Source organism: Alteromonas genovensis (assembly GCF_010500895.1).
Lineage (GTDB): Bacteria > Pseudomonadota > Gammaproteobacteria > Enterobacterales > Alteromonadaceae > Alteromonas > Alteromonas genovensis.
On sequence record NZ_JAAAWO010000008.1, the window covers coordinates 115,343 to 173,013 of the forward strand.

General features: G+C 42.3%; 50 protein-coding genes (2 of these 50 running past the window's edge). 49 read left to right on the top strand and 1 reads right to left on the bottom strand.

The genetic code is table 11. From position 1 onward, the window contains the following. A protein-coding gene (locus GTQ48_RS11810; protein ID WP_163106885.1) for a TonB-dependent receptor crosses the window boundary here: on the top strand, positions 1–964 show its end. It extends 1,400 nt beyond the left edge of the window; 964 of the gene's 2,364 nt are visible here — the last part of the coding sequence; the start codon falls outside the window, past its left edge; its stop codon occupies positions 962–964. Positions 965–1,084: 120 nt separating this feature from the next. On the opposite strand, the gene GTQ48_RS11815 is transcribed toward GTQ48_RS11810, so the two are convergent. Continuing rightward, positions 1,085–2,761, bottom strand: a complete 1,677-nt coding sequence (locus GTQ48_RS11815; RefSeq protein WP_163106886.1) for an alkaline phosphatase D family protein — start codon at positions 2,759–2,761, stop codon at positions 1,085–1,087. A gap of 827 nt (positions 2,762–3,588) precedes the next feature. Between GTQ48_RS11815 and rnr the strand changes: the two genes are divergently transcribed. The 48 genes from rnr to GTQ48_RS12055 all read left to right on the top strand — a co-directional run. Further along, entirely contained in the window at positions 3,589–5,970 is a 2,382-nt protein-coding gene (rnr, locus tag GTQ48_RS11820; protein ID WP_163106887.1) for a ribonuclease R, read from the top strand. Next, on the top strand, positions 5,971–6,711 hold the full coding sequence (gene rlmB, locus GTQ48_RS11825; RefSeq protein ID WP_163106888.1) for a 23S rRNA (guanosine(2251)-2'-O)-methyltransferase RlmB: 741 nt from the start codon (positions 5,971–5,973) through the stop codon (positions 6,709–6,711). 273 nt (positions 6,712–6,984) lie between these two features. Further along, the gene (locus GTQ48_RS11830) at positions 6,985–7,962 is read left to right on the top strand and encodes a transposase (protein ID WP_163106929.1); all 978 of its coding nucleotides are present in this window, start codon (positions 6,985–6,987) and stop codon (positions 7,960–7,962) included. Positions 7,963–8,803: 841 nt separating this feature from the next. Beyond that, positions 8,804–10,474 (top strand): S8 family serine peptidase, encoded by a 1,671-nt coding sequence (locus GTQ48_RS11835; RefSeq protein WP_203565207.1) that lies wholly within the window; start codon positions 8,804–8,806, stop codon positions 10,472–10,474. A gap of 350 nt (positions 10,475–10,824) precedes the next feature. Next, positions 10,825–12,285 carry a DUF4397 domain-containing protein gene (locus tag GTQ48_RS11840; protein ID WP_239060095.1) on the top strand — a complete coding sequence of 487 codons (1,461 nt, stop codon included), beginning with the start codon at positions 10,825–10,827 and terminating at the stop codon, positions 12,283–12,285. A 464-nt stretch (positions 12,286–12,749) separates the two neighbouring features. After that, entirely contained in the window at positions 12,750–13,118 is a 369-nt protein-coding gene (gene rplN, locus GTQ48_RS11845; protein WP_032094895.1) for a 50S ribosomal protein L14, read from the top strand. Positions 13,119–13,130: 12 nt separating this feature from the next. After that, positions 13,131–13,445 carry a 50S ribosomal protein L24 gene (rplX, locus tag GTQ48_RS11850; protein ID WP_032094894.1) on the top strand — a complete coding sequence of 105 codons (315 nt, stop codon included), beginning with the start codon at positions 13,131–13,133 and terminating at the stop codon, positions 13,443–13,445. Positions 13,446–13,462: 17 nt separating this feature from the next. Then, positions 13,463–14,002 carry a 50S ribosomal protein L5 gene (rplE, locus tag GTQ48_RS11855; protein WP_163106890.1) on the top strand — a complete coding sequence of 180 codons (540 nt, stop codon included), beginning with the start codon at positions 13,463–13,465 and terminating at the stop codon, positions 14,000–14,002. Positions 14,003–14,014: 12 nt separating this feature from the next. Beyond that, entirely contained in the window at positions 14,015–14,320 is a 306-nt protein-coding gene (gene rpsN, locus GTQ48_RS11860; protein WP_032094892.1) for a 30S ribosomal protein S14, read from the top strand. 13 nt (positions 14,321–14,333) lie between these two features. After that, positions 14,334–14,726: a 30S ribosomal protein S8 gene (rpsH, locus tag GTQ48_RS11865; RefSeq protein WP_032094891.1), complete on the top strand. Its 393-nt coding sequence runs from the start codon at positions 14,334–14,336 to the stop codon at positions 14,724–14,726. Positions 14,727–14,739: 13 nt separating this feature from the next. After that, positions 14,740–15,273 (top strand): 50S ribosomal protein L6, encoded by a 534-nt coding sequence (gene rplF / locus GTQ48_RS11870; protein ID WP_163106891.1) that lies wholly within the window; start codon positions 14,740–14,742, stop codon positions 15,271–15,273. Positions 15,274–15,285: 12 nt separating this feature from the next. Then, on the top strand, positions 15,286–15,639 hold the full coding sequence (rplR, locus tag GTQ48_RS11875) for a 50S ribosomal protein L18 (RefSeq protein ID WP_032094986.1): 354 nt from the start codon (positions 15,286–15,288) through the stop codon (positions 15,637–15,639). 9 nt (positions 15,640–15,648) lie between these two features. Next, positions 15,649–16,149 carry a 30S ribosomal protein S5 gene (rpsE, locus tag GTQ48_RS11880; RefSeq protein WP_032094889.1) on the top strand — a complete coding sequence of 167 codons (501 nt, stop codon included), beginning with the start codon at positions 15,649–15,651 and terminating at the stop codon, positions 16,147–16,149. Between the two features lie 6 nt (positions 16,150–16,155). Further along, on the top strand, positions 16,156–16,335 hold the full coding sequence (gene rpmD, locus GTQ48_RS11885) for a 50S ribosomal protein L30 (protein ID WP_032094888.1): 180 nt from the start codon (positions 16,156–16,158) through the stop codon (positions 16,333–16,335). Positions 16,336–16,339: 4 nt separating this feature from the next. Further along, on the top strand, positions 16,340–16,774 hold the full coding sequence (gene rplO / locus GTQ48_RS11890) for a 50S ribosomal protein L15 (protein WP_032094887.1): 435 nt from the start codon (positions 16,340–16,342) through the stop codon (positions 16,772–16,774). Between the two features lie 5 nt (positions 16,775–16,779). Then, positions 16,780–18,099 (top strand): preprotein translocase subunit SecY, encoded by a 1,320-nt coding sequence (gene secY / locus GTQ48_RS11895; RefSeq protein WP_032094886.1) that lies wholly within the window; start codon positions 16,780–16,782, stop codon positions 18,097–18,099. A 37-nt stretch (positions 18,100–18,136) separates the two neighbouring features. Beyond that, complete coding sequence (gene rpmJ, locus GTQ48_RS11900) at positions 18,137–18,250, top strand: 50S ribosomal protein L36 (protein ID WP_013786217.1); 114 nt, start codon at positions 18,137–18,139, stop codon at positions 18,248–18,250. A gap of 174 nt (positions 18,251–18,424) precedes the next feature. Next, positions 18,425–18,781: a 30S ribosomal protein S13 gene (gene rpsM, locus GTQ48_RS11905; RefSeq protein ID WP_032094885.1), complete on the top strand. Its 357-nt coding sequence runs from the start codon at positions 18,425–18,427 to the stop codon at positions 18,779–18,781. Between the two features lie 14 nt (positions 18,782–18,795). Continuing rightward, positions 18,796–19,188 carry a 30S ribosomal protein S11 gene (rpsK, locus tag GTQ48_RS11910; RefSeq protein ID WP_013786215.1) on the top strand — a complete coding sequence of 131 codons (393 nt, stop codon included), beginning with the start codon at positions 18,796–18,798 and terminating at the stop codon, positions 19,186–19,188. A 24-nt stretch (positions 19,189–19,212) separates the two neighbouring features. Continuing rightward, positions 19,213–19,833: a 30S ribosomal protein S4 gene (gene rpsD, locus GTQ48_RS11915; protein ID WP_032094884.1), complete on the top strand. Its 621-nt coding sequence runs from the start codon at positions 19,213–19,215 to the stop codon at positions 19,831–19,833. A gap of 19 nt (positions 19,834–19,852) precedes the next feature. Further along, positions 19,853–20,842, top strand: coding sequence for a DNA-directed RNA polymerase subunit alpha (locus tag GTQ48_RS11920; protein ID WP_032094883.1), 990 nt, complete (start codon positions 19,853–19,855; stop codon positions 20,840–20,842). Positions 20,843–20,883: 41 nt separating this feature from the next. Beyond that, a complete protein-coding gene (rplQ, locus tag GTQ48_RS11925) occupies positions 20,884–21,285 on the top strand; it encodes a 50S ribosomal protein L17 (RefSeq protein ID WP_032094882.1) in 402 nt (133 codons plus the stop codon). 378 nt (positions 21,286–21,663) lie between these two features. Next, on the top strand, positions 21,664–23,028 hold the full coding sequence (locus GTQ48_RS11930; RefSeq protein WP_163106892.1) for a flagellin N-terminal helical domain-containing protein: 1,365 nt from the start codon (positions 21,664–21,666) through the stop codon (positions 23,026–23,028). 182 nt (positions 23,029–23,210) lie between these two features. Then, a complete protein-coding gene (locus GTQ48_RS11935; protein ID WP_163106893.1) occupies positions 23,211–24,671 on the top strand; it encodes a phosphohexomutase domain-containing protein in 1,461 nt (486 codons plus the stop codon). Positions 24,672–24,864: 193 nt separating this feature from the next. Next, the gene (locus tag GTQ48_RS11940) at positions 24,865–26,268 is read left to right on the top strand and encodes a mannose-1-phosphate guanylyltransferase/mannose-6-phosphate isomerase (RefSeq protein ID WP_163106894.1); all 1,404 of its coding nucleotides are present in this window, start codon (positions 24,865–24,867) and stop codon (positions 26,266–26,268) included. 253 nt (positions 26,269–26,521) lie between these two features. After that, complete coding sequence (locus tag GTQ48_RS11945) at positions 26,522–28,195, top strand: coiled-coil domain-containing protein (protein WP_163106895.1); 1,674 nt, start codon at positions 26,522–26,524, stop codon at positions 28,193–28,195. Between the two features lie 3 nt (positions 28,196–28,198). Next, entirely contained in the window at positions 28,199–29,851 is a 1,653-nt protein-coding gene (locus GTQ48_RS11950) for a hypothetical protein (protein ID WP_163106896.1), read from the top strand. Positions 29,852–29,964: 113 nt separating this feature from the next. Beyond that, on the top strand, positions 29,965–31,911 hold the full coding sequence (locus GTQ48_RS11955) for a glycosyltransferase family 2 protein (protein ID WP_163106897.1): 1,947 nt from the start codon (positions 29,965–29,967) through the stop codon (positions 31,909–31,911). Continuing rightward, positions 31,904–32,971 (top strand): O-fucosyltransferase family protein, encoded by a 1,068-nt coding sequence (locus GTQ48_RS17910; RefSeq protein ID WP_163106898.1) that lies wholly within the window; start codon positions 31,904–31,906, stop codon positions 32,969–32,971. The genes GTQ48_RS11955 and GTQ48_RS17910 overlap by 8 nt, the downstream gene beginning before the upstream one ends. Before the next feature lie 4 nt (positions 32,972–32,975). After that, positions 32,976–34,025: a glycosyltransferase family 10 domain-containing protein gene (locus GTQ48_RS11965; protein WP_163106899.1), complete on the top strand. Its 1,050-nt coding sequence runs from the start codon at positions 32,976–32,978 to the stop codon at positions 34,023–34,025. After that, positions 34,022–35,137 carry a GDP-mannose 4,6-dehydratase gene (gene gmd / locus GTQ48_RS11970; protein ID WP_163106900.1) on the top strand — a complete coding sequence of 372 codons (1,116 nt, stop codon included), beginning with the start codon at positions 34,022–34,024 and terminating at the stop codon, positions 35,135–35,137. Before GTQ48_RS11965 ends, gmd begins: the two co-directional genes overlap by 4 nt. Further along, positions 35,138–36,055 (top strand): GDP-L-fucose synthase family protein, encoded by a 918-nt coding sequence (locus GTQ48_RS11975; RefSeq protein ID WP_163106901.1) that lies wholly within the window; start codon positions 35,138–35,140, stop codon positions 36,053–36,055. After that, on the top strand, positions 36,055–37,224 hold the full coding sequence (locus GTQ48_RS11980) for a DegT/DnrJ/EryC1/StrS family aminotransferase (RefSeq protein ID WP_163106902.1): 1,170 nt from the start codon (positions 36,055–36,057) through the stop codon (positions 37,222–37,224). The genes GTQ48_RS11975 and GTQ48_RS11980 overlap by 1 nt, the downstream gene beginning before the upstream one ends. Positions 37,225–37,296: 72 nt before the next feature. Then, positions 37,297–37,752, top strand: a complete 456-nt coding sequence (locus tag GTQ48_RS11985) for a GDP-mannose mannosyl hydrolase (RefSeq protein ID WP_163106903.1) — start codon at positions 37,297–37,299, stop codon at positions 37,750–37,752. A gap of 266 nt (positions 37,753–38,018) precedes the next feature. Further along, on the top strand, positions 38,019–38,660 hold the full coding sequence (locus tag GTQ48_RS11990; protein ID WP_239060096.1) for a glycosyl transferase family 1: 642 nt from the start codon (positions 38,019–38,021) through the stop codon (positions 38,658–38,660). A 60-nt stretch (positions 38,661–38,720) separates the two neighbouring features. Further along, positions 38,721–41,084, top strand: a complete 2,364-nt coding sequence (locus tag GTQ48_RS11995) for a glycosyltransferase (RefSeq protein WP_163106905.1) — start codon at positions 38,721–38,723, stop codon at positions 41,082–41,084. Positions 41,085–41,121: 37 nt separating this feature from the next. Beyond that, on the top strand, positions 41,122–42,966 hold the full coding sequence (locus GTQ48_RS12000) for a DUF6492 family protein (RefSeq protein ID WP_163106906.1): 1,845 nt from the start codon (positions 41,122–41,124) through the stop codon (positions 42,964–42,966). Then, entirely contained in the window at positions 42,875–44,992 is a 2,118-nt protein-coding gene (locus GTQ48_RS12005; RefSeq protein ID WP_239060097.1) for a glycosyltransferase family 2 protein, read from the top strand. Before GTQ48_RS12000 ends, GTQ48_RS12005 begins: the two co-directional genes overlap by 92 nt. A 3-nt stretch (positions 44,993–44,995) precedes the next feature. After that, positions 44,996–47,800, top strand: coding sequence for a glycosyltransferase (locus GTQ48_RS12010; protein ID WP_163106907.1), 2,805 nt, complete (start codon positions 44,996–44,998; stop codon positions 47,798–47,800). A gap of 112 nt (positions 47,801–47,912) precedes the next feature. Beyond that, on the top strand, positions 47,913–48,632 hold the full coding sequence (locus GTQ48_RS12015) for a hypothetical protein (protein ID WP_239060098.1): 720 nt from the start codon (positions 47,913–47,915) through the stop codon (positions 48,630–48,632). Positions 48,633–48,653: 21 nt separating this feature from the next. Then, positions 48,654–49,973 (top strand): alginate O-acetyltransferase AlgX-related protein, encoded by a 1,320-nt coding sequence (locus GTQ48_RS12020; protein ID WP_163106908.1) that lies wholly within the window; start codon positions 48,654–48,656, stop codon positions 49,971–49,973. Between the two features lie 234 nt (positions 49,974–50,207). Beyond that, positions 50,208–52,040 carry a glutamine--fructose-6-phosphate transaminase (isomerizing) gene (gene glmS / locus GTQ48_RS12025; protein WP_163106909.1) on the top strand — a complete coding sequence of 611 codons (1,833 nt, stop codon included), beginning with the start codon at positions 50,208–50,210 and terminating at the stop codon, positions 52,038–52,040. A 69-nt stretch (positions 52,041–52,109) separates the two neighbouring features. Further along, a complete protein-coding gene (glmM, locus tag GTQ48_RS12030; RefSeq protein WP_163106910.1) occupies positions 52,110–53,450 on the top strand; it encodes a phosphoglucosamine mutase in 1,341 nt (446 codons plus the stop codon). A 14-nt stretch (positions 53,451–53,464) separates the two neighbouring features. Next, positions 53,465–54,349, top strand: coding sequence for a glucose-1-phosphate thymidylyltransferase RfbA (gene rfbA / locus GTQ48_RS12035; protein ID WP_163106911.1), 885 nt, complete (start codon positions 53,465–53,467; stop codon positions 54,347–54,349). 30 nt (positions 54,350–54,379) lie between these two features. Further along, the gene (gene rfbC / locus GTQ48_RS12040) at positions 54,380–54,934 is read left to right on the top strand and encodes a dTDP-4-dehydrorhamnose 3,5-epimerase (protein ID WP_163106912.1); all 555 of its coding nucleotides are present in this window, start codon (positions 54,380–54,382) and stop codon (positions 54,932–54,934) included. A 29-nt stretch (positions 54,935–54,963) separates the two neighbouring features. Then, complete coding sequence (gene rfbD, locus GTQ48_RS12045) at positions 54,964–55,827, top strand: dTDP-4-dehydrorhamnose reductase (RefSeq protein ID WP_163106913.1); 864 nt, start codon at positions 54,964–54,966, stop codon at positions 55,825–55,827. A 59-nt stretch (positions 55,828–55,886) separates the two neighbouring features. Then, positions 55,887–56,969, top strand: coding sequence for a dTDP-glucose 4,6-dehydratase (gene rfbB, locus GTQ48_RS12050; RefSeq protein WP_163106914.1), 1,083 nt, complete (start codon positions 55,887–55,889; stop codon positions 56,967–56,969). A gap of 87 nt (positions 56,970–57,056) precedes the next feature. Then, positions 57,057–57,671: the 5' end (the start) of a glycosyltransferase family 2 protein gene (locus tag GTQ48_RS12055; protein WP_163106915.1), read on the top strand. The gene runs 1,059 nt beyond the window's last position; 615 of the gene's 1,674 nt are visible here — the first part of the coding sequence; the start codon lies at positions 57,057–57,059; its stop codon lies beyond the right edge, outside the window.

The window sequence follows — 57,671 nt, forward strand, 5'->3', positions numbered from 1 at the left end:
ACCTTCTACTGTTATTCAGGGGCCGTTTGTTTTCGAGGCTGAATTAGATATTAAGTCGTACGTTGCTGAGTTTTCTTACTTTGTTACCGACGAATTAAATGTTACAGCGGGTATGCGTTACATTGATGAAACTCGCTTCACGCGCAATACCTTTGCCACTGCGAATGGGCCATTTACGTTTGAAGGCGAGGGCGATTTTAGCGATACCCTTCCTCGTTTTGCAGTAAGTTACGATATTCAAAACAACTGGAATGTGTACGCAAGTTACGCGCGAGGCCGACGCTCACCTGTAGTAGATGCTAATGCTGGTGGGGTAAATATTACTGACGCTGAGATAGTGGATAGTTTTGATGTTGGTTTGAAATATCAAAGCGCTAACTTTATGTTTACCGGTGCTATGTTTACCTATGAATACAGCAACTATCAGCAAAGTTTTACCGACCCTGAAACGTTGCAATCGATCACCGTGACTGTGGGTGACTCGTCTATGTCAGGTATCGAGGGAATGGCGGTTTATAATCACAGCGACACCTTAACCCTTACAGGCAGCTTAGGTTTTCTTGATGCCGAGTTCGCTAATGACACGGCAGATGGCTCACCCTTTGAGTACGGTGGTAACAAATTCCGCTTAGCGCCAGAGGTAAGCGGTGCGTTTAACATTAATAAACTGTTTTACGTAGATGCCTGGACCGTTGATGTGAACTGGTTAACGAGCTTTCAGTCTACTGTGTTTTTTGAAAGCAGTAATTATCCTGGCTCATCGCAAGATACGTATTCACTCACCGATGTCTCTTTTAAGTTGAATAAAAATGACAGCCAGTTTGCATACGAGCTCTACATAAATAACCTGTTCGATAAAGAGTATTTGATTGATGCAGGTAACACCGGTGGTGGCCTTGGTATTCCTACCAATGTCCGCGGCATGCCCAGAATAGCCGGCGTACGCGTATACTACGAGTTCTAAAACAATAAATGGGGTCAGATCCCAATTAAATACACGTCACAAAAGTAACATCAAAAAAGGGGCAGAGTTTTCACTTTGCCCCTTTTTTATTTTTACGCCTAAGACTACAAAGCCTTACCGCTAAGCTTTAAGAATTATGGAATGGGTTTGGCTTACTTTTCCGTCTTTAGTCAAAATGGCATCGACAAAATGCCATGTCGCATTTGCTTCTTCATTGGTGACGTTTAGTGTTAGAAATCCGCGCTGATGAAGGTTGCAGTATTGAAGGTCGTCAATAAGCATGGGTAAATCCTTCGCCATTGCCTCGGCTGCTTTATTATCCATAGATAAATAGTTATCCATCCCTGGCGAGGAAACTCCTGGAGTCGCAAGCTCAACGGCGACTTTTGTTCCATCGGCGAGAGTGAGGGTATTATGCCACGCGTTGTGAGTGTCTCCAGCTAGGGCTATGACTGGCTTGTTAAGCTGTTTTAGTTGCGTTAGTAAACGCTCCCGCTCAACAGGGTAGCCATCCCACGCATCAAGATTGTATGGCATGACCGAGGCCACTAGCTGTAACTCTTTCTCGCTAAGCGTTTCTCCGCGCTGCTGTTTACGCTTTATCTCGGCAAGATAGCTAACGTGAGCCGGAATTTGCTCCCGCGGCACGCCATTAAATATAGACACCGGAAACAGCATGCGACCCATTAAAAGCTGTTGGCCTAACACCTGCCATTTTGCACTGCTGTTTTTCATTGCCTCGTTCAACCATTTACGCTGCGCGTCGCCAAGCAGACCTCGCTGCGGGTTACTTATATCTTTAGTAAACGCCGTTTGGTTGAACGCCATGGTATCTTTGTCACGGTAATGAGCATATTCAAGCTGCTTATCGCGAGCGAGTACCCGCGTGTCTAACATGTACAGGTCGAGCAGTTTTCCGAATGTAAATTGTCGATAAATTTCCATACGCGCCTCACCAAAGGTGGGTCTTATTGGCAGCCACTCGTAGTAGGCTTGTATCGCTGCTGCGCGGCGGTTGAAAAAGTCGCCTTCATCGTCCTGATGATTTTGAGCGCCATCTTTGTAAGTATCGTTTGATACTTCATGGTCGTCCCATACTACAATAAAGGGTTTATTTTGATGCAGCGCGAGCAACCCTTCATCTGTTCGATAAAGCGCATAGCGACGGCGATAATCGGCAAGGGTAAAGAGCTCGGTGTCGTTGTCAGGTTCAAACGTACGGCCAATTTGTTTTGCGTTTTCTGTGGCGTATCCTTCGCCGTCATATTCATAGATGTAGTCGCCCAAGTGAAGCACGTAGTCTATGTTTGAATTCTTGGCAGCCTCCATGTAAGGCGTGAAAAAGCCTGCTGGATAGTTAGAGCAAGAAAATACTCCAAAAGTCACTTCACTGATGTCATTGGAAGGTAGGGTCCGTGTTTCACCGATAGCACTCACGCTGTCAGCGCTTCGAAAGCGATAATAATATTGACTGTCAGGGGATAGGCCTTTTACGTCAACTTTAACGGTATAGTCTTGAGATGCTATGGCGGATACTATGTCGCTGGCCACAATACTTTTGAACGTTTTGTCGCTGGCTACCTCCCAAATAATGTCGGCTTTAGCGGCATTACCCGCTGGAACTGCCCGCGTCCAGATAATAACAGCGCTTTGTAACGGATCGCCACTGGCCACGCCATGTGTAAAAGCAGCATTGCTTGATGGGCGAGCGTTCGAAACGCATCCTGCTAGTCCACTTGATATTGCCATGCTCACGCCAGCAACTGATGATAATGCAATAAATTTTCTTCTATCCATGGTGCCTGGTTTTCCAAAAAGAGTAAGTGATATATCGATGCTGCGTTTATATTTCGGAAATAACGTTAGGTTTCAACCTTATAAAGTGCCAATGCCCTAGAGCACAGTCGCTTCTAAGCACAAATTCCTCAAAGCGTTAACGCCCCCCAAAACACAAATCTCGACATGCTAACGCTTATTTTTATACAGGGGCTATATGACATGAAGGTGTCACTTTTTTATCAATATTTTGCACTACTAAAGCCAAGCTTGTGTATTCATCATAAAAAAATACTATTAAGACAGTCATAAAATACTATTGAGACAGTCATAACAATTAGCCAACGCTACTAATGAGACAGGCATAACAATTAGCCAGCCTACTATTGAGACAGTCATAACAATTAGCCAACGCTACTAATGAGACAGGCATAACAATTAGCCAGCCTACTAATGAGACAGTCATAACAATTAACCAACGCAACCAATTAGACAGGCATGATAAATAGCGCTTTTGTGATACGAACGAGCCATCTATTAACAATGAGCTAATCAAACGAAGCGAGTTACCGCTCATTATTTTGCTAGAAAAATGAAGAGTCGAGTCTTCTTAGGCGCTTGCGCTGTATCGTGCTGTCACTTGAGCGCAATATTTTTGTGATAAATACTGTTATACTGTGCATCAAACAACCAGATGGCGAAGCGATTGCAGTGGTGCCGTAACAGCTAAGTAGTTTCGGGAATGAAATTACACACTATGCAATCGCGCAAAGCCAATTGAAATATCCGCTTTTTAGAAATGATATTGAAAAACAAAATCAAATAAACAAAAGGTAATTTACAAATACATGAGTGAAGACCCGCATTATCAGCGCGAGAAAGAAAAGTACGAAAACCCGGTAGCTAGCCGAGAACATTTGATGAGCATATTGAAAGAGTATGACAAACCCTTGTCATTTCTTGATATTTGCGCCGAAGTAAATGCTGAAAACGAAGATGCCCGCATTGGTATTCAACGACGACTTCGTGCCATGGAGCGCGAGGGGCAGGTACAGTTTACGCGTCAGAAAAAGTACATTCTTCAAAACCGTGATGAAATATTTAAAGGCCGACTTATTGGCCACCGCGACGGTTTTGGTTTCTTGCGCCCTGAAGATAAAAGTGGCGATTTATTCGTAAGTGCAGGACAAATGAGCATGTTCCTGCATGATGATATTGTAGAAGCCAGAGTGAGCGGCACCGACCGCAGAGGCCGCAAAGAAGCATTTATCACCCAAGTGATAGAGCCAAGAGAAGAGCCCATTGTCGGGCGCTACTTTGTAGAGCAAGGCTTTGGCATGGTAGTGCCAGACGACAGCCGCCTTCAACACGAAATTGTTATTCCACCGGAAAGCACCAACGGTGCTCGAATGGGGCAAGTTGTGGTTGTGGAGCTTTCTCAGCGACCGCGCAGAAAAATGAGCCCAGTAGGTAAAGTTGTTGAAGTACTTGGAGAGCATATGGCGCCAGGTATGGAAATTGAGATGGCCCTGCGCACATTTGATATTCCACACCAGTGGCCGAAGGGCGTGACTAAACAAGTATCACACCTTACCGATCAAGTGCCAGATGATGCTAAAGCTGGACGGGTAGATTTACGTCAATTGCCGTTGGTAACTATTGATGGTGAAGATGCCAGAGACTTCGACGACGCAGTATATTGTGAGCCGCTAGACGATGGCGGCTGGCAGCTATGGGTAGCCATTGCCGATGTGAGCCATTATGTTAAAACAGGCTCGGCACTTGATGATGAAGCGCAACAGCGTGGAAATTCGGTGTACTTCCCTGACCAAGTTATTCCAATGCTGCCTGAAGTACTATCAAACGGCTTGTGCTCGCTGAATCCTGAGGTAGATCGTTTGTGCATGGTGTGTGAAATGACCATCAGTGCGCAAGGCATTCTTGAAGAGTTCCAATTTTACGAAGCCGTAATGAATTCTCATGCTCGCCTTACCTATAACAAGGTTTGGAAAATTCTGCAGGGCGACAAAGAAATGCATCAGCGCTACGAAGCGCATGTGCCTCATTTGCGTAACTTACACGACTTGTATCGGGGCCTTAAAAAGTCTCGCGCCAAACGCGGTGCTATTGAGTTTGAAACGCAAGAAGTAAAATTTGTGTTTAACGCACAGCGCAAGATAGAAAACATTGTTCCTCTTGTGAGAAATGACGCGCATAAGCTTATTGAAGAGTGCATGATCATGGCGAACGTGAGCGCTGCACTTATGCTTGAAAAGCATGAGGCACCGGCGTTATATCGCATACACGATAAGCCTGACGCTGACAGGCTTACTGCATTTACGAGTTACCTCAGCGAGATAGGGATTACTCATCGCATTGTTGATGATGCAGAGCCTTCTGCGTTTACCGATGTGGTGCTTAAAACCAAAGGTCGGGTGGATGAAGAGCTAATACAAACCATGTTGCTTCGCTCAATGAAGCAAGCGGTGTATGACGGCGACAACGTAGGCCATTTCGGATTGGCGCTAGAAGCTTACGCGCATTTTACCTCTCCAATTCGTCGCTACCCCGATTTGGTGGTTCACCGAGCGCTGAAAAGCATTATTGCAAAGCAGCAGGGCAAAAAGTCGGTAAGCGGTAGTAAGAGTTATACGGTTGACGAAATAGAGCAATTAGGTGAACAGTGCTCTATGAAAGAGCGCAGAGCCGATGATGCGACTCGCGACGTTGCCGATTGGTTGAAGTGTGAATTTATGCTCGACCACGTTGGCGATACCTTTGAAGGTGTGGTGAGCTCGGTCACTAATTTCGGCTTGTTTATCCGCCTTACCGAATATCATATTGACGGGCTTGTTCACATTACTTCATTAGATGACGACTATTATCAGTTTGATGATGTGAAAATGGCGTTAGTTGGCGAGTCTGGTCACAATCAGTTTAGATTGGGCGACACCGTTTTGGTTCAAGTTGCTGCTGTTAATTTAGATGAAAGAAAGATTGATTTATTGTTCGATAAGTCTATGCTGCGCAGCCCTGGTGGCAAGAAGGGAAAAGCGAAATCTTCTAAAAAAGCCGCTGGAAAAGGAAAGCGAGGCCCTAAACCTGCATCAAATAAAGGTGGTGGCACTGGGCAAGAAAAAGGACCAGCGAAGACGCCAGCCAAGGGTGGGGCAAAAAGCCCTGCCAAAGCGGGTAAATCAGATAAAACGAGCAGAAGAGGAAAGCGTTAAATGGCGCAGCAAGAATGGTTATACGGATTACATGCTATGCAGTCGGTATTAGAAAACGAGCCTGAGCGTGTTGTTGAAGTTATGGTGCTTAAAGGTAGAACCGACGAGCGTTTAGTCAACATTGTGAACCAAGCCCGCCGTTTTGGCATTTCTGTACAGTTTTGTCAGCGCAAAACCTTAGATGACAAAGTTAACGGCGAGCAACACCAAGGCGTAGTTGCTAGAGCAAAAGCCGCACGAGTGCTTGATGAAGCCGATCTTGACCGCATTTTAGAAAAAGAGTCGCAACCTTTTTTATTGGTGCTAGACGGAATTACCGACCCGCATAATTTAGGCGCGTGTTTACGGACTGCTGATGGCGCTGGTGTACATGCCGTTGTGGTACCGAAAGACAAATCAGCTAGCTTAAATGGCACTGTACGTAAAGTGGCGTGTGGTGCGGCAGAAGTGATACCGCTTATTCAAGTAACCAATTTGGCTAGAAGCTTAAAGCACATGCAAGACAAAGGGATTTGGATTGTAGGTACAGCAGGTGAAACTGATAAAACCCTTTATGATGTTAATCTAAAAGGCCCTACAGCATTGGTGATGGGCGCTGAAGGAAAGGGAATGCGAAGGCTCACGAGAGAAAACTGCGACGAGTTAGTGAAGCTACCTATGGCTGGCAGTGTGTCTAGCTTAAACGTATCAGTTGCTACTGGCGTGTGCTTATATGAAATTGTAAGGCAACGACTAAGCTAGCATCGCTAACACCACTGTGCATGAAATAAGTGCATTTACGAGGGGCAATTGTATTGCCCCTTTTTTGTACCTACGCACTATTGAAGCAACTAATGAGACAGGCATAAAACTATTGTACCAAGTAACCAACAACTAGTGAGACAGGCATAAAACACTAGAAGCAACTAATAAGACAGCCATAAAACAGTAATAAAACTGTACCTCGATACACTTTCTTTAAGCTCGATGGATACTCAAACTATTGATAATACAACTCACAGTGTGACAGCTTGGATGCCTAAAGCCAGAAAATCGCAAATTAGTCTTTTCGATACACCCTATTATCACTGTATTTCACGCTGTGTTCGACGTGCATTTTTGTGCGGGGAAGAAAATGGAAAAAGCTTTGAACATCGCCGTCAATGGGTAGAAGACCGCATACATGTGTTGAGTGAAGTTTTCACAATCGGTGTATGTGCTTATGCGGTCATGAGTAATCATACCCACTTGGTGTTACATATAGACAAGGAAAAAGCGCAGTCACTTTCCCTCGAGGCAGTACTTCAGCGTTGGCATACACTGTATAAAGGAACCTTGTTGACACAGCAGTATCTGACGCCGTCGACTCGAGAAGAGCTAAGTGAAGCGCAGATTAAAACCATTGAGTGTACGGCAGAAGTGTGGCGAAAGCGGCTATACGATATCAGCTGGTTTATGCGAGCACTGAATGAATATATCGCCCGAGCTGCTAACAAAGAAGATGAGTGCACAGGGCATTTCTGGGAGGGGCGATTTAAATCGCAAGCGCTATTAGATGAATCGGCTCTTGCGGCCTGTATGGCTTATGTAGATTTAAACCCAGTGCGTGCAAATATGGCAAAAACGCCAGAAAGTTCCAACCACACGAGTATACAGTATCGTATTCGCGCAGCTAGGGCAGGGAAGACCCCAAAACGACTCATGCCCTTTTCAAGTAAATCAAAAAGAGGTTTATCAACCGGTTTGCCCTTTACTCTCATTGAATATCTTCAGGCCGTTGATGCAACCAGTCGGCACATCTACCTTGCCAAACAAGGGAAAGTAGACAACAACGAATTACACATTTTAGAAAGGCTCAACATAGAAAGCGACAAATGGTTAACGCTAACCACGCAATTCGAAACCCTGTTTAAGCATGCAGCAGGAAAAGTTCAGCATCTAGAGCAGTACGCGCATAATCAAAATCAACATTGGGTACATGGGCAAGCAAATGCCAGACGTTTACTTGGATGATTTTAACCTAAGTTAACTGATATCATACCAAGACAGTCAATGTTGCTGCCCATTTCTTTTTCGACAGCGAAAATCATTTGCTCGGCAGCTTCTAATTTTCAACAAGAAGAATTAACAAAAATTTATTCAAGCCCGTCTTATGCTGAGCAAATAGACTAAGGGAAAATTTTTCTCATTTTAAACTATGCCTGTCACAATTTTCGTCTTTAACTATGCCTGTATTAACTAGTGTTCTCTAATATGCCTGTCTCAATAATTCCTGGTCTCTTTGAATACTCTCGCGTATCTATCAAACTGCCTGTCTAAATTTAATAAACCCAACAATTCCACCACCTAATTCACCAAACCAAGTGCCCATGCGCCTTTCAAGCGACCTCAAGTAATTGCCAATCATTCTCAGAAAGACGCAACTCACATTTTGTTACATTTGCGGTTGTAAAATAATTGTTAATTATAAAAATATATTCCTAATATGAATCCGTCCATAGGGCAGAGCTGACGGGGCATTGTGTTTTTTTACTCCGTTTAATGCCTGTCTAATAGGTATGAAAAAAACTCATCAGGACTGAGGTTGTATACTCAACATGCTGATTTGCCTATTAATATGGATTTTGTAGATGAAGTGTAGATACGTTTTATTTACGCCAACTGACACGCGGGTAGGTCGTTGCAACGCAGTTGCGTTGAAAGTCATGGATAGGCGTTTCGTATAAGGTAATGGTTGAACCTGTATGTCAAAACATAACAAAAGTTTCTAAAGCACGAGAGTAAAAGTGTTGAAACAACAAGACAGATAAACAGGAAATAAATTTTGAATTTAAAAAATAAGAAACACACATGTATGACTGCTGCTGCCATCGCAGTTTCTTTAGCCTTCGCTGGTCAAAGTGCAATAGCTGAAGAAAATGCTCCGGTAAAAGTAGAAGAAAAGAAAAAATCTTTCTCCTCAAAATTGAACAAAAGCTTAAACAAGCGCCTAGATAAACGATTCAAAAAAGTCGGTTTTGGCTCACTTGAAGAGCCTGGCGATCGCTACATTGTAAAATTCAAAGATGAAATGACCTCTGAAGTTCTTATGGGAACCGACGATGTGTCGTTAAGAGGAAAAGGAGCGCTAAAATTCGGTAAACAGAAAAAAGCGTTCAATATCCAAGCTGCAAAAAATGATGTTACCCGTGCTGGGGGCTTAGTAAAAAAAGAATTGAAAAAACATCGCATGATGGCAGCGAAGCTCGATCGTAAAGCGTTAAATGAACTGCGTAAAAATCCAAACGTTGAAAGCATCGAAATAGATGCGAAGCGCAAGCCTATGGCACAAACCACACCATACGGTTACACCATGGTTCAGGCTAACCAGTTTGGCCAAGCCGATACCACAGCGCGTAAAGTATGTGTTATCGATACAGGGTACAACTTGGGCCACCCCGACTTACCTGATACCAATAACGGTGTAACAGGTAATGCAAATAATGCTGCAGTAGGTAACTGGTATAACGACGGAAACGGTCACGGAACCCACGTCGCTGGTACTATTGCGGCTTATGACAACAACGAAGGTGTTGTAGGTGTGTATCCTGGCGTCGACCTTCACATTGTGAAAATATTCAATGACAACGGTCAGTGGACGTACGCTTCAGATCTTATCGACGCTATTACTCAGTGTCAAAATGCAGGTTCAAACGTTGTTAATATGAGTTTAGGTGGCGGCAGTGCTTCAGCAACAGAGCGTGATGCTATGCAAAGCTTCACCGATGCAGGCATGCTGTTAGTGGCCGCTGCGGGTAACGATGGTAATAGTGGCAAGTCTTATCCGGCGTCTTACGATGCGGTTATGTCAGTTGCTGCGGTAGACTCAAATGAAAACCGTGCTAGCTACAGCCAATACAACGACCAAGTAGAGATTGCTGCGCCTGGTAGTGCGGTACAGTCTACTTACCCAACTAACACCTATGCAGCCCTTAGCGGTACATCAATGGCAACACCTCACGTAGCAGGTGGTGCGGCATTGGTATGGAGCTATTTCCCTCAGTGTACAAATAACCAGATTCGAAATGCGTTGAATGTAACTGCGCAGGATAAAGGCAGTGCGGGTCGAGATAACTTCTACGGTTTTGGTTTGATGAAATTGGCTGATGCTTACAACCAACTTAATACCAACGGTTGTGATGGAAACGGCGGAGGAACTGACAATGGTGGTAGCCCTACCGTTGAGCCAGTGTCTGGCCAAGTACCCGGCTTATCTGCGTCTCGTAACGACTGGAACCGCTACACGTGGACTATTCCGGAAGGCGTAAGCCAAATGACAGTAAGTATTGCAGGTGGTTCTGGCGATGCAGACCTATATATGAAGTTCGGCTCTCAACCTGAGACGAGTGACTTCGATTGCCGTCCTTATCGCAATGGTAACAATGAAGAATGTACCTTCGACGCGCCAGCGGCAGGTACTTGGCATATCGGTATACGTGCATACTCTAGATACAGCAACGTAACCCTGTCTTACTCTTACGAGTAATCTTTAGCGAATAACCGTAAATAAGATTGATAGTCAAAAGCCTGCAGCTCTGCAGGCTTTTTTTACCTTTTTATCCGACAATGAAATAAATGCTTAGCATTAATAGCCCAGTAAGCTTGTCCTTTCGAACCTAGCTCCTCAAAAAAAAGACAGCTCCTTAAACAAGACAGTCTAAAAATTATATAAATTCACCGTCATTTTCTTCAATGAATTGTCAGCTTTGTAAAGACCGCGTAAAGCTATGAACCTACCCCAAAACTTTGTGCCATAACGGCGTTCGGCGCAGGTTTTCCCGTCTGTGTTGTTATCCAATTAATCTATTTAAAACAAATTTAAAGGAAACACCGTTTATGCAAGCACTCTCCTCCCTTTTTCGTGCCTGTCACATTAGTAACTCTTATGATGCCTGTCACATTAGTGGCCTTCGTCTGTCTTGGGTTCGTGCCTGTCACTTTAGTAGAACAGTTGCGGTAGGTCTGGTTGCGCTATTTGCCCTTGCCGCATGTGGAGGTTCAGACAGTAGCGATTCTGATTATGAATTTGCATACCTTCAGTTTTATAACGCATCGCCTAATGGTGCCAATGTAGAAATGCGTGAAGTGGATGGAGATAGTTTTGGCTCTGCGCAATTCGGTGATGCGACTTCTATGTACTCAATGGAAAGCGGTGAGCTTGTTTTGGAGTTCATTCGCACAGACTCTGACGATCAAGAAGTCTACATAGACGAAATAACGGTGAACCTAAAAGAAGGTGAGAAAACCATGATTGTTATGAGTGGCGACTTCAATAGCCCCTCATTCAACGAATACAGCTATGAACGAGAAACCTTAGAGGACCACTTCAGACTGCTGGCCATTTCAGTCACTATGGATGGTGAATCTTTTGATTTCTACATGAGTGATGCGGGCGACCCTTTTGAAGCAGCAAACTTTCTTGGCACCATTACGCCAAATGACTTAGGAGAGCTAATTTACTGGGACGGTGATGACGATAGCGACGACTTTGACGAAGGCGAATACACTGTTTACTTTACTGCGCCTGGCAGCACTGATGTCATCTTTGAATCTCAAACGTTAGATTTCATCTATGAAACTGAATATGTAATGGCTCTTCGCGATGTAAGTGGCGCTATTCAAGAAGGTCTTGTCGTAGACACCATATTAAATTCCTCTACTGTGTCTGGTTTAACCGATGTAGAAGCTGATGCACAATACCGTATCTATAATTCTACTAATTTAGACACACCGGTAACAGTTACCTTCGGTGGTAACACAGATGAAGAAGACATTGAATTTACGCTAGCTGCCGATGAGCTTTCCGACTTTACTGCAATTCGCTACGGTGACTACCGCGTATCGGTAGAAGACACTTCTGGTTCTATCACCAATCTTAGCAATAAACTAATTACCCTAAATCAGGGTGAGAGTAAGGCGATACTTATCTATGAAAAAGACGGCAAACTAGGGGCATCGACATTCGAAGAAAGTGGTTTACCACAGGCCTACGACAAAACCGTTAACTTTATTAACCTTGTTAGCGATTATGACGACGTTGAAATTTTTCTGGTACGTCACGATGAAACTATCGATACCGCAGAATACAGAGTGAATAACTTAGAGTTTGGTGAAACCAGCACCGAAGTCCTGCCTTCTGATTTTTACGAAGTTATCGCAGTGTATGAAGACGACAACGACGAACAAGTGTTGTTAGACCGTACGGCGCTATTTGGCTTCACAGAAGAAGAAAACTACATTGTGACCGTTGAGCCGGCTGATACAGCAACGGGTTACGAAATAAACATATTGTTTTAGTCGCGATACGCTTATCTACACATCAGCGCTAATAGTAGCATGTTAGCGCTGTTTCGCGTTTTAGAATAGAAAATGCGGTAGGAGGAACAGTTGAAGCGTCTCTATTTTTATACCAAAGTGTATTTTTGTACAAAATGATTAGGCTAAAAACTGTCATATTCCCCAATATCTATTATCTTTATTAGTACGCGCAGTGTTATGAAAGTAAATTCACACTGCGCAGCTCTTATAGTTCCTGCTTGATGACCTCCTCTGTGGTTATCATCACCCCAGTTTTTAAGCTGGGGTTTTTTTATCCACCCAGTCTAAAATTAATTCAATTTACCGCTATCGCTTAGGCAATAATTCTGTTATAGTTTCGCGCCCTTTTTATGGGGGTATGTACATAAAAGCAACGATATCCAGTTGTTTTTAGCAGCACAATAACGACTCGGGAGAGTCTTAATTTAGAGCGGAGCACTAACATGATCCAAATGCAAACTAACCTGGACGTTGCAGATAACAGCGGCGCTCGCAGGGTTCAGTGTATTAAGGTTCTTGGTGGCTCGCATCGCCGTTATGCAGGTATCGGTGACATCATCAAAGTTACTGTCAAGGAAGCAATTCCTCGCGGTAAAGTTAAAAAAGGTGACGTACTGAATGCAGTGGTGGTGCGTACTAGAAAAGGCGTTCGTCGTCCTGATGGGTCATCCATTCGTTTTGACGGTAACGCGGCTGTTTTGCTTAATGCAAACAAGCAACCAATTGGTACGCGTATCTTTGGCCCGGTAACCCGTGAGTTGAGAAGTTCAAACTTCATGAAAATCATCTCATTGGCCCCAGAGGTACTATAAGGAGTCACGATAATGGCTAATAAAATTCGTCGTGATGATGAAGTAGTCGTATTAGCGGGTAAAGACAAAGGCAAACAAGGCAAAGTCCTTAAAGTGCTTATGGCTGATGACCGTTTAATTATAGAAGGCGTTAATCTCGTCAAGAAACACACTAAGCCTAACCCTCAATTGGGTGTTGCTGGTGGTATTGTTGAGAAAGAAGCTTCTATTCACGTTTCTAATGTTGCGATTGTTAACCCAGCAACGGGTAAAGCAGATCGCGTTGGTTTCCGTTTCGAAGATGAGAAGAAAGTACGTTTCTTCAAATCTAACGGCGAACTTGTTTAATTATATTGGAGAGTACGATGGCGAAACTGCATGATTTCTATAAAGAAACAGTAGTAGCTGAACTTGCTAAGCAGTTCGGGTACAAAAGCGTCATGCAAGTCCCTCGGATTGAAAAAATCACTCTAAACATGGGTTTAGGTGAAGCAGTTGCTGACAAGAAGGTGCTTGAGAATGCTCAAGCTGACATGACGGCTATCGCCGGTCAGAAGCCTGTTGTCACAGTTGCTAGAAAATCAGTAGCGGGCTTTAAAATCCGTGAAGGTTATCCGATTGGCTGTAAAGTAACCCTACGTGGCGAGCGTATGTGGGAATTCCTAGAGCGTTTGATTTCAATCGCTATTCCGCGTATTCGCGACTTCCGTGGTTTGAACCCAAAATCATTCGACGGGCGTGGTAACTACAGCATGGGCGTGCGTGAGCAAATCATTTTCCCTGAAATCGATTTCGATAAAGTGGATAAGGTTCGCGGTATGGATATTACTATCACTACCAGTGCGAATTCTAATGACGAAGCACGTGCTCTGCTGGACGCGTTTAACTTCCCATTCAAAAAGTAGGGGTGTAGGGTTATGGCAAAAGAATCAATGAAAGCACGCGAAGCGAAGCGTACTAAGCTAGTAGCTAAGTATGCTGAAAAGCGCGCGGCACTTAAAGCGATTATCAGCGATGTTAACGCTTCTGAAGAAGAGCGTTGGGACGCTGTTCTGAAGCTGCAACAATTACCACGTGACTCTAGTTCTTCACGTCAACGTAACCGTTGTCGCGTAACTGGCCGTCCACATGGTTACCTACGCAAATTCGGCCTTAGCCGTATTAAGCTTCGCGAAGCAGCGATGCGCGGTGAAGTCCCTGGCCTTAAGAAAGCCAGTTGGTAAGGAGTAGCTGATAATGAGTATGCAAGATCCTATCGCGGATATGTTCACACGCATCCGTAACGGCCAGATGGCTCAGAAAGTTTCTGTAACTATGCCTTCTTCAAAAGTTCGCGTTTCTATATGCGAAGTGTTGAAGTCAGAAGGTTATATCACAGACTTTGCTGCATCAGGTGACGTTAAGCCTGTTTTAGAAGTTACGCTTAAGTACTTCGAAGGCAAGCAAGTAATTGACACTATCGAGCGCGTAAGTCGCCCCGGTCTGCGCATCTATAAGAAAAAAGATGAGCTTCCAAAGGTTATGGGTGGCTTGGGTATCGCTATCGTGTCGACTTCAAAAGGTGTGATGACTGACCGTGCAGCGCGTAACGCTGGCATGGGCGGTGAGATCATCGGTTATGTAGCATAACGGAGGAGTTGAAATGTCACGTATAGCAAAAGCCCCAGTAGACTTGGTTTCAGGCGTAGAAATATCTATCTCTGGTCAAGAAGTTACTGTAAAAGGTAGTAAAGGCACATTGAGCCGCGTTTTTAACGACGCTGTTGAAGTTGTACAAGAAGAGAACCAATTGAAAGCACTTCCTCGTGAAGGTTTCGCTAACAATTGGGCACAGGCTGGTACTGTTCGCTCACTTCTTAACGCAATGGTTCAAGGTGTTTCACAAGGTTTTGAGAAAAAGCTTCAGCTAAATGGTGTTGGTTACCGTGCGCAAGCACAAGGTAGCAAGCTTAACCTAACGCTAGGTTTCTCTCATCCTGTAGTATACGAAATGCCTCAGGGCATTACCGTTGAAACTCCTAGCCAAACTGAAATCGTCGTCAAAGGCGCCGATAAGCAGATGGTAGGACAGGTTGCGGCGAACATTCGTGGTTACCGTCCACCAGAGCCTTACAAAGGCAAAGGTGTACGTTACGCTGACGAACATGTACGTCGTAAAGAAGCTAAGAAAAAGTAGGTGGGTGATACGATGGATAAGAAAACAGCTCGCATTCGTCGCGCAACTCGCGCACGAGCAAAAATTCGTGAACTGGCCGCGCATCGCTTGGTTATTAACCGCACACCTCGCCACATATACGCTCAGCTTATCGCCCCGTGCGGTTCTGAAGTATTAGCGGCGGCTTCAACTGTTGAAAAAGATCTTGCAAAGGATCTTAAATCTACAGGTAACGCTGAAGCAGCGACGGTAGTCGGAAAAGCAATCGCAGAGCGCGCTATTGAGAAAGGCATTAAAGCAGTGGCTTTCGATCGTAGTGGCTTCCAATACCACGGTCGCGTTAAAGCATTAGCTGATGCAGCTCGCGAAGCTGGTCTTCAGTTCTAGGAGTTTATAATGGCTAAACAAGACGTTCAGAACGGTGAACTGTTAGAGAAATTGATTGCCGTTAACCGCGTATCTAAAGTGGTTAAAGGTGGTCGTATCTTTAGTTTCACTGCATTGACAGTAGTGGGTGACGGTAACGGTCGCGTAGGTTTCGGTTATGGTAAGGCACGTGAAGTTCCTGCTGCAATCCAGAAAGCTATGGAAAAGGCACGTCGCAACATGGTTGACGTTGACCTAAATGGCAATACGTTACAGCACCCGATTAAAGGTCGTCACTCTGGCTCTAAAGTTTACATGCAGCCTGCATCAGAAGGTACCGGTATCATCGCCGGCGGTGCAATGCGTGCAGTACTTGAAGTAGCTGGCGTACAAAACGTACTTTCAAAATGTTACGGCTCTACAAACCCAATCAACGTTGTTCGTGCAACAATCAACGCGCTGACAGAGATGAATTCTCCAGCGAAAGTTGCTGCGAAACGTGGATTGTCTGTAGATGAAATTTTGGGGTAATCAGACATGGCAACGATTAAAGTAAAGCAAACTAAAAGTGCTATCGGCAGACTGCCTAAGCACAAAGCTACGCTTAAAGGCTTAGGTCTTCGTAAGATCAACCATGTTCGTGAACTGGAAGATACCCCAGCCGTACGTGGCATGGTCCACCGTGTTCATTACATGGTCGAGATAGTGGAGGAGTAAGAACATGCGTTTAAATACTATTGCTCCTGCACCAGGGGCTCATAAATCTGGTAAGCGTACTGGTCGAGGCATCGGCTCAGGTCTTGGTAAAACGAGTGGCGTAGGCCACAAAGGTCAAAAAAGCCGTTCAGGTGGCCGCGTTAAGCCAGGATTCGAAGGTGGTCAGATGCCTTTACAGCGTCGTCTTCCGAAATTCGGTTTCACTTCACGCAAGAGCTTTGTTACTGATCAAGTAACACTTGCAGAAATCGCAAAAGTAGACGGTGATACAGTTTCTCTTGAAACTTTGAAAGCAGCAGGTCTTGTTAAGAAAGAAATGTTGTTTGTAAAAGTAGTTAAGAGCGGTGAGTTATCACGTGCTGTTACAGTAAGCGGTTTAAAGGTTACTAAAGGCGCTAAAGAAGCGATTGAAGCTGCTGGCGGTAAAGTAGAGGAATAAGCTAGATGGCTAAACCAGGATTGGATTCAGGCGCTAAAAGCGGCTTGAGTGAGCTTAAAGCAAGATTGTTGTTCGTACTTGGTGCGATTGTTGTTTTCAGATTGGGTTCTTATGTTCCTATTCCGGGCATCGATCCAGCTGTACTTGCTGACTTGTTCGAGCAACAGAAAGGCACCATTGTAGAAATGTTTAACATGTTCTCTGGTGGTGCGCTTGAGCGTGCATCCGTTCTGGCTTTGGGCATTATGCCATACATTACTGCATCCATTATTATGCAGTTGCTCTCGGTGGTTCACCCACCGATGGTAGAGCTTAAAAAAGAAGGCGAAGCAGGCCGTCGTAAAATCAGTCAGTACACACGTTATTTAACGCTTGTACTTGCGATTTTCCAGTCGATAGGAATATCGACTGGCCTGCCAAACCTAATTAATGGATTGGTATTGAACCCTGGCTTCGGATTCTACTTTACAGCGGTAGTGAGCTTGGTCACAGGGACTATGTTCCTTATGTGGTTGGGTGAGCAAATTACTGAACGAGGTATCGGCAACGGTATTTCTATCTTGATTTTTGCTGGTATTGTTGCAGGTTTACCTACAGCAATCGGTCAAACGGCAGAGCAAGCAAGGCAGGGCGACATTAACTTGTTGTTCCTCCTGTTGATTGCTGTGATTGTTATTGCGCTTACATACCTTGTGGTATTTGTTGAGCGCGGACAACGCAGAATTGTGGTAAACTACGCGAAACGTCAGCAAGGCCGTCAGGTTTTTGCAGCGCAGAGCACGCATTTACCGCTGAAGGTCAACATTGCTGGTGTAATTCCACCAATCTTTGCTTCCAGCATTATTCTGTTCCCAGGAACTATCGCAGGATGGTTCGGTCAGAATGAATCAACAGCATGGTTGCAGGACGTAGCGTTAATGCTATCTCCAGGTCAACCGCTGTACGTAATGTTATATGCAGCAGCTATTATCTTTTTCTGCTTCTTCTACACGGCGTTGGTCTTCAACCCGCGTGATACAGCAGATAATTTGAAGAAGTCTGGTGCGTTTATCCCTGGCATCCGCCCGGGTGAACAAACATCGCGTTATATTGATAAGGTAATGACTCGCCTCACACTGGCTGGCGCACTATACATAACCTTTATTTGTTTGGTGCCTGAATTCATGCTAATTGCCTGGAATGTTCCGTTCTACTTCGGTGGTACGTCGCTTCTAATCATAGTAGTGGTTATCATGGACTTTATGGCACAGGTGCAGACGCATTTGATGAGTAGTCAATATGAGTCTGTTCTGAAGAAAGCTAATCTTAAAGGCTACGGCCGTTAAGTTAGCCCCTTAATATTAAAGATAGGGGAGTGATGTAATGAAAGTTCGTGCATCAGTTAAAAAGATTTGCCGTAACTGTAAAGTTATCAAGCGCAACGGCGTTGTGCGTGTAATTTGTACAGAGCCAAAGCATAAGCAAAGGCAAGGTTAATCTAAGCGGTACAGAATACTTGCAAAGCTACTAAGCAGAATCCGAAGCATACTTATCGGGTTCTGCTAGTTTTGTTTATAGGTGTTTTGAACCTTTATTTGCAATTTGGTCGACGGATGAGTATCCTATCGGGCTTTTTAGGTCGTCGACAAATAAACAAGAGGAGTGCTGTTAATGGCCCGTATCGCTGGCATTAACATTCCTGAGCACAAGCATGCTGTAGTCGCTATCCAAGCGATTTATGGTGTAGGCCTCACACGTGCGAAAAGCATTTGTGCAGGTGCTGGTGTTGCAGAAGATACAAAAATCAAAGAGCTAGACGAAGCGACTATCGATAAGCTTCGTGACGAAGTGGCGAAATTTACTGTTGAAGGTGATTTACGTCGTGAAGTCTCTATGAGCATCAAACGTTTGATGGACCTGGGTTGCTTCCGTGGTATACGCCACCGTCGTAGCTTGCCTCTACGTGGTCAGCGCACTAAAACTAATGCGCGTACCCGTAAAGGTCCTCGTAAGCCAATTAAGAAGTAAGCGGGGAGTAAGTTATGGCAAAAGCACCAGCTCGTAGTACGCGTAAGCGCGCTAAACGTCAGGTTGCAGACGGTATGGCTCATATCCATGCGTCTTTCAACAACACAATTGTGACTATTACAGACCGTCAAGGCAATGCACTAGCATGGGCGACATCTGGTGGTTCAGGTTTCCGTGGTTCACGTAAATCTACCCCATTTGCTGCGCAGGTAGCTGCTGAGCGTGCAGGTGTAGCTGCACAAGAATACGGTCTTAAGAACCTAGAAGTGTTCGTAAAAGGTCCAGGTCCAGGCCGTGAGTCTGCGATCCGTGCTCTTAACGCTACTGGTTATAAGATCACAAATATTACCGATGTGACACCTATTCCTCACAACGGTTGTCGTCCACCGAAAAAACGTCGCGTTTAATCGACGGACAGTTGGAGAAAGATCATGGCAAGATATTTGGGTCCAAAACTCAAACTTAGCCGTCGCGAAGGAACTGACTTGTTCCTTAAAAGCGGCGTTCGCGCAATCGATTCTAAATGTAAGATCGATACAGCGCCTGGTCAGCATGGTGCCCGTCGTGGCCGTTTGTCTGACTACGGTGTTCAGCTGCGTGAGAAACAAAAAGTTCGTCGTATGTTCGGCGTACTGGAAAAGCAATTCCGCAACTACTATAAAGAAGCTGCGCGTCTAAAAGGCAACACAGGTGAAAACTTGCTACAGCTTTTAGAGCAGCGTCTAGACAACGTGGTTTATCGTATGGGATTTGCTAGTACACGTGCTGAAGCACGTCAGCTAGTAAGCCACAAGGCGATCATGGTAAATGGTCAAGTTGTGAACATTCCATCGTTTAACGTTTCTGCCGAAGACGTGGTTTCTGTTCGTGAGAAAGCGAAAAAGCAAGCGCGTATCGTTGCTGCTTTAGAACTGGCTGACCAACGTGAGAAGCCAACCTGGATTGAAGTAGACAGCACTAAAATGGAAGGCACTTTCAAGCGCGTTCCAGAAAGAACTGATTTGTCTGCTGAAATTAACGAACAGTTGATCGTCGAACTTTACTCTAAGTAAAGCCAACTAAAGAGGAAGCATTGTGGGTTCTGTGACTGAATTCCTAAAACCGAGATTAGTAGAGATCGAAAACGTTTCTCCTACTCGTGCCAAAGTAACTTTGGAACCACTAGAGCGCGGCTTTGGCCATACTCTAGGTAACGCCCTACGTCGTATATTACTGTCATCTATGCCAGGATGTGCAGTTACCGAGGTAGAAATTGATGGCGTTCTTCACGAGTACAGCACCAAAGAAGGTGTACAAGAAGACGTTATCGAAATCTTGCTAAATCTTAAAGGTTTAGCGGTTCGCCTTGAAGGTAAAACTGAGGCAACCCTAACTCTAGTGAAATCTGGCGCTGGCCCTGTTGTTGCTGGTGATATTCAGCATGATGGCGACGTAGAAATTGTTAACCCTGATCACTTAATTTGTACTTTAACAGGCGAAGCTGAAATCAGCATGCGCGTTAAAGTAGAAATGGGTCGCGGTTATGTACCAGCTTCTACCCGTCGCTCCTCTGAAGAAGATGATCGTCCAATTGGTCGTTTGTTAGTTGATGCTTCATACAGCCCAGTAGAGCGTATTGCGTACACTGTTGAGTCTGCCCGTGTTGAACAACGCACAGACTTAGACAAACTAATCATCGACATGGAAACTAACGGCACTTTAGATCCTGAAGAAGCGATCCGCCGTTCTGCTACCATTCTTGCTGAACAGCTTGATGCATTCGTAGACTTACGTGATGTATCTGAGCCGGAAGCGAAAGAAGAGAAGCCGGAATTCGATCCGATTCTACTTCGCCCAGTTGATGACCTAGAGTTAACAGTACGTTCTGCTAACTGCTTAAAAGCAGAAGCTATCCAGTACATTGGTGACCTGGTACAGCGCACTGAGGTTGAGCTACTTAAAACGCCTAACCTTGGTAAGAAATCGCTAACTGAAATCAAAGATGTTCTAGCATCTCGTGGTTTGTCTCTAGGCATGCGCCTAGAAAACTGGCCGCCAGAGAGCATCGCTGAAAAAGATTAATCAGGTTTTTATCAAACTGATTTGTAGAGAAGGATAAAACTATGCGCCATCGTAAGAGTGGTCGTCAGTTGAATCGCAACAGCAGCCATCGTCAAGCTATGTTCAAAAACATGGCCGGTTCTTTGGTCAAGCACGAAGTGATCAAAACTACGTTACCAAAAGCGAAAGAATTACGTCGCGTAATCGAGCCACTAATCACTATGGCTAAAGAAGACAGCGTTGCAAATCGCCGTCTAGCTTTTGCCCGTACAGGTGATAAAGAGGTCGTAGGTAAACTGTTTAACGAGCTTGGTCCTCGTTACGAAGCACGCCCAGGCGGTTACACTCGCATTTTAAAATGTGGTTTCCGTGCTGGCGACAATGCCCCAATGGCATATGTTGAGCTAGTTGACCGTCCAGTTGTTGAAGCTGAAGAAGAAGTAGTAGAAGCAACTGAAGAGTAAGTAATACTCGAAAAGAAAAAGGGGTCAGAACGAAAGTTCTGACCCCTTTTTTTTACCAAAAATAAATTGGGTCAGGTCCGATAACAATATTGGCTTCCTTGCACCGCGTTATCGTTTATCCAAAAATAAAATAGGGTCAGAACCAAGTTTACGCATTAGGTCTAAAAGGCTTTAAGCACACGAAATTAGAACTAAATAAACGTGTCTCGTTCAGGTTCTATGCGTCACTAAAACTCCCTCGACTCACCTTCTTAAGCGCCTTCTAACAGTATTGGCAGAGTACTTGCTCATCTCTCTACATTAGTGAATAAAATAAGCAGAAAATGCCATTACATTTCATCGCATTTTTGAGCGGCGTACAAATTCAAGGATGAAGCTATGCTATCGGTTTCGGGAAAGTATCAATCTTTAGGACTATCAACCTTTAGAGGCAACGCGGTTGCCACATCGTTAGAGCGCCTAAGTTCTGGCCTTCGTATTAACAGCGCCGCCGATGATAGTGCAGGTCTTCAAATTTCTAATCGGCTTTCATCCGAGCGAAACGCCTATACGCAACTAAATCGAAACCTGAATGACGGTATAAGCTATGCCCAAGTGGCAGAAGGCGGACTGCAGGAGTCTGCCGCTATTTTGCAGCGTATGCGGCAACTATCTATCCAATCTCAAAACGGCATAAACAGTAAAAACGACAGAGCGGCCCTTGATAAAGAGTTTCAAGCGCTGAAATTAGAACTTAATGCCATAGCCTACGGCACCGAAGTATTCAACCGGCTTCCCTTGGTAGGTGATGCCAATTTGTTAAGTGACAATGTGCCTTCACTAGGCGACAGATTCGCTCAGGGTGTAACGCAGTCTCTCCCTAGCGGCCTGCAATCCATAGCGTACATACCAGCTGGCTCGAGTAATGTTCAGGTGAACATAAACGACAATGGCGCTAATGACGATATACAAGTATTCACAACCAGCGGCAAACACCTTGCAGGTACGCCTATTACGAATGCAACGTGGAGTGCTGGTTCTAACAATATTGCCAATGTGGCAGATTTAGAATCTCGCTTCTTTCTTACATCTAACGGATACAATGCCGACGCGAGTTACGATGATAGCGAACTTATTACTAGCGGTAGCGATACAATAGATGGAAACGTTATTTCATTCAGCGGCGATCAAAACGGCGCAACCCCGTCAAACTTGAACGAATTTTTAACTATTTCAAGCAACTCACAACCGCTGATCATTTCAGTTATCGGGAGCGGAGTATTTAATGTTACCGCCACATGGGATTCACTAGGCGGTGAGGATGAACGGGCTTTCAGTTTGGGGCCAGCGGATATCACTGCCACTAATAAGCTAGGTAAGGGCACCGAATACATAGAAGTTACAAAAACACCAGCCACGCTGGAAGACTTAAGTTTAGAGGGCACTTCTATCAACAGCGAACAAAACGCTGAAGCTGCTCTTAGTCAAATTGATGCAGCACTAAACACAGTGAGCGAGAGCCGCGCTTTTTACGGCGCGAAACTCAATCAAATGACATCAGCCTTAAACGTAAACGCCATTGCTAATGAGAATATCAGCGCAGCGCGCTCACGAATTACCGATACTGATTTCGCAGCAGAGACAGCTTCACTCACACAAAGTCAAATTGTAGAACAAGCGAGTATTAGCGTACGGGCTCAGGCTCAGTCGAGCGAAAATCAAGTTTTAGGTTTACTAAACGGTATTGCAGAACAAACAGCATAAATGGGGTCAGAACCACATTTTTTGTTTCACTGATCACTGAGTTAGTTGTTCGTTAGCAAACTTAAATTTGAGAACATAATTCGCATAGTAATATCATTCTCTAAGTGATTTAATATACGCCTCAACCATTAGTATTCGTGGAAAAATTTTCTCCCACCCGATAAAGGAATAGAGACCCAGCAATGGCCAACCCAATTACCTGTTTTAAAGCGTACGATATTCGCGGCGAACTAAATTCTCAATTAACCGAAGAAGTGGCTTACCGCATTGGCTATGCATTTGCGGAAGAACTCGATGCTAAAACCGTAGTAGTGGGCAGCGATGTACGCTTAACGTCTACACCGCTGAAGTTAGCATTAAGTGCAGGGCTTATCGATGCTGGCGCAAAGGTTACCGATATTGGTATGGCAGGTACCGAAGAAATTTATTTTGCTACCAAGCATTTAGGCGTAGATGGCGGTATAGAAGTAACAGCTAGTCATAACCCCATCAACTATAACGGCATGAAGCTTGTAAAAGCAGGCTCTATTCCTATTAGTGGCGATACCGGCCTTAATGCGATTAAAGAACGTGCAGAAGCATTAAGCGATAAATTTGTAAACGGCAGATTGGCGCATTACTTCAACAATGAAACCGTAGATGCTAACGCGTTCTTCAATGGCAATGCGCACATTCACAAAGACTTACTATCAAGCACCGGTCAATATGAAGAAAGCTCTTGTATGAGCGACTACGTAGAACACATGCTTTCTTACGTAAACTTAGATAACTTCACTTCGCTTAAAGTGGTAGTTAATGCAGGTAATGGCTCTGCAGGTCCGGCTTTAGATGCGATTGAAAAGGCCATGCTTGCTAACAACGTACCTATCGAATTCATTAAAGTGCATCATAATGCAGATGGCACGTTTCCTAACGGTATACCTAACCCACTGTTACCAGAGAATCGCGCTGACACGGCCGATGCAGTAAAAGCGTCAGGTGCTGATTTTGGTATTGCTTGGGATGGCGACTTCGACCGCTGCTTTTTATTCGATGCTGACGGTGAGTTTATAGAAGGCTATTACATAGTAGGGCTACTTGCCGAAGCGTTTATTGAAAAGAACACCGACAGCAAAATCATTTACGATCCGCGCGTTTACTGGAACACAGAAGCTATTGTGGCTAACGCTGGCGGTACGCCGATAAAGTCTAAAACTGGCCATGCCTTTATTAAAGAGCGCATGCGCAAAGAAGACGCGGTATACGGAGGTGAAATGAGTGCTCACCATTACTTCCGAGATTTCGCCTATTGCGATTCAGGCATGATTCCCTGGTTACTCATAGCGGAGCTTGTGTGTGTGAAAAAACAAACACTTGCCAGCATGGTAAAAGAGCGTATAAAAGCGTTTCCGTCATCAGGTGAAATTAACAGCAAGCTTAACGATGCTGATGCCGCACTAGAGCGTGTAACCGGTAAGTATCAACCGTTAGCAAGCGTTGTTGATACCACCGATGGTTTGGGGCTAGAGTTCGGCACATGGCGCTTTAACCTACGTAAATCGAACACCGAACCGGTAATTCGTTTAAACGTGGAAAGTAAAGGCGATATTCCGCTAATGGAAGAAAAAACCAAAGAAGTACTTGCGCTTATTCGTGCTGAGTAAGTCTTTTCGGCCATGCAGTGCTTAACTAAAAAGGGGCGTGAGTGAAAACTCATGCCCCATTTTTAAAAGATAGTTACTCTTACCGAGTCATTTCCACATTTGGCATTTAATCAATATTCATTCCTTTGTATACTATCTAAAATAATTCAATCTCAGGACGTGGGCACCGACCCCACTCATCAAGGATATTACAATGAAACCAGTAGTATTAGCTGGCGGCTCAGGTAGCCGTTTATGGCCAAAATCTCGTGCCGCACTTCCCAAGCAGTTTTTGTCGCTCACCTCAGACAGCACCATGTTGCAAGACACTATTACTCGCTTAAAGGGTACTAAAGCACAAAGCCCTATTTTCATATGTAATGATGCACATCGCTTTTTAGTTGCAGAACAACTGCGTCAAAAAGATATCCATCATGGCGGCATACTGCTAGAGCCCGTAGGCCGAAATACAGCACCTGCTATCGCATTAGCAGCTTTGCACGCCACTATTAATGGCGAAGACCCTGTATTACTCGTACTAGCAGCAGACCACCTTATTCAAAATAACCAAGCCTTTCATAACGCTATCGAAAAAGCGGAAAAGTTAGCCGAAGAAGGTAAGCTAGTGACTTTCGGTATAGTGCCCGATCAACCACACACCGGTTATGGCTATATTAAAGCAGGCAGCGAATTAGGTGATGGGTTTGAAGTAGCCGAGTTTGTTGAAAAGCCAGCGCTTGAGACAGCCAAAGAATATGTAGATTCCGGAAGTTATTTTTGGAATAGCGGCATGTTTATGTTCAAGGCCAGCCGTTACTTAGAAGAGTTAGCCAAATACAACCCTGAAATGCTGGATGTATGTAAGCGTGCAATTGATACAGAAACGCCTGATTTAGACTTTATTCGCGTAGATCACGATATATTTGCAACTTGCCCAGACGACTCTATCGACTACACCGTAATGGAAAAAACCGACAGCGCCGCTATGGTGCCATTAGATGCAGGTTGGAGCGATGTAGGCAGCTGGTCGTCGCTATGGGAAACCGCTGAAAAAGATGAAAACGGCAACGCTACCGTAGGTGATACAATTTTAGAAAACACCAAAAATAGTTATGTAAATGCCGAACAGCGTTTGGTTTCTGTAATCGGGCTAGAAGACGTAATAGTTGTAGAAACGAAAGACGCCGTAATGGTGGCCCATAAAGACGATGCGCAAAGCATTAAAACCGTAGTGAATAAGCTTAAAGCAGAACACCGCCCAGAGTTTGAGTTCCACCGTGAGGTATTTCGCCCTTGGGGAAGCTACGACTCTATCGATAGTGGCGCACGCTTCCAGGTAAAACGCATTACAGTTAAGCCGGGTGAAAAGCTATCAGTTCAAATGCACCACCACCGCGCAGAGCACTGGATTGTAGTATCTGGTAGCGCCAATGTAACTATTGATGAAGAAACACAGCTAGTAACTGAAAATGAATCGGTTTACATTCCAATCGGTGCAATTCATGCATTAGAAAACCCGGGTAAAATACCGCTAGAGCTAATTGAAGTTCAATCTGGGGCTTATCTTGGCGAAGACGATATTGTTCGATTTTCTGATAGATATGGGCGTGTTAACTAAAACTGATATGTCAAATCGTGCTCTCAGATTTTTAGTTTTTAGCATAATTCTAAATATGAGGTTTAATTCCAATGGCGACAAAAGTTTTCAGAATTATTCCGAATCAATCAGAGAGCACCTTTCAAATTAAGCTCTTAAAGGGTACAAAATTATATCGTATATAAATATAATCAAAGACCTGTTATTTTATTTTCTTTATTACTAGCAAGTTGCTTGTAGCAAAGTAGAATTACATCAAGGACACTCTTTCAAAATGGCAGTATATTGTGTTACGAGAGCCACCAGCCTCTGGGACGACTTTATTTTTTCTTTTGTCGACGATGTGGTCGAAAGCATTAATGACCTAGATAGTAGCAAAGTTTATAGCGTTGTAAAAAAAGAAGTTAATACTAAAGACCTGCAAAAATTTTGCATTGACAACCCATCCCAGCAATTAGTTGTGTTCTATTGTCCACCATCGTTAGTGTTTAATAATGTTGAGAAAAACAAAAATGACTTGAACTCGAGCGTTCTAGATTCAATCGGAATTGCTACTGAGCTTCTAGACTTTTTTTACAAATACAAAGCCCAAGTTTCCCTAGTTAGTCTGCTTGACTTCTTTGATACCACAAAAATAAAAAATATAGTTTCGCCGTTACTGGCGAACTCGGGCGCTGTTGATTTTAGATTGAGTTTTGAGGATGTGGTCGGGTATTTAGCTATTAAATCAACTAATGATAAAGCCAGCAGAGTTGAGTACCTACTAAATTCTGCAAGTGTTGGGGGGACGCCTTCTGTTGAGCTGATGGTTAATTTAGCTCGGTGTGATTTGGAACAAAAAATTGAAGAGCTTAAGTTAAAAAAAGATGAAAATGAGTGTGAGCTTTTGGATTTAAAAGAGATGTTGGTAGAAAAAAACAATGCACTTGAGGCAGCCAATAACTTGCTTAACAAAAAAGAAAACGAATCCGTTAACCTCTCGAAAGAAGCAGAATACGAAAGAGGGAAGTTAGAAACGACCGTTCATTTTCTTCAAGAACAACTAGAAGCAACCGTCCGCGAAAAAGCAGACGAGGAAAGTAAGCTCAAGCTGGCTTATGAACAAAATCTTAAAAATAAGCTTCAGAGTCATAAAAACGAAATTGACTCCCTATTCCAAGAAAAGCAAAAAATCTCGAAAAAGCTAAACGCTAGTGACGCTCTTATTGCAGAGTTGAATAATAAATTAGAAGTCGTTGGGGGGGAAAAAGAGGAGCTGGTCACCGCGCTTACAGCAACTCAAAGGGCATTAGAGAAAGAGTTGCTAAGTAAAAACCAAGTAGTCGAGGATAGTGAGTTGAAAACAGCTTCGCTCGTAAAGAAATACGAGGAGGGATTAGCTTCACTGACTCAAAGTAAAGATAAATCTGATGCTGAAAAGTCGAAGAGAAACAAGGATTTTGTAACCTTAAAGGTAAAGTCTGATAGACAAATCGAAAAACTCAGTGCTGAACGTAAAAAGCTCGAAAAAGAACTGAAATCTTATCAATCTTTGTATTATCAACTCAAAAGTGAGTTAGACTCGATCAAAAGTTCAACAGCGTGGAAAACTATTTCTCCTGTAATAAAAGTTAAAGACAAAGTATTGGGTAATTTAAGCCGGTTACATCAAGAAGAAATTATTGCAAACGTTGGGCTTTTGTATACGAGTGATTTATTCGATGCTGAATGGTATCTGAGCACCTATCCAGATGTGGAGTCACAAAAAATAGATCCAGCGAAACACTACTTGTTATATGGCTTCAAAGAGGGGAGGAGGCCTAGTATTCGGTTTGATGGTGATTGGTATTTCAATTATTATGAAGACGTTAAGGATTCAGGTTTTAACCCATTAATTCATTACCTTAAATATGGGCGTGCCGAAGGCCGTAAGACATCCCACAATCTTCTAATAAAATCCAAAGAGTAAGCGATGTACGAAAATAAAAAGGTTTTAGTGTGGTTAGGTTGTGGTAACGTTGCCTCGAATTTTCTAAATATCAAGTTTAACGAATTTGACGAGGTTATATTTGTTGACGGTTTAAAGCATGTCTGTTGGGAAGTAGAATGCTTTGCGCAAGGGCTCGAATGTTCAACAACTATTCTTAATAATGTTGTGGCCGAATTTCCTGTGGACGGTACATTTTATGAAACATTAGATGGGAAATACTCTTATTTCGCAGGACAAGAAAGCAAAAAGTTTCCGCATGTCGAGACGGTAAATACGCACAAAGTTAAATCCATTGGGTTTACTGAAATTCTTAACCTTATTGAATTGACAACTTCATATGTATCAGTTATTTGCGAAATACCAAGCTTAAGCAATCGCTTTTGTCAGTTTATGCTAGACAGTTGTGACACCGATCTTGTTGAATCATTTTATCTTTCTGAGTGGAGTGAAACGAGCATAGTTTCTCTGGCAAGTGAAAATGACTCTCTGCTACGAGCTCATCACTTTATAAGAGGAGCAACTTCGAGAGACGGTGATTATTGTGTAACTAAGTATCATTTTTCAAAATATGAATTTAATTTATTCAATAAGAACGAGGAAATTCGAAGACTTCGTGAGTCCAATCAAAAGTTAAGTGAACTGCTGGAAAAAAATAGAAACGAACAGCAGTTATTGTTCGGAACAGTTAAAGAGCTTGAAGAAATAATAAATAAAAAGTTTCTGGCGTTAAATGAAAAAACAGCTCCGTTAATGGCGAGCCTGAGTGAGTTGCTACCTATAACTCAAAAAATTAATGATATTAGCGGTTCATCGGATAATCTTACAAAGACATTAGAGTCTATAGTTGAAGGCGTTGCGGCCAACGAAAATGCTATCAAAAATCACGTTAGCAGTGAAATTCAAACAAAAGTAGGCTCTCTTCAAACTATTATAACGAAGTCTCACACAAACACTTGTAAGCAAATAGAAGATTTTTTCTCGGTGAGAGATTACATTGATAATGGGAACAAACCTCTATCGTTCCATGGTTGGCCTATCAGCCCAGATGTTTCTTTAAGTATTGTTTCGCTTTTGTCTTCTGGGAGTTATTCCGGAGTCTTAGAGTTCGGTAGCGGCACTTCAACAGCCCTGATTGGAAGAGTACTAAAACGGATTGCTTCAGATTCAGTGCCTATTCCATTTTACTCCTTTGATCATAATGCCCATTATTTCGAAAAGACAAAAGAGCTGCTAACTCTTCATGAAGTATCAGATTATGTTGATTTAAATTGTTGTGAGTTAATTAAAGAAGAGCATAGTGAGGGTGTGTTTCAGTATTATGCCTGCAGGGATCATTTGCATAAGTTCGCAGAAAAATTTAAAGGAAGTGGGCATAGGTTGCTTGTTTTAGTTGATGGCCCGCCAGGGGCAACAAACTTACATGCTAGATATCCAGCGCTGCCAGTAATTATGGAAGAAATTGGTTTTGACAATTTTAGTGTGGACTTTTTGGTGGATGACTATGGAAGACGAGAAGAAAAAGAAGTTGTGGAAAAGTGGAAGAAAGACGTTGAGCAAGCGGGGTTCGAATTTACAAATGAAATAATAGCAAGTGAAAAAGGGTTTTGTATATTCAGGGTCTCATCGAATCTTTAAATCAATTCTCGTTGAGTTGTAAGTTAACGGCGAGGTTGTTAATTATTTTTCAGTTTTCTTTTAATTAAACAGTTCAACCAAGAAATACTGTTCACACAAAAAAGGTGGTAAGAATGACGCTGTTGTTTCGCGATGCTCATGAAGCGTTTTCTAGTGGAGATTTTTATAAAGCACGCGAGCTTTATGAAGCTGCAGGTAAAGTGTTCGGTGAAGATACCGTTAAATACAACTTATATCTATGCGATAAAAAGTTAAAAGAGATTAGCGAAGGTAAGACAAACATTGGCAATGGTGGCGTACCTACTAGATACCGAGCGTTTAAGTCTAAGAGCGTTGAAATACCCAAAGAACTAAAAAATTATTACAATCCGCCCAAATCTTTTCCTAAGGGCCTTGCACTTCCAGAAATTAAGGGCTTAAAAAATGATTATTCTCATTTAGAAGAACATTTGCAGGCCAGTAATGATGTAGCAGTGTCGATTGTAGTTTTAACTTATAATCGAACCGAGCCTCTTAAAAGGACACTCGCTGGTATATTGAATCAAAATTATCCAAAAGAAAACATTGAAGTTATTGTTGTAGATGATGGCGGAAAAGATAACGCAATAGATGTCGTAAGAGAATTTTCAAATAAGCTTGATGTAAAATACGTATGGCATAGAGATATTGGCTTTACTCCCGCTGCTGCTAGAAATAATGGTGTGAATGTAGCTAGAAACAACTTTATAATTTTGCTTGATGTTGATATGTATCCATCGAGAGAGTTAGTGAATGAATATGTCAAATATTCCCCCGTAATTGACAAGACAGTTCTTATTGGTCCCAGAAGATATATTGACTTAAATGACGTCAATTCGCAGTTTCTGATTGAAAATAGTTCATATGCTGAAGAATGTGATGATGTCGTCACCAATAATAAAGTAGCGGGTAAAATTTCTGGAACTAAATCGGTTGACTGGAGACTAGAGATTTTTGAAAAAACCGATATGCTTCGTAATGAGAAAGTCCCCTTTAGAGTTTTCGCCTCTGGTAACGTTGCATTTTCGCGAACACAATTTTTGAAAGTTGGTAAATTCGATGAGCGTTTTAATTCTTGGGGCTTTGAAGATACTGAGCTTGCATTTAGGTTTTTCAACGCTGGGCTCTATATGGTACCTGTGCTGCCTGCGCTTGCGCTTCATCAAGAGCCTCTTGGTGGCGAAAACGAAACAGACAGAGAGCTAGGTAAGCAGAAAAGTAAGACTCATTTCGCCGAAGTTTGCCCATACTATAGGCATTTGGTTGATAAGAAAGACAATTGGGAGGTGCCAAAGGTCTCCATCTATATTCCCGCATATAATGCTGAAAATACCATATTAGACGCAGTGGAAAGTGTTTTGAATCAAACATTCAAAGATGTTGAAGCATGTATTTGTGATGATGGTTCAACCGACGGTACCATAGCGTTGTTGGAAAAATACTACAAAAATAACTCCAGAGTTAGATGGGTTAGTCAAAAGAATGGTGGGATAGGGGCAGCATCAAATACAGCGGTAAACTTATGTAGAGGTATTTACATTGGTCAACTAGATAGTGATGATTACCTAGCTGAAGATGTAGTAGAAAAGTGCGTAGCTGAGATGGATAAAGACCTTGGGGTCGGGTTGGTTTACACTACATACGAGAATGAGTATGACGACGGTAGAATTGAGCAAGGTTATAATTACCCTGTCTATTTAAGGGAGAAACTGGTTACCGCGATGATCGCGCATCACTTTCGGATGTTCAGAAAACTGTATTGGTGCCGTACTGAAGGTTTCAACGAGCGCATCAAAAATGCAGTCGACTATGACATGTATCTAAAGCTATCAGAAGTCTGCAATGCAAAGCATCTTAATATTGTAGGCTATCGAAGAAGACTTCACGGTAACAACACTTCAATTAGAAACTTCAGTGAGCAAATGAAGAATACGGCAATTGTCGTAAACGATAGCTTAACGAGAATGGGGTTAGATGTTAAGTGTTCATTAGAGAAACACGATGGCTCAGCATTAATATTCAATGAGGTAAAAAGTGATTGATACGAAAACGAAACTCACAAGGCTATTTGCTGAGTTAAGCGACTTAGAGTTTGAAGAGCTTACTTGTGAGAGGTCCACTTCGAAAATTTTGGAATTGATTGTTCAATATGAGACAGTTATTTCTGAGCATAGTAAAAAAAGTTCCAAGGAATCTATTGGTTTCGTCAATTCGGCGAGTTCGATGTTAGGGGCTATTTGTTGGCGTATTAAGCAATCGAATGAGCGTTTTCTATCGAAAAAAACAAATAAAAATCTAAGTGATGTGAGCAGCATTCATGCACTTGTTTTCAGAGGCGGTTTGTGCAATCGATTGAGGATGATATGTTCTCTTAAGGCTTTGGCTAAAATAACAGGGGCACCGATTTATTGGGCATGGGCAGCTAATAAGGATTGTGAAGAACACATCACTTTAGAGCAGGATAATTCTTATCAGAAGATCTCGACGGTATTCGAGAGTTACATATCAGATATTAAACAAGGTCGATATAGCCTGCTTATGACAGATCCTGATCCCGCTTCAGTTCTTTTCAATAAACAAAATATAAACCTATGTGCGGACATTTCTTTTACTCAATTCAATAATATGTACAGAGAAGAGCAAACCTTATTACTAAAACAAATAAGTAATGCCTTATCGCTCGATGAATTTGTTGGCCCACTTCTTAAGCGTTTACCTAAGCAGTATCTAGCAGCGCACATTAGGCGCACTGATATGCTGGAACATTGGAACAAAACTTTTCCAGGTTACAAATATCCTAGTATAGAAGATTACAGCGATATGATTACTAGATTGGTGAGCGATGAAAGCTTTTTCGTATGTTGTGATGACCAGTCGACGGTTTCTACGCTTTATACCAAATTTGGTATTCGACTGGTCAATTATGAAGGGACGTTTAATGAAGATGCTTTCAGGCAGACATCAATGAAGCATGCTTTGATCGACCTCATTATACTGTCGCAAGCTAATCAACTGATAATTACACCGGGGTCAAGCTTCTCTGATTTTGCTTCAAATGTTGCCGAGCCTACTATGCATAAACCTCCGATGATGAAGCTGTAGGATAATGAGCCTGATAGGTATAGTAAAAAGCTCAAATTGTGGTTCTATCGTAGACAATATCGTCAAAGAGCTCTTAGAGAGAGAGGTATTTAGATTTCTTGAGGTCCAAATTTGTGAAGATGACTTAGATAAGCTCATTGATTGTGACGTGGTGATTTGTTTTGGGTTTAGACTTCACTTATCAGTGACGGAAAATATCTTTTCAAAGCTGTTACACGCCACCTCTGTCGGTTGCCACATTTTATTTTGGACGCATGAGTCTTTCTGGGATCATCAATCAAATTCTGGCTATTTTCAATTTGGACGATTTTTCCACCATATGAACTGTTATACAGGAGATGTTTTTACATCTGAAAAGTCTTTTTATTTTGGAGAATATGGTAAGTTCTGGGCAGATTCATCTAAATGCAAGGTTGAGCGTCCATCTAAAGACTTTTTATTCAATCGCTTTAACAGCGAAAAGAGAAAAAAAGTTTGTGCTTATGCTACGAGGTTTGATGATGTGTATTTTAATAACCAACCGCATTCACTTACCCAAACGCGAAATAAGCTGATTGAATATCTTCATAGTAAGGGGTGTTGTTCTGTCTTTGGTAACGGTTGGGAAAGCAAACTTGGCGTACCTATAAATAGCACTAGGTCAGGTGTAGAAAATCGTAGTTGGGGAGCTGTAAAGCTAGAAGAATCAAGCGCTTCTTTCTCTTTTTCAGTTTGTTTGGAAAATTCAGTTATCAAGCATTACGTAACAGAGAAAATATCTCACTCGTTGGAAGCTTGGTTGATACCAATTTACTGCTTTGATAACGACTTAAAAGGATTTGATACATCGGCAGCTATTAATATTAGTAAGGATATGAGCAATGCGGATTTAGAAGCAGTTTATGACACGGTCGTTAATATGGGCTTTGAAGAATATTTCGATAGACTAAGTACCCTTATTGAAAATTATAATGCTCATCTTGTATCTAGAGATAAGCTTAAAGAGCATCGCTTGCAGCCCATAATAAGAATTGAACAAAAAATTGGATACTTAATTTCGAGAATCACACTATGAAAAAAGCACTTATTACCGGTGTAACCGGCCAGGATGGCTCATATTTAGCCGAGTTTTTATTAGAGAAAGGATATGAGGTACACGGAATAAAGCGTCGTGCTTCTTCTTTTAACACTGAACGTGTCGACCATATTTTTCAAGATCCACACGTTCAAAATGCACGGTTTAAATTGCATTATGGCGATTTAACAGACTCTTCAAATCTTATCCGCATCATGAAAGAAGTGGAGCCCGATGAAGTGTATAACCTTGGTGCGCAATCACACGTTGCGGTGTCGTTTGAAGCACCGGAATACACTGCTGATGTAGACGCCATGGGCACATTGCGTTTGTTAGAAGCTATTCGCTTTTTAGGGTTTGAGAAGAAAACTAAGTTCTACCAAGCGTCTACCTCAGAGCTTTACGGTGAAGTACAAGAAATTCCTCAAAAGGAAACTACGCCATTTCACCCCCGCTCGCCTTATGCTGTAGCAAAGATGTATGCGTATTGGATAGCGGTGAATTATCGCGAGTCTTATGGCATTTATGCATGTAATGGAATTTTATTCAATCATGAATCTCCGCGAAGAGGTGAAACGTTTGTAACTCGTAAAATTACGCGCGGCATTGCTAATATAGCGCAAGGGCTAGAGTCGTGCTTGTATTTAGGTAATATGGATGCGCTTCGTGACTGGGGTCATGCGAAGGACTACGTTCGTATGCAATGGATGATGTTACAGCAGGACAACCCAGAAGATTTTGTTATTGCTACAGGTAAACAAATTTCAGTGCGTGAATTTGTTACAATGTCGGCTAAAGAAGCGGGCATAACGCTTGAATTTAGTGGTGAAGGTGTTGATGAAATTGCAACAGTTATGGGCGTGTCTGGTGATAATGCATCAGGCGTAAAAGAGGGTGATGTAATTGTCAAAGTAGACCCTCGTTACTTCCGTCCTGCCGAAGTAGAAACGCTACTTGGCGATCCTACCAAGGCAAAAGAAAAACTTGGCTGGGTACCCGAGATTTCAGTAGAAGAAATGTGTTCAGAAATGGTACAAGCGGATTTAGACAAAGCCAAGCAGCACGCACTACTTAAAAGCTCTGGTTATAACGTTTCTTTCTCGGTTGAATAAATGAAAATTTTTGTAACAGGCGGTTCAGGCATGGTAGGGCGCAATATTATTGCGCTTTCATCAAGCCAAGAACATGAAATAATTGCCCCATCTAGCAAAGAAGTAAACTTAATGAATTTCGATTCGCTATCGTCATTTATTAAAAGTGAACGCCCAGATGCAATCATTCATTGTGCTGGGCTTGTTGGCGGTATTCAGGCAAACATTAAAAGCCCTTTTGATTTTGCACATATTAATTCACTTCTTGGGCTTAATGTAATAAAAGCTGCGTTGGACAATAATGTTGAGAAGGTTTTGAACCTCGGTAGTTCGTGTATGTACCCCCGCGATGCTGTAAACCCGTTGAATGAAACCGATATTCTTAAAGGTGAGCTAGAACCTACTAACGAAGGCTACGCAATTGCAAAAGTGCTTACTGCTCGTTTGTGTGACTACGCTAATCTACAATATGGCACGAATTACAAAACAGTAATACCGTGTAATCTTTATGGGTATTGGGATAAATTCGATCCCAACCATTCACATATGATCCCTGCGGTTATACGCAAAATACATGAAGCAAAAGTTGCCGGTGCTGATTCAGTTGAGATTTGGGGTGATGGAAAAACGCGAAGAGAATTCATGTTCGCAGAAGATTTGGCTGACTTTTGCCTATTCGCATTGAGCAAATTTGATGCATTAGAGCAACTAACGAATGTTGGTCTAGGCTTCGATTATTCTATTTCAGACTACTACTCGGCTATTGCTGAACTGGTTGGTTTTGAAGGGGAGTTTACATACGACCTGTCGAAACCTGCAGGGATGAAGCAAAAGCTTGTATCGGTTGAAAGGTTAAAACAACTAGGCTGGAGTGCGAAGCATTCGTTAACGCAAGGCTTAGAGAAAACATATCAATTTTATTTGAAGGAGCATTGTTAATGTCACTGCCTCTAGCAACATCCACATGGGATGATAAAGAGATTGCTGCACTAAATTCTGTAATTGAAAGTGGCATGTTTAGCATGGGTAAACACGTCGCAGAGTTTGAGGCTGAGTTTGCAGAGTTTGTTGGTTCTAAGTATAGCGTAATGGTGAACTCTGGCTCTTCCGCAAACTTACTCGCTGTTGCTGCGTTGTTTTTCAAAAAAGAAGGAAAGCTAAAAGCGGGCGACGAGGTTATCGTACCAGCAGTTAGCTGGTCTACAACCTATTACCCTCTTCAGCAATACGGTTTGAAATTAAAGTTTGTTGACATTGATAAAGACACGCTTAACTTAGACCTAACGCAACTTGAAAGTGCAATTACAGAAAAAACGAAGGCAATATTTGCTGTTAATCTGTTGGGTAACCCAATTGATTATAAAAAAGTAGAGCCGATGATTGAAGGTAAAGATATCTATCTTTTAGAAGATAACTGTGAATCTCTAGGCGCTACCTTGGAAAGCAAGCATGCGGGCACCTTCGGAGTAATGGGTACTTTCAGCTCTTTCTTTAGTCACCATATTTCAACGATGGAAGGCGGCTTAATTGCCACAGATGACGAAGAAATTTATCATATCTTACTTTCTATCCGTTCGCATGGGTGGACTCGTCATTTACCTAAAGACAACAAAGTTGTAGAAAAAAGCGATGATCCATTTCATGAATCATTTAGATTTGTTTTGCCAGGCTACAATGTTCGGCCCTTGGATATGTCTGGGGCATTAGGTAAAGAGCAACTCAAAAAGCTACCGGGAATCATAAACGGGCGTCGTGAAAACGCTAAATCTTTTGTTGATATTTTTTCTAAAATTGATGGAATTAGTATTCAGAAAGAAACCGGTAATAGCAGTTGGTTTGGATTCGCTATTATCTGCGATGCAGGTAGTGAAATGAGGGACAAAGTGGTTGCAGCTCTTACCGCTGAAGATATTGTTTGTAGGCCAATCGTAGCTGGAGATTTTACAAAGAACGAGGTTATGAGTTACTTTGACTACGAGCTGCATGGTGAAATGAAAAATGCATCTGTAATAGATAATTCAGGCTTTTTTATAGGAAATCACCATTATGATGTGAAAGATAAACTAACATCAGTGGCAAAAATTATTGAGCAAACGTTAAAGTCATAATTATTATGAACTAGCCAACAAAAAGCAGCGCTTTCGCGCTGCTTTTTCATATTGTAATTCCCAAATAAATTTATGAGCTTTTTGAGTCAAAAAACATTCACAAACATCATAGCCGCAACCCCTTTGGTGTCTATCGACTTACTAGTTGAAAACACAGAAGGACAGATATTGTTGGGCTATAGAAACAACCGGCCTGCAAAAGGCTACTGGTTTGTGCCAGGTGGGCGTATTTTAAAAGATGAGTCTATGGATAGCGCATTTAAGCGCCTAACGTTAGCCGAACTTGGGGTAGTACTTGAACGTCAACAGGCTGAGTTTTTAGGCCCTTATGAGCACTTTTATAACGACTATGTTTTTGGTGAAGGAGTGACTACTCATTACGTGGTATTAGGTTATAAATTATTGTGTGACATTGATATTTCGAGATTACCCATGGTGCAGCATAATCAATATAAGTGGTTCGATAAGCCTAGCATGTTGGTAAACGATAAAGTACATCAGCATAGTAAATGGTATTTACAAGCTTGATGGGGTTTGGCGTTACTAATAGGTATCCATTTTAAATTGCTCGAAAAGCTCGTAAGTTCCAAATTGAAGAGAGTTGGCCACAGCCATCTTGTAAATTTCTCATTCATAATGCATTGTTTGTTATAATATTGTTGATAACAAGCGAGCTTCGAAATGGTTTATTTTCCATGCACTAGCCACGAAAATTAGTAGAAATGATTAAAATAATTTTAAATTCAAAAGAAAGTGCTTCATTTTCAAAGAGGCTGCGCGAGGAAGTCTTAGCGTTGATACAAAGTCAAGGCTTAGGGGATGTGGAGTTTGGAATTGATGATCAGCCCCAAGAGTCATTCGATAACCCCGGGCCAGCATGTTCTTTGACTAGAGAGTTGTTACTCGATAATTTAGCTGAGCTTCAAAGTGATGCGCTAGTGCTTGAAGAGCAATTGAATTCCTCTAAAGAGCGAAATTGCTATTTAGAAGAAAAAATAAATTGGCTTAGAGGTAAATCAGGTGAAGGCGATTTTGTAGCTGTAAAAGTGAAGGGCGGCGCTAGCCTTCTGAGCGGCGCTGGGGATACGCATTCCGTGCTAGCGCAAGTGATTAACAAAATGGATTCGAATGCACGTGGAAAATCTGCCTTGTCATTTTCGCTGTCTAAGCGAGCTAGAAGAGACAAAGCTTTAATTTCCAAAAGTGAGTATTTTGATGAGGCGTATGTCGTTGGTGAGTTACAAAAGCTTGGGCTAAAAGTAAAAGAACCATTAGATTTTTTCGTTTCTTTCGGGGCTGAACTTGAGATTTCGCCCTCTGAAAAATTTGATACAACGTCCTACTTAGCTATGAACCCTGATGTAAAAGAATCGGGTATCAACCCTCTTCTTCACTACATAAAACACGGCAAAGCGGAAGGCCGAGTTCTTATCTAGTAAAGTTAGAACACTCTTTCATCAAGCATTCTACATACAATAAACCATGGAGATAACTTAGTGGTTAACGACGTGCTGCTCTCAGCCAATAAAGCTTTTTCGGAACAGAACTTTAGTAAAGCATTAGCGCTCTACGAAAAGTGCTTTCCATCGAATGTGAAAGAGCTCGCAGGTATATTGCGTGACAAACCTATTTTAAAACATGTTTATAGAAATTATCTATATTCGTTAGGGTGCGAGGAAAGTGTAGATAAAATTGAACGGCTAATGTATGAATATAAAGCCGCAGACCCGCAAGATAAAATAGTTACCGCTACGAAAGAATTACCAAGGCTTGATAATCGTCAGGTATCTCCGCTTTTAAGCATAATCGTACCTATTCATAACTCTGGTCAATATCTAGATTTCTGTATTCAATCTATACGTGAACAAGAATTTGCTGATTTTGAGCTAATTTTAATTAACGATGGGTCGACAGATTCCTCGGCGGAGATAATCGAGCGCCACGCTTTACAAGACTCTCGAATCAAAGTGCTAACTAACTCTCAGGCTTCAGGAAACCCCGGTACCCCAAGAAATCAGGCGCTGACTATAGCAAGAGGCGTATATGTTGGGTTTGTAGACAGCGATGACTGGATCAATAGAGATTTTTACTCAGAATTAATGAGTATGGCGCTAGAGAGTAATGCCGATATCGCTTTTTCTGGTGGGTTTAATAATCATGAAGCGAGCGGAAGAGTAAGTAAGCGAATATATAAAGCTGAAGGGTTTGACGACCCGAATAGTTCAAGGTTTAAAACTCATGACAGCTTCATGATTTGGGATAAAGTGTTCAAGCGTTCAATGTTGGAAATGTTTAACATCCGCTTAGGCGAGACTAAAGCCGCTGTCGATGTGCCTTTCGTATTCGCAGCTTATTATTATGCTTCAAATGTTGTTTTTAACGATGACTTTATTGGCTACAACTACAGGCGCGAGTCTGAGTCATCAGTAACTGTGGCACACCGTAAGAATTCAAATTGTGAATTTGAATTTCAGGCTTTTTCTAATGTAAGAGCGTGGGCGAATAGCAATGGTATTGCCGATTATTACTTCGCCACCATAGATATAAAGCTTGTTAGTTCGCTCATGTATACGCTTAAAATGGTGAGTGATGAATATTTTGATGGAGTATTCGACAAGGTAAAAGCACTGTTTGCAGACGTTGACCCTAATTCTTTCAAAGACTACTGTGTTCAAAATCAAAAGTGGTGGTTGTTTAAAGAGTTTTTGAAGGTTCGGGATCATAGCTCAGACGTTGTGAAAGCTTACTTGTTAGAAAAAGAGCATGCAGCGAAAGCGAAAACTATAGAGCAACTAATTACACCGCGCTATCAACTTGAGGGCGAAAGAGCTGGTATATTATTCTTTCCTTGTTGGTTAACAAACAACCCATATCAAAAGCTACTTTACAAAGCGATAAATGAGCACTTTAACCTAGCTATTGAGGGGTACGATCAAAAAGGGCTTCGTAAAGAGCTGATCGACAAAAAGAAAGGTGAATTTAAATACATTCACCTTCACTGGTTACATAATTTCTTTGATTTTGAGGACTCCTCCGTTCTGGATAATACCCTAGAGTCACTTAAATACGCTAAGCAAAACGGCTTTGAGATTATATATACAGCTCACAATATTTGCTCGCACGACTCAGAGAACGCGGGAGACGAGAAACGTTACCGAGAGCAGATTCTTTCTTTGGTTGACCACTCTCTAGCACACGGCGAACTGGCAAAACAGCGGCTAATTTCAGAGTTTAATGTTGCCGCAGAAAGTATTGAAGTTGTTCCTCATGGTACGTATGGTGATTTCTACGGCGAGAAGCTTGATAAAAACCAAGCAAAAGAGAAGTTCGGTATTCCAGCTAAGTCTACTGTTTTCCTGTTTTTTGGAAATATAAAGGGTTACAAAGGAATATTTAATCTTCTGTCGCGTTTCCAGAGTCTTCGTGAAAAGCGTGATGATGTCTACCTGATAATTGCTGGGCGAGTACTAGACCAAGACCTTATGCCAGAATTAACTGAACAGACGAGTGACGCGAACATTTTGTTTAGACCAGGCTTCGTTCAGAATGACGAAGTTATAGATTACTTTTCTAGTGCTGACTTATGCGTTTTACCGTACGAGCAGGTACTGACGTCTGGAGCTGCGATGCTTAGTGTAACAATGCGTTGCCCAGTTCTCGCTCCGTCTATAGGTATTCTTCCGGAAGTGATCACTCCTGAAATTGGTCTCTTGTTTGATTCATTTGAGAATATGCAAGATCAAATGGAAAGGGTGGCTAGTGGGGGAGTGAGCCTTTCTCAGGATCAACAATTTGATAAAGCGCTAGACAGTTATGATTGGACAAACTTGGTTAAAAGAATCAGTTTTCTTCGTAGATAATAGTCACTAGGTCGTTATAGGAATACGGTATTAAAAAATGGAAAAAATTGATTTAGCAGTAGTTTTCTACGAAAAAGAAATAAGTATTTTAAGCTTACTTGCAAAGTCTATAGAACTTTACTGCGAACCAAGTTTGGTTGATAACATTTACTTCATTAACAACGCTTCAAACCCAACTAAGGGCCGACAGGCATTTGAAGAAGTTATTTTACCACTTTTCAAAAATTTCAAAGATGCTATTTGTTTAGTAGATGCTGCAACACTTGGGGTTAACCATAGTGAAGGGGCCGACCCTTATGTGGCTCAACAGGCTTTAAAACTGTCAGCTGCTGCGCTGTCGGACAAAAATTATTATTTAGTATTAGATGCTAAAAATCATTTTATTAGAAAACTAAGACGAAATGACCTATTTACTGAAAGCGGCAAGCCAATTTCCCATCTTCAGATTCACGGCGGTTATTTAAAAACTTGCCTAGAGGAGTCTTGCAAATACTTTGATGTAGATGTTGATACTGCAAAGCAAGTGTTACCCACTGTGACACCTTATTTAATGATAACCTCTTTAGTTAGAGACTTGTTAGAGGAAGTCAAAAAGCGAGAGGGTACAGGTATTTATGAACTCATTCTCAAGAATAATAAGCTAACAGAGTTTCTACTCTACTTTTCTTACTTGACGTATCGCGGAGGGAAATCGCACTTTTACGGTTTTGAGCCAAAGCCATACGCTACATTGTTTACAAAGTGGCCAGAGACTGACGAAGATATTAAAAGAGTATTAGATAGCACTTCGAATGACAGTGTTTGGACGTTTTCTGTCCACAGTAAGCGTTTCCAGCAATTAAAAAGTAATGAGATTGACTTCATTTCTAACCTATGGGTAGAACGCAGACTATTTGAAAAGAAAGATAGTGCTAAAAAATTTATTGAGCTTCAAGCCAAGCCTCCCTCTAGCCCGTCTCGAGAAATAACTAATGCTGCAGGGGATGGCAAGGTAGTAGAGGGCAGAAATAAGCGCCTGTTTATTGCTAACGACTCTAATGAAGTTATAAGGCAACATCGTGGCGAAAAGCTTCTAAATAGTTCTCAAGTTAAAGCTTGGAGAAGAATTATTGAAACAAGGCATGCATTCTGTGCGGCGAAAGGAATAGCTTATAGGCTGATGGTAGTTCCTGATGCACATGCAGTACACAAAGACGATTTACCTCAGTTAGACAATATCAATGCTACGCGACCAATAAAACAAATTATTTCTGAAGTGTATGACCATTCATACATTAGCTACCCGCTTCAAGACCTAGTTGATGCAACTACAAAGGGGGAGTCTTACCATCCTGTCGATTCTCACTACACAGCATATGGTGCATATGTTTGTTACAAAAGAATTATGAGAGACCTGAGGATTAATATCCCCACACTAACCGAGAATGAAGTTGAGCTAATTAATAAAAAAGGCACGGGTGACTTAGGCGAGAAGTTTGAACCACATCGTACGGCTGAATATACCGAATGTGTGGTGAAGCAGGGGAGTGCTAAAAAGGTTTGGAATAACGGCGTAACAAATCGAGGTCACATGTCTGTCTGGGTGAATGCAAACACCTCGTTACCAACTTGCGTTTTATTTACTGATTCTTATGGTTGGAAGATTCAACGATTTTTGGCTGAGTCTTTTAGTAAGCTTTTTATTATTCACAGCCCGTTGTTAGAGCATGAAGCAATAGATGTCCTAAAGCCAGATGTTGTGGTTTCTCTCATGGCAGAGCGCTTTTTGATTTATACGCCTAAAGATATTTTTGATAAGTCTGCAATGCAATTTGCCGATGAGAAGGGCGGAGATGTTAAGTCTTATAAAGAAATTCTCTCTGTCTCAAATGTTCATGTCTAAATCCATTTTCTCGTTTATAAGGCTGTTCCGAATGGAACAGCTCATTAAACGAAGCAACTTATTTAATGTTCCATATTATAAACGCCGTTATGATCTAAGCCCTGGTACAAATGCTATTCGCCATTACCTAATAAAGGGTGCAGATGCTGACAACTTCCCAAACGAATGGTTTGATACAGCTTGGTATAAAGTTAACTATGATGACGTGGCTTTAAGCGGTGTTAACCCTTTTGTTCACTATATTCAACATGGTCGTGAGGAAGGGCGAGCAACAAATAGAATGCAGTTTCATTCGCAGGAAATAAATGGATTGGGGGCAGATAAAGAGCACATAGTGCAAATGTTGTGGCGGGGATTTTCTAAGTACTCGCTGAAGCAACTCAAAAGCCTTTATTCAAATGCTTCAACAACTGAAAGCGTAAAATATTCTGCAATTTGGCATACTGCTAGATGGTTCTATTTTTTAGGGCAGTTTGAAAAGGCGCTAAGCATTTCTCGACTCGCCATTGAAGAACTCGATTTTAAAGTGTTTGGAAAAAGCGGCGTCCTTATGCATGCTTTTTGTCTGCAAAAAAACGGTGAAAATTTCAAATCAGAGGCGTTTATACGAAGGTACTATCAAGGCGATAATCTCGACGAAGATATACTTTTAGCATTAACTAACTGCGCTGGTTCTCCTTATAAAAAGCTCTCTCTTCTCAATCAAATTTATCACCAGCATGGTTTAGTTGGCTTGAGTCTAAGTGATAGTTATGAAGAACTTTCATTGGAAGGTTTGAGTGCTGAAAAAGGGTTGGTTGAGTACGAAAATGGCGCGCTTGTTAGCGTGATTGTCCCCTGCTTTAATGCAGAACAAACAATAAAAACTGCTTTAGGCTCACTTGTTGCGCAATCATGGAAAAACCTAGAAATTATTGTAGTTGATGACTGTAGTACAGATAAAACAGCTTTAGTAGTAGAAAAGCTGGCAGCAGTTTATCCACAGATAACGTTAATAAAACAAACAAAAAATAGCGGTGCTTACAGCGCAAGGAATGTGGGGCTTGCTACTGCTAACGGAAGTTTTATAACCACGCACGATGCGGACGATTGGTCTCATCCTCAAAAAATACAGTTACAGGTTGAGTACCTTTTTAAGAATAAACCTGTGGTTGGTGTTTGTACTCAATGGGTTAGGGCTACCTCTAAGCTCAATTTTGAACACAATTGGAGACTAAATCCTAGATTAATTCATTGGTCTCATTCTTCTTTTCTATTTCGACGAGGAGTCTTTGAGGAGCTAGGCTACTGGGATTCTGTTTTAGCCGGTGGCGATACGGAGTATCTTTGGCGAGTTGAGTCGCACTTTGGGTTCAACTCGGTAAAAAAAATTCATTCAGAAGTGCCTTTAGCGTTTGCTTTAGATGATGAAAAATCACTGACGCGAAATAATGCCACGCATATCAAAACAATGTATCACGGCATGCGGCATATTTATCGAAGTGCTTGCCAGTGGTGGCATTCCCAGGATGACGCTAACCTGTACATGGCGCTAAAGGAAAATCGCAAGTTCCCCGCTCCTCCTACTATGATTTCTAAAAACAATAACAATATGTCTGGCGATGTAGTGTTTATTAGTGATTTCTGTGACGGTAGGCAATCGGCCGAAGCGTATGAAGTCATCGCCGCTTTAGTGCGAGATGGAAAAAAAGTTTTTTTGTATCATTTACCAAGACCCCACGAAAAGCAAGGTCAACTATCCAGCTTCTTTTTCGAACTATTGTTGAACAGTAACGTTAATGCATGTGTGTACGGCATGTCTTTGTCTATTGAATGCGTATGCGTATTAGACCCTCAGCTACTTCTTGAAAATCAAGAGGAATTAGCAACACTCGATTCATGTAAGCTATTTATCTGTGCCAAAAATGAGCAGTGCTTCCATACTGAAAAAGCTAGAAATTTAGTGATCCCGAGTAAACTGCTAGAAGTCGTTATAATAGAAAATTTAGATACTCTATCGGAGTATTTAGCTGATAAGAAATTGTAGAGCATGACAGATAAAGAGTATTTTGATCCTGAATGGTATCTCAAGCAATACCCTGATGTTGCTGCAGCAAAAATAGATCCAAAATTGCATTTCGATAAACACGGAAGAAGGGAAGGAAGGCTGCCGTGTAATATTCCTTCATTGTCTCTTGAGAAAAAATTATGGAGCGATGTACAAAATTGTGATGTCACACTCAACTCTCTGCTTAAAATATCGGTGAGTAACGGCATCAACGGAACCTATGCCGCTAAAGTGCTGGTAGACTATTACCTCTTCAAAAAGCAATTTTCTAAAGCTAAATTAGAGTCCGATAAACTTTGTAAAAATATAGCGACAGCAGAGAAACTTTTCAGCAGAGCTGAGCTATTCCTACTGAGGTTTTCATCTCTGTATAATGCTGGGTTCGAAAATGAAGCGGAGCGAGTAGTAAATAATCCAAACTGGGTTAATCCGTCAAAATATCTGGCAGCGAGTATGTTGGCAGAATCGAATAAAATCGAATGCATAAATGAATTATATAAAAGAGCTTGCTTGAAAGAGCTAAGCTCGAAAGCGGACTTGGTAACCCTTGACTCGCTGATATCTTCACGGGCAACTGTTTCTGCTTCTACGTGGCTAAAGTTGCTTGTACGAAAGGCGAAAGTCTCGATAATTGTTCCCGCCTTTAATGCCAAAAACGTAATTTCTACAAGTATTAACTCGCTTCTGAATCAGTCTTGGAAGAACTTAGAAATTATTGTTGTAGATGATGCGTCAACTGATGACAGTTATGCAGAATTAGTTCGTCTATATAGTGATATAAATTGTATAAGAATTATAAAGAATAATGAGAATAAAGGCGCATACGCTACAAGAAACTTAGGAATGTCTATGGCTAACGGTGACTTCCTTACCGTCATGGACGCTGATGATTGGGCTCACCCCCAGAAAATTGAAAAGCAAATTACTCCTTTGCTCTTTAATCGCTCGCTAAAAGGAACTGTTTCTCATTGGGTTAGATGTACGGAGGACCTTAAATTTTCAAAGTTAAGGGCTGGAAGCTCATGGATACACAGGAATGTATCTTCTTTACTCGTTCGAAAAGATGTTGTAGCTACGATTGGAGGCTGGGACGAGGTTAAAATAAATGCTGATACCGAGTTTTATGAAAGGTGTCTTGCTAAGTTCGGCAGAGCCGCGATAAAGGAAGTAATGCCTGGCGTTCCTCTCTCTTTTGGAAGAACGCATGCGTCATCACTTACGCAAAATGCAGAAACACACTTGGTCACCCAGTATGGTGGCGTAAGAAAGCAGCACATGGATTTCGCTCGAGCCTGGCACAAGAATAGCCCAGATCTGAAACTTTCGAGAGATGAACAGCAGTCTTTTCCTGTTCCTCTTAGTATGCTGTTGGCTTCTTCTAAACCTTCATTTGTAAGAGCAAACGAAGCGAGTTTTCTTAAATGGAGAAAAGCGCTAGACGAAAATTGGTACGGGCAGATTTACGACGATGTGAGTTCGATGGGGCTAGATATTCATGATCACTTCTGGGATAAAGGAGAAAAGGAAGGACGCTATCCATCATCATTATTTAATCCGCAAGCTTATGCGTACAAATTTGAAATACCACATACGACATCACCCACGTGGCATGCGCTAAATAGCAGCAGTTGGGACTTTTCTGCTCCTGTATCAATAACTGGCTTTGCAAAGTGCGACGGAGAAAGCCATGTTGCTCTTTTTGGGCACGCTGTCTCTGAAACCGTCTTCGGCGCAGAAAGAAGCTTAGTTGATATGGCTAAGGCAATGTCTAAGTTTGATATACGCGTAACTCTTTACTTACCGTCTTGCGCTAACATTTTCTATATTGAAGAGATAAGACAATACGTAAGCAAGATCGTCTTCTTGCCTTTACCTTGGGCAAACGGAAGAGAAGAGCCAATTGAGCCAATAGCGCAATATTTGGAATCAGAGTTTATACGCTTTGGTTATGATTGTGTTTACGTAAATACACTCACATTAATAGAGCCTCTGAGTGCGGCCAAGAGAGCCAATATACCAAGCATTACGCATGTGCGAGAGCTCGTTGAGTTTGATAATGATTTAGCTAATTTACTTCAAGAGTCTCCTCAGCTTACTCATGAACGAGTAATTTCAAGCAGTGACTACTTTGTTGCTAACTCTCAAGAAACAGCCCGTTGGCTCAACGAGCCAGCACGCACTAGAGTTATTTATAACTGTGTAGATATTCCCACTTCAATTGTTCCTATGCCTTCAGTCTCGTTAAAGGTATGTATGTTGAGTAGTAATGTGAAAAAGAAAGGTGTGGAAGACTTTTTTGAAGTAGCAAGCTTATGTAGAGGAAATAGTAATATTCAATTTACTATTTTCGGGCCAATCACCAACGAAGTTACTATGGCTGCTAAGCAATTTGGTGATGACAATGTCACTATTGCAGGGTATGTGGAGAAGCCGAAAGAGGTGATGGTTGCACACCATATTGTGTTGGCACTTTCTCACTTTAAAGAATCCTTTGGCAGAACGGTAGCAGAAGCCATGTCTTTAGGGCGCGTTGTAGTTGGCTACAATTGGGGAGCGGTAAGTGAACTTGTTGAACAGCAGTCCGGTATGCTAGTTGACTATAAATGCACTTCAGGGATTGTGGATGCAATACTAACTCTGAATAGTAACCGTGAGTTACTAGCGTCGATGGGCAACTTTGCAGCTAAAAGAGCTGAAGCGCTTTTCTCTCGCGACATTTTTGATAGAGAGCTAGTAAACCAGATAGTTAAGGTTTCTAAGAAATCTGCTAAACTAAAGGGCTTTTAGTTCTTGATTTTTGTGCTATAGATAGCATGTTAGACGCCCCAGTTTGTCATTTTGCCACTTACTCACATGTTAGCGTGGCGTAGTGGCCTCAGTTGTAGAAGATTAGTCACCTATGTCTTATAAAACCCATCCTTTTTGGAGTGTGGAAAAATTGTTAGCGCCGGCTAAAAATTCTCAAGGCCAGCCTCATCTTAACGTTTCTGTACTGTCTCATCACATTCCAAAGACTGCTGGAAGTTCACTTAGAGTGGCTTTTGAACGAGCGCTCGGGGGGAGGAATGTTTACGGCGTTTATGCAAATACAGGCGCAAGTGCCATGTCAAAAGGTGAGGGAATTTGGTTGCCGTCGAAAGCGAAGGTACTTCACGGACACTTTAAGCCGCATATCAATCATATTAAAACCTTTCCAAACGCTATCAGAGCCGTTTGGGTTCGCGACCCGCTAGAACGAATATGGTCGTTTGTAGGCCATCTCTTAGCGCTTAAAGAGAAGCATCCGCATTATATTTTGTTGAAAGCAAAGCTGCCAAAAGCTAGCCTAAAGTCACAAGAAAGCATAGTTAATGAGCTGATTCTTAATAATACCATTGAGGCTTTTACAAATACTTATAGCCGATTTTTCAATGCCGTACCGATTGACGAATTTAGCTTTGTAGGCTCAAAACATAAATACGAAGAAGGTTTAAAGCAATTGTCGGATTTGACCGAGATAGAGTTAAAAACACTGCAGGTAAACAGACGAACTAGCCAAACATATCAGCTTCCAAGTAGTATTAAGCGGCTTGAATCACATCTACCTCATGAATATAAAATCGTAGGCGACTTTTTATAAAGCCGTAAGAAAGGAACTTTAGTGGCAGTTTATTCCATAATTACCCAACGAGTAGAGAGTACAACCTCCAAGGCTCCTCGATGGCATCTAGACTATCCGTGCAATGGTCAAAGCATAGATGGCGGAGAGCTAATCAGCGAGGGCTTGTTGTTCCAAGGTTGGTTATTAAACGGCGAGGCGTCGCCAACATCGCTAGTTATTGTAAATGGTGATGAGGTGAAAAAAATACCACTGAATCGCGCTCGGCCAGATGTTATTTCAAAGGTGTTAAACCAAGCTCCAGAAAATCACGATTTACTTAGTTGTGGGTTTTCAGAGCGAATTAAACTAAAACATTCAGAGTTTACCTTGGGGATTGTTGAGAATGGCACATTCACTGAAATAATAAGTGGATCTGTTGAGGGCAAATTTCAGATTTTAGAAGGGAAAGGCGGCTGGCTTTTTCTTGATAATGATACTAACAAGAGTATCGAACAATATACAGGGAAGCTTAAATTATCCCGAGCAGCACAAGCTGAGTGGAAAGAATATCTAGAGTTGTTAAACACCTTTTCTTTTTCGGCACAAATACCAGTGTGTTTACTTGTAGCGCCTTCGAAGGAAATGGTTTATGAGGAATATTATCCTTATAACTTTTCAAAAAAAGCGCCTATCGAAAAGCTCAAAGAGTTGGTGCCCGAAACACTTAATTTTATTTTACCAATTGAAGAGCTTCGTAATTTAGACGACCGTTCGTTCAGAGTTTGTGACACTCACTGGACGCTTCATGGAGCGAGGTTCGCGGCGCAATTAGTTACAAGTAAATTAATGTCTAGAAATATTGATGAACTCAATGTCTTCGAAGGAGACGTTTATCAGAATAGAGAAGTAAGCGGCGACTTGGGCTCAAAGTTGTTTCCTCCTCAACGTCACGAAGAAGATAGGTTGACCAATTTTAACTACAGACATTGCGTAGTTTTTGATAACAATGTCGATAACTTTGGTCGGATTATCGTTATGTATCATAAACACGCAGTTTTTAAAGAGACTTTGTTAATATTCGGCTCCTCGTCTTCATACACAATGTTTCACTACCTCTGTCGCTTGTATTCTTCGGTAGTTTTTGTTCACTCAGCTGGGAATATTGATCACAAAATCATTGAAGTTGTAAAACCAAATTATATTTGCGCTCAGACAAATGCTCGGTTCGTAGTTAAGGCCCCTAAATATAATGACTCAGTTAATAACTACATAGCGCAGAAGAAAGAAAATGGAAGCTTGGGGGGGGCATTTATAGCTGAAAAATTACCAGACGAGTGTGTTTCATACGTCGACTATTTTAAGCAAATCTTAGTTTTATGAATAGGTTCTATTACCCACATATAAAAAAGAAATAAATCGAATAGAGCATAAAGTTAGTCGTTGAACCCTAGTTACTTAAGAGTCAGAGTTTCGTTGACGTGAATAAAAATAATGCGTGTCAGCAAAACAGTAATTATTAGCAAAAGCTGTATCAGCTAGTTGTTATTCTTCTAAAATAATAGATATGCTAGCAGGTCTATAACCATTTAAATTTGCAATGAAGAAAGTGAGATTATGTGTGGAATAGTAGGCGCAGTAGCCGAAAGGAATGTGGTTGAGATACTACTAGAAGGTTTAAAAAGGCTAGAGTACAGAGGATACGACTCTGCTGGTGTGGCACTGTTAGACAAAGAAGGCAATTTAAGCCGAATTCGTAAAACCGGAAAAGTTAAAAATTTAGCCGAAGCCGTGGAAAGTGAAAGCGCACTAGGCACAACTGGCATTGCGCACACTCGCTGGGCGACTCATGGTGGAGTTACCAAGTACAATGCCCACCCTCATTTTTCTTCCAGTCGTGTTGCTGTTGTACATAACGGCATCATTGAAAACTATGTTCCACTACGTAAAGAGTTAACTGCTAAGGGATACACGTTCTCTAGCGATACCGACACCGAAACCATTGGGCATGTTGTCCACGAAATGCTTAAAAAAGGCACCTCGTTGCTAGAGGCCGTGCAAAATGCAGTTAAGCATTTTACCGGCGCTTATGGCACCGTGGTTATTGATAAAGAAAGCCCTGACAAAATGGTAGTGGCTCGCTCAGGTAGCCCGCTAGTTATCGGGCTTGGATTGGGCGAAAACTTTATTGCATCGGACCAATTAGCACTTTTACCCGTTACACGTCGCTTCATTTTTCTTGAGGAAGGCGATGTTGCAGAAGTAGCTCGCCGCAAAGTCACTATTTTTGACAAAGATGGAGAACAGGTAGAGCGCGAAATTATTGAGTCTACTGTTGAGCACGATGCAGGCGACAAAGCAGGGTATCGCCACTATATGCTTAAAGAGATTTATGAGCAGCCTGCGGTTATACGAAATACTCTGCAGGATAGAATTGATAATATTCACAATGCAGATGCACTTTTTGGTGAAGGTGCCTCCAGCATTCTTAAGCAAGTAAAGCACGTCCAAATTATCGCTTGTGGTACTAGCTATCACGCAGGTATGACTGCTCGCTATTGGTTAGAAGAATTTGCTAACGTTTCATGCTCGGTAGAGATTGCCTCAGAGTTTCGATACAGAAAGTCAGCAGTACATGAAAATAGTCTTCTAGTAACTATTTCGCAAAGCGGTGAAACTGCAGATACGCTTGCGGCGCTTCGTTTAGCGAAAGAGCTTGGATATATGTCGGCCCTAACCGTTTGCAATGTGCCTGGGTCGTCGCTGGTACGCGAGTCAGACCTTGCGTTTATGACACTAGCAGGTGCAGAAATTGGTGTAGCCTCGACTAAAGCGTTTACAACGCAGCTCACAGCATTTTTGATGCTTACCTTAGCATTGGGTAAGTTTAATGGGCTTGCAGAGAAAAATGAGCAAAAGATTATTGATGCAATCAAAACGCTGCCCAGCAAGATTGAAGAAGCATTGAGCACAGCAGAAGTCATTGAAGATTTAGCTGAAGAATTTGCAGACAAGCATCATAGCTTGTTTCTTGGTAGAGGCGCACAATACCCCATCGCGATGGAGGGGGCATTAAAGCTGAAGGAAATTTCTTACATACACGCAGAGGCTTATGCGTCTGGTGAACTAAAACACGGACCACTTGCCTTAATCGATGAGGAGATGCCAGTGATCGTGGTCGCTCCAAACGACGAATTGCTCGAAAAATTAAAGTCGAATGTTGAAGAAGTGCGAGCTCGAGGCGGTATTATGTATGTGTTTGCAGATATTGACGCACACTTTGAAAGCGACGACACAATGCGAGTGATTAATGTGCCACACTGTGAAGATATAATTGCACCAATCGTATATACCATTCCATTGCAGCTACTTTCATATTATGTGGCCCTAATAAAGGGAACAGATGTCGATCAGCCGCGCAATTTGGCAAAATCAGTCACTGTAGAATAAATAAGTTTAGTATGTTTTTTAGGCCATAACTTTAAGAGTTGTGGCCTTTTGTTTTTAAGGGAAATAAAGATGTCTCAGAAATTTTTTGGCACCGATGGAATTCGTGGAAAAGTGGGGGAATTCCCCTTAACACCAGATTTTGTAATGAAACTTGGATGGGCAGCGGGTGTTGTACTAGCAAAAGACGGCACAAAAGAAGTGCTTGTGGGTAAAGACACTCGAGCAAGTGGTTATATGTTAGAGTCAGCACTAGAAGCTGGGCTCTCTGCGGCCGGAGTAAGTATTGCACTTGCAGGGCCAATTCCAACTCCCGCAGTAGCGTATTTGGCTTCTACCTTTCGTGCTGATGCCGGAGTGGTGATAAGTGCTTCGCACAACCCATACTACGATAACGGTATCAAGTTTTTTGCTCGTATTGGAGCGAAGCTGAATGCCCAGCAGCAACAAGCGATAGAAGAGAAGCTGCACTATGCGCTTGAAAATGGAATTGACTGCGTTAGCTCGGAAAGCCTTGGCAAAGCACGCCGAGTAGAAGACGCTGCTGGTCGTTACATCGAATTTTGTAAAGGCACTTTCTCGAGTGACCTAAGCTTGGAAGGTCTTACTATAGTTGTGGATAGCGCAAATGGTGCTGCCTATAAGGTAGCACCCAGTGTATTCGAGGAGCTAGGTGCTTCGGTCATCAACATTGCCAACACGCCGAATGGTGTCAATATCAACGACGAATGTGGGGCTACGTCGTTAAGGTTACTGAGCGATGCAGTAAAAGCCAATAATGCTGACTTAGGTATAGCAGTAGATGGTGATGCAGACCGAATCATGTTTGTCGATGGAAATGGTGAGGTGGTAGATGGCGATGAAATTTTATTTTTGATAGCCCGTGAAGCCAAGCAAGCTGGATATAAAGGCGGCGTAGTTGGCACGCTTATGAGTAACTTAGGCTTAGAGCATGCTTTACAAGAGTTAGACATTCCATTTACTCGCACAAAAGTAGGCGACAGATATGTAGTTGAAAAACTTAACGAAACCGGGTGGAGAATAGGCGGTGAAACCTCCGGGCATATTCTAAACTTAGACTACGTATTTACCGGTGACGCAATAATAGCAGCACTTCAGGTATTAACAGTTGTTGTAAAAAGTGGTTATCCACTGGCCAAGTTAAAAGCGGGTATGACGAAGCTACCCCAGTGCATGATTAACGTGAGGCATAACAATTTAGATTCAGTTTTAAACCTACCCAATGTGAAGCAGGCCGTGGCTGATGTTGAGAATCAACTAGGTAAAAGCGGTAGACTAGTTCTGAGGAAATCCGGCACAGAGCCGTTAATTCGTGTCATGATAGAAGCTGCCAGTGATGATGTCGCTGAGAGACTGGCTAGCGAGCTTGCAGCAGTTATAAAAGAGAGCTAATAAGGAATGACGTTATGAGCAGAAAAGGAATAATACTAGCAGGCGGTTCAGGCACAAGGCTTCACCCATTAACCAAAGTGGTGAGTAAGCAGCTTATGCCTGTTTACGACAAGCCAATGATTTTTTATCCTCTTGCTACGCTAATGATGTCAGGAATAAGAGATATTCTGATCATTACAACGCCTTTCGAGCAGCAACGTTTTATTGAGCTTATTGGCGATGGAAGCGATTTAGGTATTAACGTGCAGTATGCCGTGCAGCCTACACCCGATGGGCTAGCTCAAGCGTTCTTGATAGGTGAAAGCTTTATTGGCAACGACAGCTGTACGCTAATTTTAGGCGATAACATTTATTACGGTCACGACCTCAAGCGCTCACTGCAAAGCGCTTACAACCAAACTCATGGCGCAACCATATTCGGTTATCACGTAAACGACCCCAAACGCTACGGGGTTGTAGATTTTGACGACGATTGGAACGCGCTTTCTATTGAAGAAAAGCCGACTAAAGCTAAATCTAACTATGCGGTAACCGGTTTGTATTATTACGATAACCGCGTTGTAGACTTTGCAAAAGAAGTTAAGCCCTCTCAACGCGGCGAGCTTGAAATTACAGACCTGAATAACCTGTATCTTAAAGACGATAGTTTAAAAGTGGAGTTAATGGGCCGTGGTTCTGCGTGGCTGGATACTGGTACGCTAGACTCTTTGCTCGATGCAGCAAACTTCGTTGCCGCGATTGAAAAACGGCAAGGATTGAAAGTGTGTTGCCCAGAAGAGGTGGCTTACAGAATGGGGTATATTGATGCCGAAAAGTTAGCTTCGCTTGCCGCGCCGCTTAGAAAAAGTGGTTATGGCGATTATCTATTGAAAGTAATAAGCGACAGAGTAAAAGCGTAGCATAAACCCACCATCTTATTTGGACCCTGCATGCAAGTAATAACTACCGATATTCCTGAAGTGAAAATTATCGAACCAAAAGTATTTGGCGATGAACGTGGCTTCTTTTTAGAAACTTTTCGTACCGACTGGTTCAAGAAAGAATGCGCCAATGTCGAATTCGTTCAAGACAATCACTCAAAATCAAGCCAAGGCATTTTACGTGGGCTGCATTACCAGCTAGAGCAAACTCAAGGTAAGTTAGTTCGCGTAGTAAGTGGTGAAGTATATGACGTTGCTGTAGATATGCGTAAAGATTCTGCCACCTATGGGAAGTGGGTTGGCGTAACCTTGTCTGCTGAAAACAAACGCCAGCTTTGGGTACCTGCCGGGTTTGCCCATGGTTTTTACGTAACTAGTGAGTCGGCTGAGTTTGTATATAAATGCACAGACTATTATCACCCTGAGTCTGAGGTTTCGGTAAAGTATGACGATCCTACGTTGAATATCGACTGGCCTCTAGTGAATGGCGAGAAGCCTTCGCTTTCCGGGAAAGATGAAAATGGCACTGCGTTCATTAACGCGCCTACGTTTGCCGGCGTTTAACCCAGCCGAAATTAGGAATAAGATTAGCCATGAAAATTGTTGTTATTGGTAATGCGGGGCAACTGTCTTATGAACTGGTTCGGATTTTAGGCGAAGACACTATTTGTTTAGGCCCTGAAGATACCGACATTACAAAAGAAGACGTGCTGTCGAAAACTCTGTCCCAGCTTTCTCCAGATGTGATTATTAACGCAGCTGCTTATACAGCGGTTGATAAAGCCGAAGAAGATTTAGCGCTGTGTAATGCTATTAATGCTACTGCCGTAGAAAATTTAGCGAAGTATTGCAAAAGCTCTGATGCGTTTTTGGTTCATGTATCTACCGACTATGTATTTAACGGTCACAAAGGTTCGCCTTATTTGCCTAATGATCCCATAGAACCCCAAGGCGCCTACGGTAAGACGAAAGCCGATGGCGAAAAGGCGGTGCTTGAGCTTGTTCCAGAACAAAGCTGCTTGATTCGCACTGCTTGGGTGTATTCTGCCTATGGTAATAATTTCGTGAAAACCATGCTTCGATTAATGGCTGACAAACCACAGCTTACGGTAATCGACGATCAAATAGGTACGCCTACTTGGGCTAAAGGCTTAGCGCAGGCGTGTATCAGTGCGGCTAAGAATAAAACAGCAGGTGTGTTTCATTGGACAGACGAAGGTGTAGCCAGTTGGTACGACTTTGCCCTTGCTATTCAGGAATTAGCACTTGAAAAGGGCTTGTTGGAAAAGGCTATTCCAGTGTTGCCTATTCCTACTAGTGAATACCCTACGCCAGCGAAGCGCCCCCATTACAGCGTGTTAGATAAAACTTCTACCCGTAAAGTGTTTTCTGAAGTTCAGCCTGCGCACTGGCGTAAGCAGCTTTCGGCTATGATGGACGAACTGAGTAGCAACTAACTCTTGTTTGGGTGAGCAGCATTTATAGCCAGAACAGAATCTATTCGAGAAAAAGATAAATGAGCAATACAATTTTAGTTACAGGTGGCGCAGGCTTTATCGGTTCTGCTGTAGTACGCCATCTTATAAATGATACTGGTCATACGGTAGTTAACTTAGATAAGCTAACGTATGCGGGAAACTTAGAGTCGTTAACGTCAGTTTCAAGCAGCGAGCGCTATAGCTTCGAGCAAGTCGATATTTGTGATGCTGACGAAGTAAAGCGGGTGCTTAACTCATACCAGCCAGACATTATTATGCACCTAGCGGCAGAATCGCATGTAGACCGTTCAATAGATGGACCAGGCGAATTTATTCAAACCAATGTTGTAGGCACGTACACCTTGCTTGAGCAAGCACGTGCGTATTGGAATACTTTACAAAGCGATAAGAAAGACGGATTTAAGTTTCACCACATCTCAACCGATGAAGTGTATGGCGACTTACCGCACCCTGATGAAGTAGAGCCAGGCACAGCGCTGCCTTTGTTTACTGAAACGACGCCTTACGCGCCAAGCTCACCATATTCCGCAAGTAAAGCCAGTTCCGATCAGCTAGTTCGTTCTTGGCTACGCACTTATAAGTTGCCTACGCTTGTTACTAATTGCTCTAATAACTACGGGCCTTATCATTTCCCTGAAAAGCTCATTCCGCTAGTTATTCTAAATGCCTTAGCGGGTAAGCCATTGCCTGTATATGGCAAGGGCAATCAAATACGCGACTGGCTGTATGTTGAAGACCATGCCCGTGCGCTAGTGCTAGTGGCTCTTGAAGGCAAAATAGGCGAAACGTATAACATTGGCGGGCACAATGAAAAGCAAAACATTGAAGTAGTACACACTATCTGTTCTATTTTAGATGATGTTAAGCCGAAGGAGAGCAAGTACGCAGAGCAAATTACTTACGTACAAGACCGGCCAGGTCACGACATGCGTTATGCCATCGATGCTAGCAAAATAGAGCGCGAACTTGGTTGGACGCCAAAGGAAACGTTTGAAAGTGGTATCCGTAAAACCGTGGAATGGTATTTGAATAACGAGGGCTGGTGGAAAGCGGTTTTGGACGGCAGTTACCAGGGCGAGCGATTAGGTTCAGTCAGTTAAATTTTTTTACCCCTATTGTGGTACACTTTAAAACCGCTTTGATTGTCGAAGCGGTTTTTTTATTCCTACAACTAGCAAATAGCCATAATGAAAAAAACTGTAATGCGAGCTGTGCGCGCTGCTCTTCAACTTGTGCCTAAAAGATTAAAAAACAAGCTAAAGCAAAACGAGCGCTTAACCGGCTTTTATATTAAGTCTGTTAGAAAGTCGGGGCTTTTTTTTGATGCGCCTACACCTAAGCAAACTCACAAACTCTACCAAGCGTGGTTACACGAGCATCATTCTTTGCTGGGTGAGCAAAACAATGAAGCACTGCAGTCATGGCAAGCGATTATTGTAGGTAGCTCTGAGAACTTTTCTAAAACCGAGCAAAATGTTTTAGCATTAGGTGCGGCAAACGTATTTTTTATCAATGATGAAGATAAAGGCGGTTTTCTGCCACACAAAGATAATATCGACATCAACTTACCTATTCTGCTTTTGAGAAGCGGCGACACAATGCGCGCTGGTGCGATAGCGCATTTTCTTGATGCACTTAAAAGCGCAGGCATTGTGTACAGCGATACAGATGAAGCGTTAGATAATGGCGAGTATACCGCGCCGCGTTTTTTGCCAGATTGGAACCCCGAGCTTCAGTTATCAACTGGCTATGTTCGTACGGGGGTAATGTTAAAAGCTGATTACCTCGAAAGAGTTGATTGT

What these genes read in the sequence shown, in the direction of transcription:
- rpsM (WP_032094885.1), top strand. Translation starts at nt 18,425, where the DNA reads ATGGCCCGTATCGCTGGCATTAACATTCCTGAGCACAAGCATGCTGTA.
- GTQ48_RS11985 (WP_163106903.1), top strand. Translation starts at nt 37,297, where the DNA reads ATGAGCTTTTTGAGTCAAAAAACATTCACAAACATCATAGCCGCAACC.
- rplO (WP_032094887.1), top strand. Translation starts at nt 16,340, where the DNA reads ATGCGTTTAAATACTATTGCTCCTGCACCAGGGGCTCATAAATCTGGT.
- GTQ48_RS11950 (WP_163106896.1), top strand. Translation starts at nt 28,199, where the DNA reads ATGTACGAAAATAAAAAGGTTTTAGTGTGGTTAGGTTGTGGTAACGTT.
- GTQ48_RS11830 (WP_163106929.1), top strand. Translation starts at nt 6,985, where the DNA reads ATGCCTAAAGCCAGAAAATCGCAAATTAGTCTTTTCGATACACCCTAT.
- rplX (WP_032094894.1), top strand. Translation starts at nt 13,131, where the DNA reads ATGGCTAATAAAATTCGTCGTGATGATGAAGTAGTCGTATTAGCGGGT.
- GTQ48_RS11840 (WP_239060095.1), top strand. Translation starts at nt 10,825, where the DNA reads ATGCAAGCACTCTCCTCCCTTTTTCGTGCCTGTCACATTAGTAACTCT.
- GTQ48_RS12000 (WP_163106906.1), top strand. Translation starts at nt 41,122, where the DNA reads ATGGAAAAAATTGATTTAGCAGTAGTTTTCTACGAAAAAGAAATAAGT.
- rpsD (WP_032094884.1), top strand. Translation starts at nt 19,213, where the DNA reads ATGGCAAGATATTTGGGTCCAAAACTCAAACTTAGCCGTCGCGAAGGA.
- GTQ48_RS11980 (WP_163106902.1), top strand. Translation starts at nt 36,055, where the DNA reads ATGTCACTGCCTCTAGCAACATCCACATGGGATGATAAAGAGATTGCT.
- rnr (WP_163106887.1), top strand. Translation starts at nt 3,589, where the DNA reads ATGAGTGAAGACCCGCATTATCAGCGCGAGAAAGAAAAGTACGAAAAC.
- GTQ48_RS12010 (WP_163106907.1), top strand. Translation starts at nt 44,996, where the DNA reads ATGACAGATAAAGAGTATTTTGATCCTGAATGGTATCTCAAGCAATAC.
- rpmJ (WP_013786217.1), top strand. Translation starts at nt 18,137, where the DNA reads ATGAAAGTTCGTGCATCAGTTAAAAAGATTTGCCGTAACTGTAAAGTT.
- rplN (WP_032094895.1), top strand. Translation starts at nt 12,750, where the DNA reads ATGATCCAAATGCAAACTAACCTGGACGTTGCAGATAACAGCGGCGCT.
- GTQ48_RS11935 (WP_163106893.1), top strand. Translation starts at nt 23,211, where the DNA reads ATGGCCAACCCAATTACCTGTTTTAAAGCGTACGATATTCGCGGCGAA.
- rpsE (WP_032094889.1), top strand. Translation starts at nt 15,649, where the DNA reads ATGGCTAAACAAGACGTTCAGAACGGTGAACTGTTAGAGAAATTGATT.
- GTQ48_RS11945 (WP_163106895.1), top strand. Translation starts at nt 26,522, where the DNA reads ATGGCAGTATATTGTGTTACGAGAGCCACCAGCCTCTGGGACGACTTT.
- GTQ48_RS12015 (WP_239060098.1), top strand. Translation starts at nt 47,913, where the DNA reads ATGTCTTATAAAACCCATCCTTTTTGGAGTGTGGAAAAATTGTTAGCG.
- GTQ48_RS11940 (WP_163106894.1), top strand. Translation starts at nt 24,865, where the DNA reads ATGAAACCAGTAGTATTAGCTGGCGGCTCAGGTAGCCGTTTATGGCCA.
- rplE (WP_163106890.1), top strand. Translation starts at nt 13,463, where the DNA reads ATGGCGAAACTGCATGATTTCTATAAAGAAACAGTAGTAGCTGAACTT.
- GTQ48_RS11815 (WP_163106886.1), bottom strand. Translation starts at nt 2,761, where the DNA reads ATGGATAGAAGAAAATTTATTGCATTATCATCAGTTGCTGGCGTGAGC.
- GTQ48_RS11975 (WP_163106901.1), top strand. Translation starts at nt 35,138, where the DNA reads ATGAAAATTTTTGTAACAGGCGGTTCAGGCATGGTAGGGCGCAATATT.
- rplQ (WP_032094882.1), top strand. Translation starts at nt 20,884, where the DNA reads ATGCGCCATCGTAAGAGTGGTCGTCAGTTGAATCGCAACAGCAGCCAT.
- rpsK (WP_013786215.1), top strand. Translation starts at nt 18,796, where the DNA reads ATGGCAAAAGCACCAGCTCGTAGTACGCGTAAGCGCGCTAAACGTCAG.
- GTQ48_RS11955 (WP_163106897.1), top strand. Translation starts at nt 29,965, where the DNA reads ATGACGCTGTTGTTTCGCGATGCTCATGAAGCGTTTTCTAGTGGAGAT.
- rplF (WP_163106891.1), top strand. Translation starts at nt 14,740, where the DNA reads ATGTCACGTATAGCAAAAGCCCCAGTAGACTTGGTTTCAGGCGTAGAA.
- glmM (WP_163106910.1), top strand. Translation starts at nt 52,110, where the DNA reads ATGTCTCAGAAATTTTTTGGCACCGATGGAATTCGTGGAAAAGTGGGG.
- rpsN (WP_032094892.1), top strand. Translation starts at nt 14,015, where the DNA reads ATGGCAAAAGAATCAATGAAAGCACGCGAAGCGAAGCGTACTAAGCTA.
- rfbD (WP_163106913.1), top strand. Translation starts at nt 54,964, where the DNA reads ATGAAAATTGTTGTTATTGGTAATGCGGGGCAACTGTCTTATGAACTG.
- gmd (WP_163106900.1), top strand. Translation starts at nt 34,022, where the DNA reads ATGAAAAAAGCACTTATTACCGGTGTAACCGGCCAGGATGGCTCATAT.
- rlmB (WP_163106888.1), top strand. Translation starts at nt 5,971, where the DNA reads ATGGCGCAGCAAGAATGGTTATACGGATTACATGCTATGCAGTCGGTA.
- GTQ48_RS11930 (WP_163106892.1), top strand. Translation starts at nt 21,664, where the DNA reads ATGCTATCGGTTTCGGGAAAGTATCAATCTTTAGGACTATCAACCTTT.
- rfbC (WP_163106912.1), top strand. Translation starts at nt 54,380, where the DNA reads ATGCAAGTAATAACTACCGATATTCCTGAAGTGAAAATTATCGAACCA.
- rfbA (WP_163106911.1), top strand. Translation starts at nt 53,465, where the DNA reads ATGAGCAGAAAAGGAATAATACTAGCAGGCGGTTCAGGCACAAGGCTT.
- rplR (WP_032094986.1), top strand. Translation starts at nt 15,286, where the DNA reads ATGGATAAGAAAACAGCTCGCATTCGTCGCGCAACTCGCGCACGAGCA.
- rpsH (WP_032094891.1), top strand. Translation starts at nt 14,334, where the DNA reads ATGAGTATGCAAGATCCTATCGCGGATATGTTCACACGCATCCGTAAC.
- rfbB (WP_163106914.1), top strand. Translation starts at nt 55,887, where the DNA reads ATGAGCAATACAATTTTAGTTACAGGTGGCGCAGGCTTTATCGGTTCT.
- GTQ48_RS11965 (WP_163106899.1), top strand. Translation starts at nt 32,976, where the DNA reads ATGAGCCTGATAGGTATAGTAAAAAGCTCAAATTGTGGTTCTATCGTA.
- secY (WP_032094886.1), top strand. Translation starts at nt 16,780, where the DNA reads ATGGCTAAACCAGGATTGGATTCAGGCGCTAAAAGCGGCTTGAGTGAG.
- GTQ48_RS11835 (WP_203565207.1), top strand. Translation starts at nt 8,804, where the DNA reads ATGACTGCTGCTGCCATCGCAGTTTCTTTAGCCTTCGCTGGTCAAAGT.
- glmS (WP_163106909.1), top strand. Translation starts at nt 50,208, where the DNA reads ATGTGTGGAATAGTAGGCGCAGTAGCCGAAAGGAATGTGGTTGAGATA.
- rpmD (WP_032094888.1), top strand. Translation starts at nt 16,156, where the DNA reads ATGGCAACGATTAAAGTAAAGCAAACTAAAAGTGCTATCGGCAGACTG.